Source organism: Mycobacterium nebraskense (assembly GCF_002102255.1).
GTDB lineage: Bacteria > Actinomycetota > Actinomycetes > Mycobacteriales > Mycobacteriaceae > Mycobacterium > Mycobacterium nebraskense.
In genome coordinates this window covers 57,672-112,779 of record NZ_LQPH01000125.1, presented here as the reverse complement: position 1 = coordinate 112,779, position 55,108 = coordinate 57,672, and the positions used below count along the sequence as shown (strand labels likewise).

The 55,108-nt window shown below is 66.6% G+C and carries 57 protein-coding genes and 2 pseudogenes (1 of these 59 running past the window's edge); 40 read left to right on the top strand and 19 right to left on the bottom strand.

The annotated features are described in order from the left end of the window. The first annotated feature begins 97 nt into the window (after positions 1-97). The 7 genes from AWC17_RS15795 to AWC17_RS15765 all read left to right on the top strand — a co-directional run bounded on the left by AWC17_RS15795 (position 98) and on the right by AWC17_RS15765 (position 7,992). A complete protein-coding gene (locus AWC17_RS15795; protein WP_099459185.1) occupies positions 98-838 on the top strand; it encodes a TnsA-like heteromeric transposase endonuclease subunit in 741 nt (246 codons plus the stop codon). A gap of 5 nt (positions 839-843) precedes the next feature. Continuing rightward, a complete protein-coding gene (locus tag AWC17_RS15790) occupies positions 844-2,919 on the top strand; it encodes a Mu transposase C-terminal domain-containing protein (RefSeq protein ID WP_224111287.1) in 2,076 nt (691 codons plus the stop codon). After that, positions 2,907-3,932, top strand: a complete 1,026-nt coding sequence (locus tag AWC17_RS15785) for a TniB family NTP-binding protein (protein WP_007172501.1) — start codon at positions 2,907-2,909, stop codon at positions 3,930-3,932. The genes AWC17_RS15790 and AWC17_RS15785 overlap by 13 nt, the downstream gene beginning before the upstream one ends. 79 nt (positions 3,933-4,011) lie before the next feature. Beyond that, on the top strand, positions 4,012-4,833 hold the full coding sequence (locus AWC17_RS15780) for a hypothetical protein (protein ID WP_046182414.1): 822 nt from the start codon (positions 4,012-4,014) through the stop codon (positions 4,831-4,833). 71 nt (positions 4,834-4,904) lie between these two features. Further along, complete coding sequence (gene cmtR, locus AWC17_RS15775; RefSeq protein WP_007170255.1) at positions 4,905-5,261, top strand: Cd(II)/Pb(II)-sensing metalloregulatory transcriptional regulator CmtR; 357 nt, start codon at positions 4,905-4,907, stop codon at positions 5,259-5,261. Between the two features lie 81 nt (positions 5,262-5,342). Beyond that, the gene (locus AWC17_RS15770) at positions 5,343-5,639 is read left to right on the top strand and encodes a DUF1490 family protein (RefSeq protein ID WP_033718759.1); all 297 of its coding nucleotides are present in this window, start codon (positions 5,343-5,345) and stop codon (positions 5,637-5,639) included. 64 nt (positions 5,640-5,703) lie between these two features. Beyond that, the gene (locus AWC17_RS15765) at positions 5,704-7,992 is read left to right on the top strand and encodes a heavy metal translocating P-type ATPase (protein WP_033718775.1); all 2,289 of its coding nucleotides are present in this window, start codon (positions 5,704-5,706) and stop codon (positions 7,990-7,992) included. A 53-nt stretch (positions 7,993-8,045) separates the two neighbouring features. On the opposite strand, the gene AWC17_RS15760 is transcribed toward AWC17_RS15765, so the two are convergent. Continuing rightward, complete coding sequence (locus tag AWC17_RS15760) at positions 8,046-8,432, bottom strand: ArsR/SmtB family transcription factor (RefSeq protein ID WP_007170252.1); 387 nt, start codon at positions 8,430-8,432, stop codon at positions 8,046-8,048. A gap of 88 nt (positions 8,433-8,520) precedes the next feature. On the opposite strand from AWC17_RS15760, the gene arsM reads away from it, so the two are divergent. Together arsM and arsB are read left to right on the top strand one after the other, a co-directional pair. Further along, positions 8,521-9,321, top strand: coding sequence for an arsenite methyltransferase (arsM, locus tag AWC17_RS15755; protein ID WP_007170251.1), 801 nt, complete (start codon positions 8,521-8,523; stop codon positions 9,319-9,321). Between the two features lie 101 nt (positions 9,322-9,422). After that, positions 9,423-10,930: pseudogene (arsB, locus tag AWC17_RS15750) on the top strand (ACR3 family arsenite efflux transporter). Between the two features lie 242 nt (positions 10,931-11,172). Here arsB and AWC17_RS15735 read toward each other — a convergent pair. From AWC17_RS15735 to AWC17_RS15725, 3 genes are all read right to left on the bottom strand, one after another. After that, the gene (locus tag AWC17_RS15735) at positions 11,173-11,505 is read right to left on the bottom strand and encodes a YnfA family protein (protein ID WP_007170248.1); all 333 of its coding nucleotides are present in this window, start codon (positions 11,503-11,505) and stop codon (positions 11,173-11,175) included. A gap of 440 nt (positions 11,506-11,945) precedes the next feature. Further along, positions 11,946-12,716 carry a DUF2182 domain-containing protein gene (locus AWC17_RS15730; protein WP_007170247.1) on the bottom strand — a complete coding sequence of 257 codons (771 nt, stop codon included), beginning with the start codon at positions 12,714-12,716 and terminating at the stop codon, positions 11,946-11,948. Between the two features lie 3 nt (positions 12,717-12,719). Beyond that, positions 12,720-13,151, bottom strand: coding sequence for a heavy metal-responsive transcriptional regulator (locus tag AWC17_RS15725; RefSeq protein ID WP_007170246.1), 432 nt, complete (start codon positions 13,149-13,151; stop codon positions 12,720-12,722). 121 nt (positions 13,152-13,272) lie between these two features. On the opposite strand from AWC17_RS15725, the gene AWC17_RS15720 reads away from it, so the two are divergent. The 4 genes from AWC17_RS15720 to AWC17_RS15705 all read left to right on the top strand — a co-directional run bounded on the left by AWC17_RS15720 (position 13,273) and on the right by AWC17_RS15705 (position 16,751). Beyond that, on the top strand, positions 13,273-13,569 hold the full coding sequence (locus AWC17_RS15720; RefSeq protein WP_033718771.1) for a DUF1490 family protein: 297 nt from the start codon (positions 13,273-13,275) through the stop codon (positions 13,567-13,569). Between the two features lie 55 nt (positions 13,570-13,624). Beyond that, a complete protein-coding gene (locus tag AWC17_RS15715) occupies positions 13,625-15,994 on the top strand; it encodes a copper-translocating P-type ATPase (RefSeq protein WP_089150873.1) in 2,370 nt (789 codons plus the stop codon). An 11-nt stretch (positions 15,995-16,005) separates the two neighbouring features. Continuing rightward, positions 16,006-16,344 (top strand): transposase, encoded by a 339-nt coding sequence (locus tag AWC17_RS15710; RefSeq protein ID WP_033718757.1) that lies wholly within the window; start codon positions 16,006-16,008, stop codon positions 16,342-16,344. 143 nt (positions 16,345-16,487) lie between these two features. Continuing rightward, the gene (locus tag AWC17_RS15705; protein ID WP_007172605.1) at positions 16,488-16,751 is read left to right on the top strand and encodes a hypothetical protein; all 264 of its coding nucleotides are present in this window, start codon (positions 16,488-16,490) and stop codon (positions 16,749-16,751) included. Here AWC17_RS15705 and AWC17_RS32095 read toward each other — a convergent pair. Then, a pseudogene (locus AWC17_RS32095) lies at positions 16,748-16,909 on the bottom strand (YnfA family protein); the annotation flags it as partial. The gene AWC17_RS15705 and the pseudogene AWC17_RS32095 sit on opposite strands and share 4 nt — an antisense overlap. Before the next feature lie 335 nt (positions 16,910-17,244). On the opposite strand from AWC17_RS32095, the gene AWC17_RS15700 reads away from it, so the two are divergent. The 9 genes from AWC17_RS15700 to AWC17_RS15665 all read left to right on the top strand — a co-directional run bounded on the left by AWC17_RS15700 (position 17,245) and on the right by AWC17_RS15665 (position 24,975). Then, a complete protein-coding gene (locus tag AWC17_RS15700) occupies positions 17,245-17,814 on the top strand; it encodes a hypothetical protein (protein ID WP_007172408.1) in 570 nt (189 codons plus the stop codon). Further along, positions 17,804-18,904, top strand: coding sequence for a tyrosine-type recombinase/integrase (locus AWC17_RS15695; RefSeq protein WP_007172409.1), 1,101 nt, complete (start codon positions 17,804-17,806; stop codon positions 18,902-18,904). The genes AWC17_RS15700 and AWC17_RS15695 overlap by 11 nt, the downstream gene beginning before the upstream one ends. 118 nt (positions 18,905-19,022) lie before the next feature. Further along, complete coding sequence (locus tag AWC17_RS15690; RefSeq protein ID WP_007172410.1) at positions 19,023-19,235, top strand: hypothetical protein; 213 nt, start codon at positions 19,023-19,025, stop codon at positions 19,233-19,235. A gap of 576 nt (positions 19,236-19,811) precedes the next feature. Further along, on the top strand, positions 19,812-21,458 hold the full coding sequence (locus AWC17_RS15685; RefSeq protein ID WP_007172412.1) for a ParB/RepB/Spo0J family partition protein: 1,647 nt from the start codon (positions 19,812-19,814) through the stop codon (positions 21,456-21,458). A gap of 763 nt (positions 21,459-22,221) precedes the next feature. Next, positions 22,222-22,455, top strand: coding sequence for a glutaredoxin-like protein NrdH (gene nrdH / locus AWC17_RS15680; protein ID WP_007172413.1), 234 nt, complete (start codon positions 22,222-22,224; stop codon positions 22,453-22,455). 33 nt (positions 22,456-22,488) lie between these two features. Continuing rightward, positions 22,489-22,782, top strand: coding sequence for a hypothetical protein (locus tag AWC17_RS15675; RefSeq protein WP_007172414.1), 294 nt, complete (start codon positions 22,489-22,491; stop codon positions 22,780-22,782). Next, positions 22,782-24,068: a toprim domain-containing protein gene (locus AWC17_RS15670; protein WP_007172415.1), complete on the top strand. Its 1,287-nt coding sequence runs from the start codon at positions 22,782-22,784 to the stop codon at positions 24,066-24,068. Before AWC17_RS15675 ends, AWC17_RS15670 begins: the two co-directional genes overlap by 1 nt. After that, positions 24,065-24,235, top strand: coding sequence for a hypothetical protein (locus tag AWC17_RS32090; RefSeq protein ID WP_007172416.1), 171 nt, complete (start codon positions 24,065-24,067; stop codon positions 24,233-24,235). The genes AWC17_RS15670 and AWC17_RS32090 overlap by 4 nt, the downstream gene beginning before the upstream one ends. A gap of 23 nt (positions 24,236-24,258) precedes the next feature. Beyond that, on the top strand, positions 24,259-24,975 hold the full coding sequence (locus AWC17_RS15665) for a chymotrypsin family serine protease (protein WP_007172417.1): 717 nt from the start codon (positions 24,259-24,261) through the stop codon (positions 24,973-24,975). On the opposite strand, the gene AWC17_RS32750 is transcribed toward AWC17_RS15665, so the two are convergent. Next, a complete protein-coding gene (locus tag AWC17_RS32750; RefSeq protein WP_023363534.1) occupies positions 24,951-25,109 on the bottom strand; it encodes a hypothetical protein in 159 nt (52 codons plus the stop codon). The two genes, AWC17_RS15665 and AWC17_RS32750, sit on opposite strands and share 25 nt — an antisense overlap. 338 nt (positions 25,110-25,447) lie before the next feature. Between AWC17_RS32750 and AWC17_RS15660 the strand changes: the two genes are divergently transcribed. The 13 genes from AWC17_RS15660 (at position 25,448) to AWC17_RS15605 (ending at position 35,699) form a co-directional block, all read left to right on the top strand. Continuing rightward, a complete protein-coding gene (locus AWC17_RS15660; protein WP_007172419.1) occupies positions 25,448-25,987 on the top strand; it encodes a hypothetical protein in 540 nt (179 codons plus the stop codon). Positions 25,988-26,394: 407 nt separating this feature from the next. Next, entirely contained in the window at positions 26,395-26,790 is a 396-nt protein-coding gene (locus AWC17_RS15655; protein ID WP_007172420.1) for a hypothetical protein, read from the top strand. 29 nt (positions 26,791-26,819) lie between these two features. Beyond that, entirely contained in the window at positions 26,820-27,233 is a 414-nt protein-coding gene (locus AWC17_RS15650) for a hypothetical protein (RefSeq protein WP_023363536.1), read from the top strand. A 422-nt stretch (positions 27,234-27,655) separates the two neighbouring features. Next, the gene (locus AWC17_RS15645) at positions 27,656-28,018 is read left to right on the top strand and encodes a hypothetical protein (RefSeq protein ID WP_023363538.1); all 363 of its coding nucleotides are present in this window, start codon (positions 27,656-27,658) and stop codon (positions 28,016-28,018) included. Between the two features lie 120 nt (positions 28,019-28,138). After that, the gene (locus AWC17_RS15640) at positions 28,139-29,116 is read left to right on the top strand and encodes a DUF3560 domain-containing protein (protein WP_085164850.1); all 978 of its coding nucleotides are present in this window, start codon (positions 28,139-28,141) and stop codon (positions 29,114-29,116) included. A 421-nt stretch (positions 29,117-29,537) separates the two neighbouring features. Then, positions 29,538-29,999, top strand: coding sequence for a hypothetical protein (locus AWC17_RS15635; protein ID WP_023363541.1), 462 nt, complete (start codon positions 29,538-29,540; stop codon positions 29,997-29,999). A gap of 82 nt (positions 30,000-30,081) precedes the next feature. Further along, on the top strand, positions 30,082-30,384 hold the full coding sequence (locus tag AWC17_RS15630; RefSeq protein ID WP_040624393.1) for a hypothetical protein: 303 nt from the start codon (positions 30,082-30,084) through the stop codon (positions 30,382-30,384). Positions 30,385-30,804: 420 nt separating this feature from the next. Further along, positions 30,805-31,263 carry a hypothetical protein gene (locus AWC17_RS15625; RefSeq protein ID WP_023363543.1) on the top strand — a complete coding sequence of 153 codons (459 nt, stop codon included), beginning with the start codon at positions 30,805-30,807 and terminating at the stop codon, positions 31,261-31,263. Between the two features lie 34 nt (positions 31,264-31,297). Continuing rightward, on the top strand, positions 31,298-31,471 hold the full coding sequence (locus AWC17_RS32745; protein WP_007172699.1) for a hypothetical protein: 174 nt from the start codon (positions 31,298-31,300) through the stop codon (positions 31,469-31,471). Positions 31,472-31,892: 421 nt separating this feature from the next. Beyond that, on the top strand, positions 31,893-32,840 hold the full coding sequence (locus tag AWC17_RS15620) for a DUF4192 domain-containing protein (protein ID WP_007172301.1): 948 nt from the start codon (positions 31,893-31,895) through the stop codon (positions 32,838-32,840). 417 nt (positions 32,841-33,257) lie between these two features. Next, entirely contained in the window at positions 33,258-33,602 is a 345-nt protein-coding gene (locus AWC17_RS15615; RefSeq protein ID WP_007172302.1) for a hypothetical protein, read from the top strand. A gap of 96 nt (positions 33,603-33,698) precedes the next feature. Then, positions 33,699-34,235 carry a hypothetical protein gene (locus AWC17_RS15610; protein WP_085164848.1) on the top strand — a complete coding sequence of 179 codons (537 nt, stop codon included), beginning with the start codon at positions 33,699-33,701 and terminating at the stop codon, positions 34,233-34,235. A 417-nt stretch (positions 34,236-34,652) separates the two neighbouring features. After that, entirely contained in the window at positions 34,653-35,699 is a 1,047-nt protein-coding gene (locus tag AWC17_RS15605; RefSeq protein ID WP_007172304.1) for a DUF932 domain-containing protein, read from the top strand. 356 nt (positions 35,700-36,055) lie between these two features. Here the strand turns inward: AWC17_RS15605 and AWC17_RS15600 are convergent, their stop codons facing one another. Together AWC17_RS15600 and AWC17_RS15595 are read right to left on the bottom strand one after the other, a co-directional pair. Beyond that, on the bottom strand, positions 36,056-36,580 hold the full coding sequence (locus tag AWC17_RS15600; protein WP_007172305.1) for a hypothetical protein: 525 nt from the start codon (positions 36,578-36,580) through the stop codon (positions 36,056-36,058). Between the two features lie 88 nt (positions 36,581-36,668). Beyond that, positions 36,669-37,148, bottom strand: a complete 480-nt coding sequence (locus AWC17_RS15595) for a hypothetical protein (protein WP_007172306.1) — start codon at positions 37,146-37,148, stop codon at positions 36,669-36,671. Positions 37,149-37,402: 254 nt separating this feature from the next. Here AWC17_RS15595 and mobF point away from each other — a divergent pair, with 254 nt between their 5' ends. Further along, complete coding sequence (mobF, locus tag AWC17_RS15590) at positions 37,403-43,261, top strand: MobF family relaxase (protein ID WP_007172307.1); 5,859 nt, start codon at positions 37,403-37,405, stop codon at positions 43,259-43,261. 104 nt (positions 43,262-43,365) lie between these two features. After that, on the top strand, positions 43,366-43,638 hold the full coding sequence (locus AWC17_RS15585) for a hypothetical protein (RefSeq protein WP_040624325.1): 273 nt from the start codon (positions 43,366-43,368) through the stop codon (positions 43,636-43,638). A gap of 40 nt (positions 43,639-43,678) precedes the next feature. Here AWC17_RS15585 and AWC17_RS15580 read toward each other — a convergent pair whose 3' ends face one another. From AWC17_RS15580 to AWC17_RS15525, 11 genes are all read right to left on the bottom strand, one after another. Next, positions 43,679-45,046 (bottom strand): hypothetical protein, encoded by a 1,368-nt coding sequence (locus tag AWC17_RS15580; protein WP_023363493.1) that lies wholly within the window; start codon positions 45,044-45,046, stop codon positions 43,679-43,681. Then, positions 45,043-45,630: a hypothetical protein gene (locus AWC17_RS15575; protein WP_007172311.1), complete on the bottom strand. Its 588-nt coding sequence runs from the start codon at positions 45,628-45,630 to the stop codon at positions 45,043-45,045. Before AWC17_RS15575 ends, AWC17_RS15580 begins: the two co-directional genes overlap by 4 nt. Before the next feature lie 67 nt (positions 45,631-45,697). Further along, positions 45,698-46,219, bottom strand: a complete 522-nt coding sequence (locus tag AWC17_RS15570) for a hypothetical protein (RefSeq protein WP_007172312.1) — start codon at positions 46,217-46,219, stop codon at positions 45,698-45,700. Between the two features lie 822 nt (positions 46,220-47,041). Beyond that, the gene (locus tag AWC17_RS15560; RefSeq protein ID WP_007172315.1) at positions 47,042-47,608 is read right to left on the bottom strand and encodes a hypothetical protein; all 567 of its coding nucleotides are present in this window, start codon (positions 47,606-47,608) and stop codon (positions 47,042-47,044) included. 79 nt (positions 47,609-47,687) lie between these two features. Continuing rightward, positions 47,688-47,837: a hypothetical protein gene (locus AWC17_RS32740; protein WP_007172316.1), complete on the bottom strand. Its 150-nt coding sequence runs from the start codon at positions 47,835-47,837 to the stop codon at positions 47,688-47,690. After that, on the bottom strand, positions 47,830-48,246 hold the full coding sequence (locus AWC17_RS15555; protein ID WP_139315438.1) for a type IV secretion system protein VirD4: 417 nt from the start codon (positions 48,244-48,246) through the stop codon (positions 47,830-47,832). Before AWC17_RS15555 ends, AWC17_RS32740 begins: the two co-directional genes overlap by 8 nt. Positions 48,247-48,392: 146 nt before the next feature. Then, positions 48,393-49,505, bottom strand: a complete 1,113-nt coding sequence (locus AWC17_RS15550) for an HD domain-containing protein (protein WP_007172318.1) — start codon at positions 49,503-49,505, stop codon at positions 48,393-48,395. A 321-nt stretch (positions 49,506-49,826) separates the two neighbouring features. Further along, entirely contained in the window at positions 49,827-50,093 is a 267-nt protein-coding gene (locus tag AWC17_RS15540) for a hypothetical protein (RefSeq protein WP_007172320.1), read from the bottom strand. Then, complete coding sequence (locus AWC17_RS15535) at positions 50,090-51,493, bottom strand: type IV secretory system conjugative DNA transfer family protein (RefSeq protein WP_007172321.1); 1,404 nt, start codon at positions 51,491-51,493, stop codon at positions 50,090-50,092. The genes AWC17_RS15540 and AWC17_RS15535 overlap by 4 nt, the downstream gene beginning before the upstream one ends. A gap of 2 nt (positions 51,494-51,495) precedes the next feature. Then, positions 51,496-51,930 (bottom strand): hypothetical protein, encoded by a 435-nt coding sequence (locus AWC17_RS15530; RefSeq protein WP_231588400.1) that lies wholly within the window; start codon positions 51,928-51,930, stop codon positions 51,496-51,498. Positions 51,931-52,144: 214 nt separating this feature from the next. Beyond that, a complete protein-coding gene (locus AWC17_RS15525) occupies positions 52,145-52,579 on the bottom strand; it encodes a hypothetical protein (protein WP_007172323.1) in 435 nt (144 codons plus the stop codon). A gap of 98 nt (positions 52,580-52,677) precedes the next feature. Here AWC17_RS15525 and AWC17_RS15520 point away from each other — a divergent pair, with 98 nt between their 5' ends. The 3 genes in view from AWC17_RS15520 to AWC17_RS15510 are tightly spaced (at most 16 nt apart) and all read left to right on the top strand, a layout consistent with a single transcriptional unit that may run on beyond the window. Then, entirely contained in the window at positions 52,678-52,983 is a 306-nt protein-coding gene (locus AWC17_RS15520; RefSeq protein WP_007172324.1) for a hypothetical protein, read from the top strand. Further along, positions 52,980-54,194, top strand: coding sequence for a hypothetical protein (locus AWC17_RS15515; RefSeq protein ID WP_007172325.1), 1,215 nt, complete (start codon positions 52,980-52,982; stop codon positions 54,192-54,194). Before AWC17_RS15520 ends, AWC17_RS15515 begins: the two co-directional genes overlap by 4 nt. 16 nt (positions 54,195-54,210) lie before the next feature. Beyond that, positions 54,211-55,108: the 5' portion of a conjugal transfer protein gene (locus tag AWC17_RS15510; protein ID WP_007172326.1), read on the top strand. The gene runs 29 nt beyond the window's last position; only the first 898 of its 927 coding nucleotides appear in the window; its start codon is at positions 54,211-54,213; its stop codon lies beyond the right edge, outside the window.

Sequence of the window (55,108 nt, the reverse complement as noted above, 5' to 3'; positions counted from 1 at the left end):
TGTCCGTTGACATCCGATGTGATGTATTGCCACCGTATCTGCGGTATCGGCGTGTCTTTGCCAATCTATCCGAGGTACCGCCGGTAGCGTTGTTTAGGTGAGTGTGGCGCCGGCGGCGCTATGGCCGCAGGTCAACGGTGGCGTTGAGGTGGAATTCAACTCCTCCGGGGGTTCTTCGCGCTTGCCGCTGGCGGAGTGTGCCGCAGTGGCCTTTGAGTTGGACTGCTCACCCGTGCGTGGTTTCCCAGCGTTTCGCGGGCAGGGCAATTATCCAGGCCTGTGGTGGTTTTCGACGACTCGTGAGCACGTTGGGTACGAGTCGTGGTCGGAGCGTGACCATTTGATCGCGCTGGACGCCGATCCCGCGGTGGTTGGTGTTGCGTCGCAGCCGTTCCGGCTCCATTGGGGTGACGGCAGGCACCACGTGCCTGATTACTTCGTGCGGTTGTCCGACGGAACGGCGACGGTTCTTGACGTGCGGGCCGATGACCGAATATCGGATGCTGATGCTGAGTTGTTCGACCGGTCCGAGCAGGCGTGCCGTTCCCTGGGATGGGCCTATCGGCGAGCGGGCGTTGCGGATCCGGTCGTGACGGCGAATTTGCGCTGGTTGTCTGGGTATCGGCATCCACGGGTGTACCGCCCGGCGGTCGCCGCAGCGTTGGAGGCGGTGTTCGACTCGGCGCGGCCGCTGATGACCGGGGTGAGACCGGTCGGTGAAGCGATCATGGTGTTGCCGGTGCTGTTTCACCTGTTGTGGCACCGGCGACTGGGCGTGGATCTTTCCGCGGCTGTCTTGACCGAGGAGTCGATCGTCGGGCCCGCGTTGTCACGATGACGGGTATGCGGTCGGGTGTCATCCGCGAGGGCGATGAAATCCGGTTATCCGACGGCGTATTCACGGTTGTCACACTTTCGGGCAGTTCAGCCAGGCTGACCGATGCGGTCGGCGGGCAGTCGGTGGTACCGCTGTCTCGGCTGCTGGGCGACCCGGCGTTGGAGTTGGTGTCAGGATCGCGACCGGCTTTGTGTTCCGAAGAAGCGTTGGCCGGGGTGCCCGAGGCTGCCGCCGAGCGGGCCCGCTGGTGGGAACGGCACTTGATCGAGGTGTTGACGGGTCGACGGGTTGATTCCGAGGCGGGTAGCCGGCCGCGGCCGGAGTTCGATCCGGCGTCGCGTTCGTTGCGGCAGCGCGAATTGGCCAAGCTCGCCGAGCTGCGCTCGGCTGGCCACGAGATCAGCTTGTACACGTTGCAGCGGCAACGCTATGCCTACGAACGAGACGGCCTGCTGGGGGTTGTGGATCGCCGGCACATTCCCCGGCGGGCGATGTTCGGCCGCGTCGACGAGCGGCTGGTGGCCGCAGTGCGGCAGGCCATCGATGACGAGACCGACGTGTCGACCGGGACGGTGAGCCGCCTGCAGCGACGGGTGACCAAATCGCTGGTGGCTCAATACGGTGCCCAGGACGCACCGGCGATGCCGTCTCAGCGGACGTTCTATCGTCTGGTGAAGAGGCTGTCGGAGGGCCGGCACACGTTCGGGTCCGCGCGCACCCGGCGTTCGTTGTCCAAACAGCCCGACGGCCCGTTCGGTGCGCTGACGGTGGCGCGCCCCGGCGAGGTGGTCGAGATCGATTCGACCCCCCTGGATGTGCGGGTGGTCCTCGATGACGGCACGGTGGACCGGGTCGAGCTGACCGGCATGGTTGACGACGCGACCTGCTCGATTCCGGCCGCGGTGTTGCGGCCCACGACCAAAGCGGTCGACGCGGCGCTGCTGCTGGCCCGAGCGTTGACGCCAGAACCGATGCGGCCGGAGTGGTCCGATGCGCTGCGGATGTCGCGGTCGGTGCTGCCGTATCGCTGTTTGACCGGCGTGGATCAACGGTTGGCCGATGCGGCCGCCCGGCCGGTGATCGCCCCGGAGACCGTAGTGTGCGACCACGGGAAGGCGTATCTGTCGCAAACCTTCCGGCAGGCGTGTTGCACGTTGGGGATCAATCTGCAGCCCGCCCACCCGGATACGCCGACCGACAAACCCAAGATCGAGCGGACCCTGCAGTCGGTGGCCACCTTGTTCGCCCAGCATGTCGCCGGGTATGTCGGCTCCAGCGTCGAGCGGCGCGGCAAGAACGCCGAACAGGACGCAGTGTGGTCGATCGTGGAGCTGCAAGCCCTGCTGGATGAGTGGATCGTCGCGGTATGGCAAAACCGGCCCCACGACGGCCTGCGTGACCCCGTCACCCCGGGCAAGGCGTTGACGCCCAACGAAAAGTACGCCGCCTTGGTCGAGGTCGCCGGGTATGTTCCGGTGCCGCTGTCGGCCGAGGACTACATCGAGTTACTGCCGTCGTGCTGGCGGCGCATCAATGCCTACGGGATCCGGGTCAACAACCGCAGCTACGACGCTAAGGCACTCAACCCCTACCGCCGCCAGCACTCGGGGGTGGAATCCAAGAAGGGCCAGTGGGAGGTGCACTACGACCCCTACGACGTGTCGCGGATCTGGGTGCGCAACCATCACGACGAGGGCTGGCTGGCCGCGACCTGGACGCATTTGCGCAGCCACCCGGTACCGTTCGGCGAATTGGTATGGCAGCATGCGCGGTCCGTGCTGGCCCAGCGCGGATGCGATCAGGCCACCGAAGCCGAGATCGCCCGCGCGGCCGATGACCTGCTCGACCGGGCCGCGCAAGGCCCCGCCCCCACCCGACAGGAATCCAAGGATCGCAGGGTGGCGGGTCGAACGCGAGCCACCGCGACACCGGCCTGGCCCCGCCCGCCGGATACCGCAGAACCCTGCGATGAGGAGCCGCCGCCAGGCGGTGACGAGGACGCCGACGACATCGAGATCGCCCAAGTCATTCCACTACCGGTGTTCGATGCACGCAAGGAGGCTGAATCGTGGCGGCTGTGAACACTTTTGCCCCGGTGAGCCAACTCGAGGACCGGCGCCAACCCACCACCACGCTCGAGGGTTGGCGCCGTTTCGTCGATGCCGATCCACCCGAGTTCACCCTGTTACCCGATGAGCAGTGGAGCACCCTGTCGGAGACCGAACGGACCAACTACAACGAAGCCCGGGTAGCGCATCACAGTGAACTGGTCGTGGTCACCACGTCGGCGATCCAGCGCATCACCAACGAAGGCCGGCTGCTGACCCTGCTCAACCAACGCGAGATCGGCGCCCGGCGCGGGCTGATCATTTCCGGGGCGGCCGCGACCGGCAAGACCACCGCGGTCAAACAACTCGGCCGATTCCACGAACTGCGTATCAGGACACGATTCGCCGACAAGTCCCGGATCCCGATCGTATACGTGACCGCGCCCCCGAAAGGCTCGGCGCGCAAACTCGCGATGGAGTTCGCGCGATTCCTGGGCCTTCCGCCGATGCAACCGCGGATGAATGTCACCGATATCGCCGACGCTGTCTGCCAGGTCCTCATCGACGCCCGAACCGACATCGTGATCGTCGACGAGATCCACAACCTCAACCTCGATACCCGGGCCGGCGAGGAACTGTCCGATCACCTGAAGTACTTCACCGAACACCTGCCCGCCACGTTCGTCTACGCCGGCATCGACGTCGAGCGCTCCGGTGTGTTCACCGGCACCCGCGGACGCCAGCTCGCCGGGCGCTGCGGTGTGATCAACACCAGCCCGTTCCCGTACGCCGGGGAATGGAAGTCGCTGGTGGCCGCGATGGAAGGCACCCTGCGGTTGCACCATCACACCGCGGGAACGCTGGTCGCCGAAGCCAAATACCTGCATCGACGCACCGGCGGAATGATCGGCAGCCTGGCGCACCTGATCCGCTCGGCTGCGATCCGCAGCATGCTCGACGAAACCGAGAACCTCACCAGGGATCTGATGGACACGGTGCTCATCGACTACGCAGCCCAAACATCGGCGCAACGCCATGCCAGCTGACGTATCAACCCCACCGGCGTGGCCGCAGGGGCCTGCCGCGCCACTACCGCGCACCGTCACACCGTTTCGTGGCGAAACGGTGCAGTCCTATCTTGATCGGCTCGCGCACGCCAACCACCTAGAACCCCGAGGTCTGCGGCGCTACCTGGCCGACGGTCCAGCGATCTGCCGTCCCCGGCCGGACTGGTTGGCAACCGCCAGCGGCCAGCCCGTGGGCATCCTTCACGCCCGGCTCATCGGGCTGGCCGCCCCCGACCGCGACACCACCCGCCAACGCCGCCACGCCCGGCCCGCATGCCGCCTGTGCATGGCACGCCGCGGTGTCTATGAGCCGGTCTACTGCTGGTTGCCCGACTACGCGACCGTCTGCTGCCGCCACCGCCGATGGATCGGTGCAGGCACCTCCACCCTCGACGATCAACGCGATCTGCGCTGCGCCCCCGCGGTGATCGCCGCAGCGCAGCGCCATGCCCGACTGGATCGGTGTCACAGCGACGCTGCGCGCTTCGCGGTCAGGGATGCCGCGCGGATTCACCGCTGCTGGGCACGCAGCACCAGCCCGTTTACGCTGCCGCCTGCCCGCGCCGACGCCGACACGCACATCGGCGCCTACCCGGACCTGATCGCCTTGGCCGCCATCCTGGCCGGCGCTCATCGCCGGATCTGGGGCACCGCGCCAGCCACACCCGCCCGTGCCCGCGCCGTCGATGCGGTCTACGTCAACGTCAGCGCCCGGTTTCCCCAGCACCGCGACCAAACCCGCCCCATCGAACAGTGGATCCACGATCAACAACTCAGCGCCACCCGCCGCGCACACCACTTCGACGCGTGGAAACCACGACCAGGTCAATCCCCGCGATCACCGTGCCCGGCTGGGCCAGCTGGGCGGCGTCAGGGCTGACGGCGGCGTGTGGAGCCATGGCACAATTCAGCCCTTGCTGACATATCAGTATCGGCTGTACTGTTTGGTGCATGCTGACGTGTGAGACGCGGGAATCGGCGCTGGCTCGGCTGGGCCGAGCGCTGGCGGATCCGACGCGGTGTCGGATTCTGGTGGCACTGCTCGATGGGGTGTGCTACCCGGGCCAGTTGGCTGCGCAGCTGGGGTTGACACGGTCGAATGTGTCCAATCATTTGTCGTGTTTGCGGGGCTGCGGGCTGGTCATCGCGACCTATGAGGGCCGGCAGGTTCGCTACGCGCTGGCCGACCCTCACCTCGCCCGTGCTCTGGGCGAGCTGGTCCAGGTTGTTTTGGCGGTGGATACCGACCAGCCCTGTGTCGGCGAGGACGCCGCATCGGGCGCAGCCGAGGCCACCGTTGGTCGATGACCATCAGTGGCAGCGATCCGGTGACCTTGAAGATCGCGGTCGCTCAATCGTAGTGAGTTGGCAGAACAGAAGGGATAAGCAGTGGCTATACATGGGTTCGTGGCCAAAGCAGCCGGGACAGTGTTCACCGGGCTGGTCGGGGTGAGCGCCTACGAGGTGCTGCGCAAGGCGGTGGGCACGGCGCCGGTTCACCGGGCAGCGGTGACCGTGACGGAGTGGGGACTGCGCGGAACTCGGAGCGCAGAGGTAGCAGCGGAGTCGGCCCGGCTGAAAGTCGCCGACGTGGTCGCCGAAGCCCGCGGACGCATCGGCGACGATGCCCCTCGGCCGCCCGCCGCCAAGGCTGACGATGACGACTGCTGCCAAGTGATGGGTTAGCCGTTTTCACGGGGAAAGGTCGATTGTGCCTACTGCTGAGGTTTCCTCCGATCACGGGGCCGCGCTGGTTGTCGTGTCTGCGGGTGCGCGACGAATACGGGTGCGTGCTAACTGGTTTCGGTTCGACGCGGTGCGGGCTGTCGCGATCGAGGACTCGGTCGCCACGGTGGCTGGTGTGGATGCGGTCCGCGCGTATCCGCGCACGGCTTCCGTGGTGGTCTGGTATTCACCCGAGCGCTGCGACACCGCTGCCATTTTGTCGGCGATCGCCGCCGCCGAGCACATCCCTGCCGAGTCGGTGCCCGCCCGGGCGCCGCACTCGGTCGAGGGAGGCAACCCCGGTGTGGTGCAGAGAATCCTCGACTGGAGCGAGCGGACGCTATCCGGCGAGCAAGCTGACAGGGTTTCACAACGACCAGTGCAACGAAGCGATGGCTGCTGCGACCACGACGACAGCCACCCTGAGTCGGAGCGGCTGTGGGGCGTTGTCAAGCTGCGGCGGGCCGCGTTCTCCGGGGTGGTGCTGACAGCCTCACTGGTGACGGCGTGGCTGACTCCATTCGGGCCGGTGGCGTTGGGATTGAAAGTCGTGGCGCTCGCGGTGGGCGCTTCGACGTTCGTGCCCTCAACCGTTAGGCGACTGACCGAGGGCCGTGTCGGTGTCGGCACGTTGATGACGATCGCCGCGCTCGGCGCTGTTGGACTCGGTCAGGTCGGCGAGGCCGCGATGCTGGCGTTTTTGTTCTCCATCAGCGAGGGTTTGGAGGAATACGCGGTGGCCCGTACCCGCCGCGGCCTGCGTGCTCTGCTGGCGCTGGTGCCGGATCAGGCCACGGTCTTGCGCGCAGGTGTCGAAACCGTGGTGGCCGCAGCCGAACTGCGCGTCGGTGATCAGATGATTGTCAAACCCGGGGAACGCCTGGCCACCGACGGCATCATTGTTGCCGGGCGCACCGCCCTGGACGTCTCGGCGATTACCGGCGAATCGGTGCCGGTAGAGGCCGGACCCGGTGATGAGGTGTTCGCCGGGTCGATCAACGGGTCCGGAGTGCTGCAGGTGGAGGTCACCGCGACCGTTGAGGACAACTCGTTGGCGCGAATCGTGCAGATCGTGGAAGCCGAACAGGCCCGCAAGGGCGCCAGCCAGCGCCTGGCCGATCGGATCGCGCAGCCGTTGGTGCCGGGCATCATGATCGCCGGGGCGCTGATCGCCGGGACGGGCAGCATCTTCGGTAACCCGCTGGTGTGGATCGAACGCGCTCTGGTGGTGCTCGTCGCCGCGTCCCCGTGCGCGCTCGCCATCGCCGTGCCGGTGACCGTCGTGGCGGCAGTCGGTGCCGCCTCGAAGATCGGGGTACTGATCAAGGGCGGTGCCGCGCTGGAAGCCCTGGGCACCATCAGTGGGATCGCGCTGGACAAAACCGGAACTTTGACCGCCAACCGGCCCACCGTCATCGACATCGCCACCACCAACGACGCCACCCGCGAAGAGGTGCTGGCGGTCGCGGCCGCGCTGGAAACCCGCAGTGAACACCCGCTGGCCGCGGCCGTCCTGGCCGCTACCCAAGCGCCGGTGGCCGCCGCGAGTGACGTGCACGCCGTTGCCGGAGCTGGGCTGACCGGCCACCTCGACGGGCAAGCCATCCGGCTGGGCCGGCCCGGCTGGATCGACCCCGCCGACCTCGCCGATCACGTAGCGCACATGCAACAAGCCGGGGCCACAGCGGTGCTCGTAGAACGCGATGACCGGCTGCTCGGTGCCATCGCCGTGCGCGACGAACTACGCCCAGAAGCTCCCGAGGTCATCACCGCGCTACGTGCCGGCGGCTACCAGGTGACGATGCTCACCGGCGACAATCACGCCACCGCGGCGGCGCTCGCCGCCCAAGCCGGCATCGAGCACGTCTATGCCGAACTGCGCCCCGAGGACAAGGCTCACCTGATCGCAGAACTGGGCGCTCACCGGCCCACCGCGATGGTCGGCGACGGCGTCAACGATGCTCCGGCCCTGGCCGCCGCCGACCTGGGAATCGCGATGGGCGCCATGGGAACCGATGTCGCGATCGAAACCGCCGACGTCGCCCTGATGGGCCAAGACCTGCGGCACCTGCCCCACGCACTAGCACATGCTCGACGCTCCCGGCAGATCATGGTGCAAAACGTCGGACTCTCCCTGGGCATCATCACCGTGCTCATGCCGCTGGCGATGTTCGGAACCCTCGGCCTGGCCACGGTCGTACTGGTGCACGAGCTTGCCGAAGTCGTCGTCATCGCCAACGGCGTACGCGCCGGACGCATAACGCCTCTTGCGGGGCCAGCACGAGACACCCGGCGGCAGGACAACTCAAGGTAGCGGCGGCCGTCACTGAATCCGAGGCATCGCAGGTCAGGCCCTCAAGCGCTGCCTCAGCCACAACGACAACGGACAACAAACACCCCGCCGAGCGCATCCAGGGCCGCGGGCACCAGCCGGTAGTACGCCCACTTGCCGCGCTGGGTTCGGTCGAGCAGGCCGGCCTCGACCAGGATCTTGAGGTGATGCGACACCGTCGGCTGGGATAGCCCCACAGTAGCGGTCAGGTCGCATACACACGCCTCGGCGCCCTCATGGCCCGCGATCATTGACACAAGCCGTAGCCGGGTCGGTTCGGCCAGCGCCTTGAGCACGCCGGCCAGCCGCTCGGCGGCGGCCGCGTCGAGTACGCCGTCGGTGATCGGGCTGCAGCACGCCGCAACGTCAGCGACCAGCAACGAGTCATCGCGTTCGGTCGGGGAGGCGATCGCGGCGGGCATGGCCCCAGTATGACACACGCATTGACAGTCATCGATGTTTCCCGCACACTGCTCACATAGATGTCTGTCGATGGAAAGAGTAGGTGCGATGACCGCCGAACACAATGAGCTGCGTGATCAGGTCCGGGCCAGCTACGGCGCCGCCGCCACCGCGATCAGCGGGGGCGCTACCAACAGCGATGTGCTGACCGCCGCGAGCTGCTGCGGGTCCAGCGACTCAGCCGATATCGGGACCATCTTCGGCGCCGGTCTCTACGGCGACGACGAGCACTCCGAGATTCCCGCTGAAGCGGTTGCGGCCAGCCTGGGTTGCGGTAACCCGACCGCGGTCGCTGACTTGCACCCCGGAGAGCGGGTGCTTGACCTGGGTTCTGGCGGCGGGATCGACGTTTTGTTGTCGGCGCGCCGGGTCGGCCCGGACGGGTTTGCTTACGGCGTCGACATGACCGACGAGATGCTGGCCTTGGCGAGGCGGAACGCCGAAGAATTCCGAGCCAAGGCCGGTGTCACCAACGTCGAGTTCCGCAAGGGCACCATCGAAGACATCCCGCTGCCCGATGCCGCCGTCGATGTGGTGATCTCCAACTGCGTGATCAACCTGTCCGCCGACAAACCGGCCGTGATCGCCGAGATGTTCCGGGTGCTGGTCCCCGGCGGGCGGATCGGGATCTCCGACGTCGTCGCCGAAGACCACCTCAGTTCGGCCGAGCGCGCCGAACGCGGCTCCTACGTCGGCTGCATCGCCGGAGCGCTGTCCCGCCAGGAGTACCTCGACGGACTGGCCGCGGCCGGGTTCACCGATGCCACGGTCACGTTCACCCACCAGGTGGCCGAAGGGATGCACGGCGCGATCATCCACGCCACCAAACCCGCCGCATCGTCTGATTGAGACAGCCGCAGCGAACGACCGCGCCACCGCGCCCCGACCCACCTCACGTTGACAGCTGCCAGTGAAGCGGTACGCCGCTCGCGCCACGGGAGAGAAACCTCATGAGTGACACCGCCATATCGACTGCTGCACCCGCAGTGGCCGCCAAGCTGTCCACCCTGGACCGGCTCTTGCCGGTATGGATCGGGGTAGCGATGGCCGCCGGCCTGCTGCTGGGGCGGCTGGTGCCCGGCCTGGGCGCGGGCCTAAGTGCCATTGAGGTCGACGGAGTCTCGCTGCCCATCGCCCTTGGGCTGTTGGTGATGATGTATCCGGTGCTGGCCAAAGTCCGCTACGACCAGCTCGGCGAGGTCACCGCCGACCGCAAACTGCTGGCGTCCTCGCTGGTGTTGAACTGGCTGATCGGGCCGGCGGTGATGTTTGCCCTGGCGTGGCTGCTACTTCCCGATCTGCCCGAATACCGCACCGGGTTGATCATCGTCGGGCTGGCCCGCTGCATCGCCATGGTCATCATCTGGAACGACCTGGCCTGCGGGGACCGCGAGGCCGCCGCAGTGCTGGTCGCGTTGAACTCGATCTTTCAGGTTCTCATGTTCGCCGCGCTGGGCTGGTTTTACCTGTCGGTGCTGCCGGGCTGGCTGGGCCTGTCCCAGACCGGGATCGAGGTCTCCCCGTGGCAGATCGCCAAATCGGTGTTGATCTTCCTCGGCGTCCCACTGTTGGCCGGGTACCTGTCCCGCCGCCTAGGCGAACGCGCCAAAGGCCGCACCTGGTACGAGTCGCAATTCCTGCCCCGCATCGGCCCCTGGGCACTCTATGGACTGCTGTTCACCATCGTCATCCTGTTTGCCCTTCAAGGTGATCAGATCACCTCCCGGCCTTTCGATGTCGCCCGCATCGCGGTGCCGCTGCTGGCCTACTTCGCGATCATGTGGGCCGGCGGCTACCTGCTCGGCGCCCTCCTCAACGTCGGGTACGAGCGCACCACCACGTTGGCGTTCACCGCTGCCGGCAATAACTTCGAACTCGCGATTGCCGTCGCGATCGCCACCTACGGCGCCACCTCCGGGCAGGCCCTGGCCGGGGTCGTGGGCCCGCTCATCGAAGTACCGGTGCTGGTCGGACTCGTCTACGTGTCCCTGGCGCTGCGTACCCGCCTCTTCGGACCCGAGTCCCAATCACGCAGTGCCCGCTGATGGCCGACAAACCCAGCGTCCTGTTCGTCTGCGTGCACAACGCCGGTCGCTCCCAGATGGCGGCCGCACTGCTGATCCACCAGTCCGGTGGCCGCATCGAGGTCCGTTCCGCGGGCACCGAACCCGCCGACCAAGTCAACCCGGCGGCCGTTGCCGCGATGGCCGAACTGGGCATCGACATCACAGCCAACAGCCCCGCGGTGCTCACCGCCGACACGGTGCAAGCCAGCGACGTCGTGATCACCATGGGCTGCGGAGACACCTGCCCATACTTCCCGGGAGTCACCTACCGGGACTGGAAACTGCCCGACCCCGCCGGCCAAGCCCTTGAGGTCGTCCGCTCCATCCGCGACGACATCGCCAACCGCGTCCAGACCCTGATCGCCGAACTGCTACCTGGCACCACTACATAACCCAAACCCACAGTCACCGAAACCTGTTGCGCCACTGAGATCCCCCCGGGTTATCCAACGCGGCAACGGCCCATGAAATGCTGGTCGACTGTCTGGCCGTACCCGGGATCGATACGGCGATCGCTGAGCGTGCCGGCCCGTCTCCGTCACCGTCGATACTGATCGGCGGGGCCGAGGTGATGCGTCCCGATCCGCCCCCGATGGGTCGGTTTGGGCCTGCCCGGCCGCCACGTGATGCTGAGCTAGTGGCCGCGAGGGGCGTACATGATCACGGCAACGCCTACCAGGCAGGCCAGGGCGCCGATCACATCCCAACGGTCGGGTCGGAACCCGTCGAGGGCCATGCCCCACGCCAGCGAGCCGGCGACGAATACGCCGCCGTAGGCGGCCAAGATCCGGCCGAAATGGGCATCGGGCTGCAGGGTGGCGACGAACCCGTACATTCCTAGCGCGATGACGCCGAGTCCCGCCCAGAGCCAACCACGTTGCTCGCGGACGCCTTGCCAGACAAGCCAGGCACCGCCGATTTCGGCGACCGCAGCCAGGACGAATAACAGGATTGAACGCGCCACCATGATTGCTGATCTTAGGAGACCGTGCCGGGGCATCGGGGCGTCCCCGGCTTCCGGACGCGGCAGCCCCACAACCCGATCGTCGACCCGTGCGCGTACCCGTGACAGACACCTGCCCCGCACACCATACTCAGAGAGCCAACCCACGGGAACCGACGTGAACACGGCAATGCGTTGGCGTTCAAATCGAATGCCGCACTGCCGGTTCAGTCAGTTCTTCGAGAACTGGGCACTCGGCACTGGACCCGCTCACGCAGGCAGCACCGGCATCCTCGATCAACCCCGCAATACTGTGCTCAAGCGCACGGATCTGAGGCGCCGCAGGTCAAACGGCCAGCAGCGCCTCAGATCAAACGACAGCGGACAGCCAGATCAAAATGTCGCCGCTAAAGCGCAGGGGCGGGTGCGTGGTTGTGTCGTCGTCGTCATGACTTAACTCCTCGCTAGACAAGGTTGATGACCAACGCGGGGTGCACCAGCAGCACAACGCCAAGGATTACGAGCACCGCCCCCGTGACGCGCGTGAGCCAATCGCCGAAGGAGGCGACTCGCTCCAGCCAGATCACCACCGAGAGCGCCAGCATCCACGCCAATTGCATGGTGCCGAAGGCGATCATGACTACGAACAGCATCCAGCAGCTGCCCAGACAAAAGACGCCGTAGCGCCCACCGGCACGAAGCGCCCGGGCCGGGCTGTCGTGGTACTTGCCGCACGGCGGGGAAACCGACAATGGCCAGTAGCAGTGCCGCAGGCACGCTGCTTTCAGCGGCGTGAGCTGATAGATCCCGGCGGCCAGCGCTATGGCGCCGGCCAGGCGGCCGACCCACGGTGATCCGTGTGCCAGTGGCCCGTTGAGGTGGCTCCACGCCCAGAAGGCGGGGATCCCGGTGGCGCTCCACAGGGCCAGGTATCCGGCGACGAAGACGATCGCTGGAGCGGCGCTGCCGGTGGCGGCGCGGGCGTAGGCGCGAACGACGGGCAGGACCGCAGGAAGCATCATCGCGGCCATCATGGCCACCCACGCGATGAGGAAACCGGCGAACGACATCATTGGCGCGGTCTCCATGGGCATTCCTGGCTCGGTGTCCATAGACATGGCGTCGCCGGTCATGCTGACCACTGACCACCACCAGCCCACCCCCGCCACACCCAGCAGGGCGGCCGGCAACCACGCATCAGTCCATGACCACTCACGCATTTCGGTGCTGTTCATGGTCTAGTGGCCGGGACCGACGGTGGCGTCGGCATCCAGGTCGCTTTCCAGAATCCAGCACACCGTGGACTGGTCATGTTCGGTGGGCGCGGCGTGCGCCGCGTGGTCGAGAAGGGTCTGCAGGTGGCCTTCGAGGGCGACCAGTTCGGCGATCTGCGCGCGGACTTGGTCCAGACGGGTGTGCAGGACCTGTTGCACGTGCCCGCACGGCACCTCACCGCGGTCGTGGATCGCCAGGATTTGGCGCACCTTCTGCAAGGTCAGCCCGGCGGCTTGGCCCCGATGGATGAACCGCAGCCGATCCACGACCTCGGGCCCGTAGTCGCGGTACCCCGACGCCGTGCGTGCCGGTGGCGGGAGCAGCCCCGCGTTCTCGTAGAAGCGAATGGTTTTCGCGCTGGTATTGCTGAGTTTCGCTAGTTCGCCGATCTGCATGGAACCCATCCTTGACCTTCCACTGTACTGGAAGGTCAAGGATGGGTTCGTGTCGCTCCGCAGCGACCGTGGCCGACTGGTCACCGTTTGGCGGTGCAACGACGGGAAGGGAGTGCTTGGTATGGCGTGGCATGGGTTCTTGATGAAGGCGGCGCCCACGGTGGTAACCGGGGTGGTGGGGGTTGCGGCGTATGAGGCAGTGCGCACGGCCGTGGCGAAGGTTCCGTTGCGCACGGCAACCGTTGCTGTGACCGCGTGGGGCATCCGGGCCGCCCGCGAAGCGCAGCGCACGGCCGAAACGAACACGGAACAGATCCGATTGACGGTCGCCGACGTGGTTGCCGAGGCACGAGAGCGCGCCGGAGAGGACACCGAACCGGCGATCGTGACGAGCCCGGGCGACGGCCATGACGACTGAGGTCCTGCCGGCCGCCGACGCCACGGCGACGGTCGTATCGGACGCGTCCGGGCGGATGCGGCTGCGCATCACCGGATTTCATGTCGATGCGGTCCGGGCCGTCGCGATCGAGGAGACTCTGGCCACGGTGCCCGGTGTGCAGGCGGTGACGGCCTATCCGCGCACGGCATCGGTGGTGATCCAGTATTCGCCGCAGCGCTGCGACACCGCGGCGGTGCTGTCGGCGATCGGCGTAGCCGAGCACATCCCTGCAGAGTTGGTGCCCACCCGTGCCCCGCATTCCGGCGATGCGCGCACCCCCGGGGTGGTGCGCAAGGCCATCGGTGGACTCCGCCGATTACTGGGCGCCCGGCCCGATAGCGACGCGCCGCGCGACACCGAGGGTAGTGGCGGCTGCGGGCAGGGACAGGGCGGTGCGTGCGGCACGGCGTCCTCGGGTGAACTGAACAGGCGTGAGCAGCGGAACTGGTTGCGGCGGTTGTGGCTGGCCATGCCGTTGGCGCTGCTGGCGTCGGTGTCGACGATGGTGTTCGGCGCCTATCCGTGGGCGGGGTGGTTGGCGTTCGCGGCGACGGTACCGGTGCAATTCGTCGCCGGGTGGCCGTTCCTGCGCGGCGCGGTGCAGCAGGCGCGGGCGGGAAGCGCCAACATGGACACGCTGATCACACTGGGCACATTGACCGCATTCGGCTACTCCACGTATGAGTTGTTCGCCGGTGGCGCACTGTTCTTCGAGACGGCGGCGCTGATCATTGCGTTCGTGGTGCTGGGTCGCTATTTCGAGGCCAGATCCACGAGCAAGGCGTCGGAGGCGATCGGCAAGCTTTTGGAGATGGGCGCCAAGGAAGCCTGCCTGCTCGTCGGCGGGCAAGAAATTCTCGTGCCGGTTGATCAGGTACAAGTCGGAGACCTGGTACGGGTACGGCCTGGGGAGAAGATCCCGGTCGACGGCGAGATCACCGACGGGCGCGCCGTCGTCGATGAGTCAATGCTGACCGGCGAGTCCGTCCCGGTCGAAAAATCGGTGGGCGACCGTGTTGCCGGTGCGACGGTCAACATCGACGGGCTGCTGACCGTGCGCGCCACCGCCGTCGGCGCCGATACCGCGCTGGCGCAGATTGTGCGCCTGGTCGAGCAGGCACAGGGCGGCAAGGCGCCGGTACAGCGACTGGCTGACCGGGTCTCGGCGGTGTTCGTCCCGGCCGTCGTCGGGGTTGCCGCGGTGACGTTTGCCGGGTGGACGCTGATCGCCGCCAACCCGGTCGCCGGTATGACCGCCGCGGTGGCGGTGCTGATCATCGCGTGCCCGTGTGCGCTGGGCCTGGCCACTCCCACGGCGATCACGGTCGGCACCGGCCGCGGCGCGGAGCTGGGGATCCTGGTCAAAGGCGGCGAGGTGATGGAAGCGTCGAAGAAGATCGACACCGTGGTGTTCGACAAAACCGGCACGCTGACCCGCGCCCAGATGCGGGTCACCGATGTGATTGCCGGCAAGCGGCGCCAGCCCAATCTGGTGCTGCAGATCGCCGCCGCGGTCGAGTCGGGCTCCGAGCACCCCATCGGCGCGGCGATCGTCGCGGCCGCGCGCGAGCTGGGGTTGCAGATTCCGGCCGCCACGGCGTTCGCCAGCCTCGCCGGCCACGGGGTGCAGGCCCAGATCGACGGCCGCACCGTGCTGGTCGGACGTCGCACACTTGTCGACGACCACGAGCTGCTGCTGCCTGAGCACCTTGCGGCGGCGGCCGCCGAACTCGAAGAGCAGGGCCGCACCGCGGTGTTCGTCGGCCGCGACGACCACGTTGTGGGCGTGCTCGCCGTCGCTGACACGGTCAAGGACGACGCCGCCGACGTGGTCGCTCAACTGCACGCCATGGGCTTGCAGGTCGCCATGATCACCGGCGACAACGCGCGCACCGCCGCCGCGATCGCCACACAGGTCGGCATCGATCACGTCCTGGCTGAGGTGCTGCCGCAGGACAAGGTCACCGAGATCGAGCGGCTACAAGACCAGGGGCGGGTGGTCGCGATGGTGGGCGACGGCGTCAACGACGCCCCCGCGCTGGTGCAGGCCGATCTGGGCATTGCGATCGGCACCGGCACCGACGTGGCCATCGAGGCCTCCGACATCACGCTGATGTCCGGCCGGCTCGACGGTGTTGTGGAGGCGATCGCGCTCTCGCGGCAGACGCTGCGCACGATCCACCAGAACCTTGGCTGGGCCTTCGGCTACAACACCGCCGCGATCCCCCTAGCCGCACTCGGTCTGCTCAACCCGATCATCGCGGGAGCGGCGATGGGGCTCTCCTCGGTCAGCGTGGTCACCAACTCGCTGCGGCTACGCCGCTTCGGCCGCCACACCCGACAAGGATCGCCCCAGACCGCCCACATGGTGGACATCCCAGATAGCGCGACGTGGGATTCGTGAAGCCAGTAGGTATGCCACAACATCGGCGCTCATTCACCCCGCAGTATCGAGTCACGGCCGCGCACATGGTGATCGACGGGCAGCGGCGAGTCGCTGAGGTAGCCCGCCAGCTAAACGTGGACACGAGCCTGCTGCATACATGGGTGCGCGATGAGCGGTGGCTGATGTCCCAGGCCCGCAGCGGTGACGGCCAGCGGCCAGATGTCGCTGGCGAACAGCCGCTTTCGGTCCAGGAGCGAGCGGATTTGGTCCGGCTAGGGCAGACCGCAGCCGAGCAGGCGCAAGAAATGGCCGGCATAGACGCGTCTCGGCACACTTTGCGACCGCAGCAGCGGCGAGCCGCGGCTTGAACTCGCCGCAAGGGAGTGCGCCTGCCACGGCGTACCCGAAATCGCCGAGCTACCGGGCGCGTCGAACTCCGGCTGCAACTGTCACCGGGTCGCGAAAATTGACCCACCTGAGATGCTAATGACGGGTGTTGGGAGACCGTGGGATGCGGATTGAGATTCTGAGCAGCCCGGGCTGTCCGAACGCGGCAACGGCCCATGAAATGCTGGTCGACTGTTTGGCCGTGGTCGGGATCAACACGGCGATCGTTGAGCGGGTCGGACCCTTTCCGTCACCGTCGATACTGATTGACGGCACCGATGTGATGCGTCCCGATCGGCCGCCGACGGGTGACGTCTGTCGGTTGGATCTGCCCAGCCGTGACGTCATACTGACCGCGCTGCGACGGGCGATTGCGGCCGAAAGCTAGTGGCCGCGAGGAGCGTACATGTTCACGGCAACGCCGGCCAGGAAAACCAGGGGCGCCAAGCACGTCCCAGCGGCCGGGTCGGAACCCCTCGAGGGCCATACCCCACGCCAGCGAGCCGCCGACGAACACGCCTCCCCGTAGGCGGCCAGGATCCGGCCTATTTACCTCAGATCAGATGACAAACCACCCGCAACAGGATCGCCATTTGATCTGAGGCACCGCAGGTCAGACGCCCGCACCTGCCTCAGATAGAACGACAACGGACAGCCGGCTCGGCGATGTCAGCAGCCGCTGCAGAGACACCAACTCATCGCCACGCTCGTGCCTCAACCCTCAAATAGCAAACGGCAAGTCCCGCTGGCGGCGGTCAGGCTCGACCCAAACCGCGAAATTTGCCACACCAGCCGTCATTCTCATGCATAACAGCTATTATGCATGAACAATGTCGGCGACCAGCCGCACTCGCCCACCCGCGCACCAAGGAATGTGAGACATGACCAGCCAGGCCACGTGGCCGCCACCAGCGTCAATCGACGATCTTCCCAGGGACGGGTGGAGCTGGAGTGATTTCAGCCGACCCGTGTTCGAGTTCGCGCAGGTGCTTTCCGACACGAACGCTGTCGCGTGGTCGGGTGATTCGTGGGCGTTCTGGGAAAAGCCCTGGGATTGGGACAATGCACATGCGTTGTGGGAGAAGCTCGGTAAGCCTCGCCGAGACGATCCCACGTGGATGCGCTTCGTCCACGCGGTCGACACCCACACCGAAGCCGAACAGTTGACCGCCCTGCAAAACACCGGTCGTCTTCCCGCGCTGTGGTGGGAGGATGACGGCGAGTGGTCCACATTCACCAAAGTGCTTGTCTCAGCGGGCCATAGCTATCTTTCTGGCTACGTGACTCCAACCCGCACCCGCACGGCGCGATGGCGTGACGTATTCCGCTGGACCTTCGACGCACCCCATGCCGACTGGGTAGCACTCGGCCGGCCCCAGCGGCGTACCCACGGGTGGGCCGAATTCCTCATCAAGTGGCGCATGCCCGGACCGGCTCGCCGTGGCGGGTGAAACACGTCCACGGACCCCGAGCCCGAGCCGTGGACGCACTGATGCCCAACGACCTAGCTGGTTCCGCGCATTCCTCACCGACCGCGCTACCCGCAAGCCATCGCCGCACACCCTGCAGGCCTACCGACAAGACTTCGACGCGATCGCCAGCGCCATCACCGGCGCCGACCCAGGACAAGACCTGTCAAGGCTCGACCCGCTTGACCTCACCAAAGATGCGCTGCGCCAAGCCTTTGCGGCCTACGCTGGCTCCCACGAAGCAGCCTCGATCCGCCGCTGCTGGTCGACATGGAACACCTTGTGCACCTACCTCTACACCACCGAACTGCTCCCCGGAAATCCTATGCAGGTGATCGGCCAACCCAAACCGGCCAAGGCCCTTCCCCGATCACTTCCCGCCGAGGCCGCTGAAGCACTCATCACCGCGATAGAGGCGCCGGCGGCCAACAAACGCGCGACCGACTGGCCCGAGCGCGACCGCGCCATCATCTTGACGGCCCTGCTGGCCGGGCTGCGCGCGGCCGAGCTCCGGGGCGCCAACATCGGCGACCTACGTCTCAGCGACGGCGGTGGGGTCCTTCGGGTACGCGGAAAAGGCGGCAAGCACCGTTCAGTTCCTATCGAACAAGCCCTCGTCGACGTCCTCAACAGCTACCTCACCACCCGGGCGGCCCGCTTCCCCGCCACCACCCGCGGGCGATCGGGCCAAAATCCGCGGCCACAGTGGCCAGCCAGCGCGGCTCTGTTCGTCGGCCGCGATGGCGCCCGAATCACCCGCGGCGCTTTGCAATACCGTGTGCTGCGCGCATTCAACCTGGCCGGGCCCGACGCCCAGCGCACCCCCGGCGCGATGGTTCACGCGCTCCGGCACACCTACGCCACCGAGCTCGCCGGCGCCAACATCAGCGTCTACACCCTCATGAAGCTGCTAGGCCATGAATCCATGGCCACCTCGCAACGCTACGTCACCGCCGCTGGCTCTGAAACCCGCTCGGCCGCCGCGCAAAACCCACTCTATGAACTACTCGCTCCCACAGTCGAGGGCGACGGCGATCGCCCAGCGGCCTCGCCCGCAGATTCGACGCAATAACCTCGCACTGGCCATCGCACAACGCACTGCCAGCTGGGAGAATTGGACCAACAGCGGCTAGGACGGCTTGTGTCAGACCCGGTCGGTAATCTAAGGCGAACCCGCAATCAGCGCTGAAATGGTGAAGGCCGAGCGAATGCAGATTCTGGTACTAATCCTGATAAACGTCACCGGCATCATGGCGCCGTTGCTGATCCTGCGCATCATGCGGGCGCCGGTCTCGGCTCTCATCGCCACCGCCGTGATGGACGCCATGGTCTGGGCCGCCATGTTCATCTTCGACCCTGTCGGCAAGTACCTCATGCCCCTGTTATCCCAGCTCCATTCATAAGCGTTGGGCAATTAAGACATTCCGGCGCCGCCTTTAACGTCCATCAAGAGCTTGCAGCGTGCACGAATCACCAAGGGACGGCGTGTAAATCGTGTACTGGCAGTGCTGGCAACGGTGTGAGCGGTGCATTCGTCGTTCGCAACGGCAGTGTGCTATGCCAACGAGCACCTGGTGCGCTCCGAGTTGCGCGCCGCATTCCGGACAGTGCGACGGGCGGTGTTCTTCCCACCCGCGCCGGGTCTGCACAAGCCGCATTTTTGCGATGGTAGCGGGGAATTGAAGTTGAAGCGCCTGCGGCGCTGCTGAATGGCTTGGGCCTTGCCCAAGCCCATGTTTGTTTGCCTTTCTGGCTTTCGATTATGCCGGCGGTCCGCTTCGCGTCAAGGCCACGGCCTGCGCTTCGCTTCGGGCACAAGGCTCGCACAGTTCCCCGGCACGCTCGCTTCGCTCGCGGCGGCCAACTGTGCGCCCGGACCTTGCACTCCGCGTCCCTATGCCGGCCCAAATCTCAATTGCCAGAAGGCAAACAGAACAGGCGGCCATGCGGACGCCTGACCCACCCAGAAAGGTTCAACCATGACCGACATCACCAGCACCGACACTGCGGGCAATGCCACTGACCAGCCGATCGGCACCTTGGAACACCTTGATCCGGCGTTGCTCGACATTGGTGACAATGTTCGCGACGATGCCGCGCTGAGCAAGGCGTTCATCGCCAACATCGCCGAAAATGGCGTCCTGGTGCCGATTACGGCTGTCCGCGACGCGGAACGGCCCGAGGTCATCCGTGTCCGCAACGGACAGCGGCGCACTCTTGCTGCCCGCGAAGCGGGATTATCCAGCGTCCCCGTCTATGTGCTGCCGTCCACTGCTGCCGATGCCACCCAGGAAACCATCGACCGCATCGTGCACCAGATCGTCACCAACGATCAAAAGCTCGACATCACCGACGCGCAACGGGCGCGCGGTATCCAGCAGATGATCGATGCGGGGATGTCGGTGACCAAGGTGGCCAAGAAGCTGTCTGTGGGCAAGGACGCTGTGAAGGCCGCCCACACGGCCTCGCGGTCGGCGACGGCCATGGATGCGCTGGCTAGTGGCCAGCTGAGCCTGGTCGAAGCGGCGGCGATCACCGAGTTTGAGGACATGCCCGGTGCCGTTGAGCGGCTGATGAGTGCGGCTGACAGCGGCTGGTTCGAGCACACGGTCGCCCAACTGCGCCAGCAACGTGCCACTGACGAGGCCCGCGCCCAAGTGGCCCCGGCCTACGCCGACAAGGGGTTCACTCTCCTTGAGCAGCGCCCGGATTCGTGGGACCCGGCTTGCATCCCGCTGCATCACCTGGTGACCGCTGACGGGGAGGAAGCCGACGACGACGCGGTGACGCACCCCGCCCATTGGGCTGTGTTGCTCGTTGAGGACACCGCATGGTGCGACGTGGAAACCGGTGAAGTGATTGACGAAGAGAGCGTGGACTGGGAGACCGAGGATCAGCCGGACGCCACACCCGCAGAGGGGATGCGCCACGCCAACACGGTCACCGAGGCGCAGGTGTTCACTCCCGATTACTACTGCCTCGACTACCGCGCCGCCGGTCTGACGCCGCAGAGCTGGTTCGCGCGGCAAGCCGGGCTGGTGGACACCGACACCGGCGAAGCAGTCGACCTGGACGACGAGGCCCGCGAAGCCGCACGCCAGCAGGCGGCGATCGAGCGGGCCGAGACCGAAAAGCGTGAGCGCCGTAAAGTGTTGGCGCTCAACAAGCTCGGTGATGCGGCCCTTGGCGTGCGGCGTGATTTCGTCAAGAAGCTGTTGGCGCGAAAGACACCTCCCAAGGGCGCCGGTCTCTTCGTGGCGGACTGCTTGGCCCGTGACAGTGCGTTGCTCACGAACAACAACGCGCTGGACACCACCGCCGAACTGCTCGGACTCGACAGCGGCCAGGCCGTGGCCAAGCTCGTGGCCGAGCTACCCGCCAACGGCGACGCACGCGCGCAGGTGATCACGCTGGGCCTGATTCTCGGTGCGCTCGAATCGCGCACCCCCAAGGATGCTTGGCGCAACAACAGCGGCTGGTGGGGCCATCACGTCGGCGGCGCTGAGTACCTGCGCTGGCTCGCCGACAACGACTATCCGCTGGCTCCCGTCGAGGAAGTCGTGACCAAGGCCAAAAGCACCGACGAGGTGTATGAGCAGTACTTGGCTGATGCGGTAAAGGAGTAGCGCGCCGCTCGGGTGGGGTCAGGGCTGCGGCTCTGGCCCCACCTTGGGCGATGGCGATCCGCCCCCGTCATGCCCTGCTGCGTGTTCGCTGCGGCGGCAGCAGCATCACGATGCCCGCCGTTGGCGGCTAAACACGTTCTGCCTTCTGGGCTTTCGATTCTGACCGGCCGGGTCGCTACTTGCAAGGCGCCGGCCTCCGCGCTGCTGCGGGCCGGTGGCTCGCGAACTTTTCCCCAAGCCGCTCGCTGGCGCTCACTGGGAAAACTTCGCGCCCGGGCCTTGCATTCCACGACCCGCGGGCCGGTCTATATCCCCAATGCCAGAAGGGCAAAAGAATGGCATCAAATAACAGGAAGCGCTATCGAAGGAATACGGTAATGAGTCACATCTGTGGTTGGCGCATGGTGAATGAAAGGCGAACGTGGATAGGCATCACTGGCGAGTATGTTGTCGCGCTACGGTTACCGCCAGATCGTCCTGGGCGAGAATCAGCCTGAATCTGTATGTAGGGTTCCGGTTGGCTCAAAGGCGAGCCGTAGTCGGCGCTGGCCGCCTCAACGAGGCTGGTAGTACACGCTTTCTCCTCACCGATGTTGAGCAGAGCTCACCGCCCAAGAGAATGGCGCATACGTGTCGGGAAGCAGCTCCAAAGAATGTCGATAAGTGGTCGAATTTCTTTCTCCCGGCTATGGCATAAGGACAATCACGGCAGTAATATTGAATTATCAATCGCAGCACCAACCATTTGCGAAGGAGGCTCGTAATGTCCCCGATCACTGTTTATACAAAACCTGCCTGCGTGCAGTGCAACGCGACTTTCCGGGCGCTGGATAAAAAGGGAATCAGTTACCAGAAAGTCGACGTGACCGAGCACCCAGAGGCCCGCGAATACGTCATGAGTCTGGGCTATCTGGGCGCACCCGTCGTCTATGTCTCGCCCACGGTGCATTGGTCGGGGTTCCGCCCGGATCGCTTGGCCGGCCTGGCCGCCGCCTAACAGCTGCACCCCTGACCGAAAGGACTCACACCCATGCACACCGACACCGCGCTTGAGCAAGCCGTCGCCGAGTTCACCGAGCTCGACGCCATCGAGCGAATCGCTGAAACGCGAAGCCATCTGCTTTCCCACATCTCTACGGCAGTCAAGGCCCTGCAAGACGCGAGTGGCGCCTTGGCGCAGCTGCGCAGCAACAGCGTCTACGACGTCGAGTTTGTGGAGGGTCGCGATGGCCGCGATGTTGCCACCTTCCTCGACGAGAGCATTCGCCACACCCGTGCGGCCTACGCGGTGGTGCACACCGTTATCGATCAGGAGACACCGTGATGGCGAGCGCACACCAACTCCACAGTCCCGGAGCCGCTTTGGACCACGTGCGGGACGCCCTGCAAGCAGCGGGGCACGCCATCCGCCCGCGTGGTTCGGAGGCCTTCATGGCCAGCTGCCCCCTGCACACCGACCACTGCCCCTCGCTGTCGGTTGGGTGGCGAGAAAACACCCGCGCCGGCACTGGCGGTGCGGTCCTGCTGCACTGCTTTAGCTGCCAAGCCCCCGCGGCCGCCATCGCGGCCGCACTGGGTCTGCGCCTGGCCGATCTGTTCGACAACCCCAGCCCCGCAACCGGGCAACGCTGGCCTCGCGTCACGCAGCCCAGGGCCAGGCGAACTCCTGGGCCAGGGCCGTTACCCGCACGCATCACCGCGGGGCGCGAAGACACCAACCACCACTGGCGCCGGGCCCGGGTCTACACCTACCTGACCCCCACGGGAACCCCGGTGCAGCAGGTCGTCCGCGAAGAATGCGCATGCACTGGTCGACCCCACAAACAGTTCCGGCAGCGCTACCGCGACGGAGGCCAGTGGGTGTACCGCAAGCCGTACGGATTCACCCCGGTGTTATACCGGCCCGCCGCAATTGCGGCCGCAGCCACACGCGGCGCATGGATATGGGTCACCGAAGGTGAAAAAGACGCCGACACCCTGACTGCACTCGGCCGGCTGGCCACCACCAACGCCCAAGGAGCCGCCAACTTCCCCGCCGAACTCGTCGACGACTTCGCCGGACTCAAGGTCGCCATCGTCGCCGACCGAGACCTCGCCGGTTATCAGCGGGCGATCAACCTCTATGCACGCCTACGCAGCATCACTGCCCAAGTCGTGGTGCTCTTACCCGCCCTCGACGTCGACAAAGCCGACGTCACCGATCACGTCAACGCCGGCCTGTGGAACCGCGCCGAGCTTTTCGGAGGCCTTTCCGTCATCACGCCCGCCGAACTGCACACCTTGGCCGCGGCCGCCAAAGCCCGGGTGGCCGCCGAGCGTTTCGACGTCGCCCTGCAGGAAGCCCGCGCGCACCAGGACCGTCGCGGCCTGGTACCCGGCAGCGCACGCAACGCCGCACGATGGCTCGCCGAAGCCGCCGAACAACTGCGCACAGTGCAACACACCCACCAAGACCTGCACCACGACATCGGCGAGCAGCCCTCACCCAGGCAGCGCGCCGAGGCGGCCGCCATTGATGCCCTCCTCGAGCAGCTCACCACTGACTACCGGAACAACACACGCAGGCCAGCGATACACGCTGGCCATGATCGGTTGAAGGAGTCTGCATGACAACGCGTTTCGAGATCGCCATCACCAACCGCGCGGCCGCAGCCATCGCCGCAGCGCCGGGCCGGCCCGGGCCCGCCGCCAACACCGCCCGCGCCTGGATCGACAGCATGACCGCCCGCGCCCAACTACGCTCCGAGCGTCGCCTGCGCCACACTCGCGCCGCCTAACCCCCGGAAAGGTGACCCCACTCATGCACGCCATCACCCGCCGATTCGCCGCCGCCGCAGGGGTGCTCACCGCAGCAACTCTGGCTCTAGCCGGTCCACCCTCGGCACACGCCGCGCTAGCCGTGGTCAGCCCCGGCGAAGAGGTCGACTACATCAACCCCACCGGAGGCAACCAGTTCTGCACCATCGGCTACGTCTACACCGGCGCGGACCTGCACACCTACGCCATCACCGCCGCCCACTGCCGCTCTGACCCCGCGTCAGGCTATGCGCGCGACAAGCGAAGCGGACTCACCGGCAAGTTCGTGCGCACCATTTTCGAGTCGCCGCGCAGCGGCGGCGCCGACTACGCGCTGATCGACTTCAACACCAACTCCATGGCATCGGCCTTCATCGACGCCAACCACACGCTCTTTACCGACGACCATCCCGAACCCCAAGTCGGCGAAACTGTCTGCCGCATCGGAGTTTCCAGCGGACAGCACTGCGGACAAATCGCGGCCGCCCAAGGCCGAGACCAATACCTGACCACAGGGATGCCGCCCAGCATCCCCGGTGACTCCGGAGGCCCGGTGTGGACGCCAACCTCACAGGGTTACGCGCAAATCATCGGGATTTGGCTAGGTGAAAAAACCACCGCCGCCGGCCAACAGTACGGCCGCTTCGCCTCACTATCCAGTGGCCTTCGCGCACTTAGCGCGCCCGAACGACCCGGTCAAAACGCCAGCAATCCCGAGTAATCAGCTCGCGGATACGACACGTCGAAGCTCAACTCCGGTACCGGCCACTGCCCGGTCACCAACCAGGTCATCGCCGGCACCGCAACACCCTGCGGCCCCTTCATGAGGTCACGCGCGAAGGCCTCTTCAAACATCACACCAGCGTACAGCCGCTGGGACTGGCCACCTGCCGGTGGCCACCAAATCCGTAGCCCCTCACCCTTTTAAGCCGTCAGCGGGGCGCTCATGGTAAGCGGGTGGGGACCCCGACCGGTCCACCCACGCCCACACCGGGCCTCGCCGTGCCGAGTGACTGTTTTGGGTCCTAATGCCAGCTCGCCGAAGGGCGCTTCGCGCCGGCGAGCGCGGACCCAAAACCCGGCGAACACCCGCCGCGGGACTCGTCGGGGTGGACCGCCCACCCTCACCCGCTTACCCGCACCCCAGCGCTGACCAGCGCACCACATCACCATCCGAAACGGAGAACACACCAATGACGAAATCCGCCACACCCATTTACGTCACGCCGGCCGGCGTCATTACTCACAGCATCGTGTCCATCAAAGGCCAGCTCGAACCCGACATCACCGTGCACCACGCCCGCACCCCGTCCGCCCGTATCGGCATCACGGTCGGCGGCATGCACATGAGCCTGCAGAACTGCCAGACAGCCCAGGGCCTGCTCGAGGCCTTCGTCGCTGCGCGCACTCAGATGATCCATGTCCCCGCGGAAATCCCCACCGCTGGAGCCGTGGCCGAGGAGCCCGCCGGCCGCGCAGTGCTCGGCGTCGAGTGGACGAGGGCACCGGCTTACGCTGTCGTGGCACAGTCGGCGCTCAACAAGCTCAAGACCGCGAAACTGCACTGGGTCGAGCTCTACACCGGCCCGATCACCTGGCAATTGCGTGACCGCGCCGCGATCCTGTCGATGATCGACGCGTTTCGACAGGTCCACCGAGTGGCGATCGCGGTCTTCGCAGACGGTGAGCGCTACAAAGCCGATCCCACCGACGCCGACTATCGAGCGGCCTGAACACATTCCGGGCCCGGCCGCCTCTCCCATCGGGGGGTGGCCGGGCCCCCCTTTTCTTCCGGTCCGCTGAGGTGCCGGCGCGCCCCGCGCGACCGGACTGGCCACCTGCCGGTGGCCACCAAATCCGTAGCCCCTCACCTTATTTGCCGTCAGCAGGGGTCGCAGTCTAATCGGCCGGGGGCCCCGACCGGTCAACCCACGCCCACACCGAACTACGCAGGCCCAGTGACCTTTTCGGCCCTATGCCAGCTCGCCCCATGGCGCTTCGCGCCAGGCGAGCGCGGGCCGAAAACCCTGCTGCGTTCGGCGCGGGACTCTTCGGGGTTGACCGCCCACCCTCACCCGATTAGCCCACTCCCCCAGCGCTGACCAGCGCACCACATCACCGCACAGAACGGACAAACATCATGTGCTACAACCGCATCGCGATCCTGGCTGATCTGCGTAACCAACTCGTCAACGGGACCTGCAACCCCAGCCGAGGCCTCGCCGAGCTCGCCGCCCCACTCCTGGTCGACGACAGCTATAAGACCCTGCTCTACAAGATCGCCGAGCGCCGGCCGCTACGGGCCGCACTGCTGTGGGGCCGTATCGGCGATCACCTCAGCGGACAGGCCCGAATCGAAGCCCTCACCCTGGCCGCTGCGTTCGCCCTCAAAGGTGGCAATCCCGGCATCGCGGCCACGATCATCACCCGCGTCGACGTCGCGGTCCGCCGCGAGCACACCGAGACGCCGGCAATGATCGAGATTCTCAAACTCGACCACCGCATCCAAGCGCACCTGACCCACGTCGTCGCCTGAAACCACCTACCTCACACAAGGCATCCACCATGAGTAATCACATCGAATGGGGCCACGCCGCGGACAGCCTCTACACCCTGCACCCGCGCGAGCGGGCAATCGAGAAATTCCACCCCGAGGACGAAGATGCAGTCAGCGGGCCCTTCGTCCTGGGACTGTGGAACGGAAACGGCGACGGTCTCGCCCTGCAAGGAAGTCGCCGCGAAATCCTCGACTACCTCGGCCACGTCATCGCGCACGTGCGCCGCGAAACCCATCCCCGCCTTGAGCTCGACCAGGCCCTCAAACGACTGCACACGCTGCGAGAAGAACGCAGCGCGGTCCTCGATCACGCTAACTACAGCACCTGCGACGTCGCTCGACTCGACGAAGCGGAAGTCGACCTGCTCAACGACGTCGCCGAGGCCGCCGCTGAAGTCAACGCCGAGCTGCACCCGTACTAACCCAAGGACCTCTCCGGGCCCGGCCGCCTCTCCCACCACGAGGGGTTGGCCGGGCCCCCCCTTTTTCTTCCAGCTCACACGGTGCCGGCGCGCCCCGCGCGACCGGACTGGCCACCTGCCGGTGGCCACCAAATCCGTAGCCCCTCACCCTTTTTAAGCCGTCAGCGGGGCGCTCATGGTAAGCGGGTGGGGACCCCGACCGGTCCACCCACGCCCACACCGGGCCTCGCCGTGCCGAGTGACTGTTTTGGGTCCTAATGCCAGCTCGCCGAAGGGCGCTTCGCGCCGGCGAGCGCGGACCCAAAACCCGGCGAACACCCGCCGCGGGACTCGTCGGGGTGGACCGCCCACCCTCACCCGCTTACCCGCACCCCAGCGCTGACCAGCGCACCACATCACCATCCGAAACGGAGAACACACCAATGACCACTATCAGCACCCCAGACCCATGGGCCATCACCGGCCCAGACGAAGCCCAAGCACTGTCCTCCCCCGAGACGTCAGCACACGACCCACACAGGCACGAGCGGCACCGTGAAGACGACCGAATGGCCGACGTCGACGAGCTTGCTGTCCTGCAAGTCGCCAACGACGGGTTACGCCTGCCGCTGCGCGGCAAAGACCGTGACGAAGCCGTGCGACGCATGTATGGCCGAATCGACCCAGAGCTCATCGCCTGGCGCCTTCACACAACCTCGCGGACCGTGGCACGCGTCGCCTCGCGACTCGGGTTGACCCAAGGCAACGCCAGCCGAAACGTGCACCGACAACTCGTCACAGCGTGACAACGCCCTCACCACGAACTCGGGGCCCGGCCTGTTTCCGCATCACTCAGAAGCCGGCCGGGCTCTTTTCATCCCAACAACCCCACCCCTCAACCCGAAAAGACCAGGAGCACAACACCAATGACTATCGAAATCACCCACACCGCCGATGAAGGAACCCTCGTACACGGCACCGCCCGCGGAGACGGCACCAACACCATCCTCAAAGCCGCCGGATTCCGTTGGTTTCGCACACTCGGTGTATGGGGTATCGCCGGCAGCCGCGATCGTCAACCCAACCGATACAAAATCGAGCGTGCCGCCGAATCGCTGCGCGCCGCCGGCCACACGGTAACTGTCGACGTCGACGACACTCATCGCCCCACAGCCGAGGCCGAAGCCGACCGCGCTCACCGCCAGGCGCAGCGCGCCGACGCCCTGGCCGCCAAAGCCGACCGCAAAGCCGCCGCCGCCTCGGCCGCCTGGGAATCCGAGCAGCGCGCCGTAGAGGCCCTGCCTCCCGGTGGAGAGCCGATCAAGATCGGCCATCACAGCGAGAGCCGCCACCGTAACGCGATCACCCGCGCCCACGACGCAACCCGCCGCGCGATTGACGCGACCGATCTCGCCCACCAGGCACAGGGCCGCGCACAGGCCGCCGCGACCACCACCGCTCACCGCTACAACCCGGTGACGGTGAAGAACCGCATCGAGAAGTTGGAAGCCGAGCAACGTGGCGATCAACGCATTCTCGATGGTTACCGTCGCGTCGTCGCGCGCACGGCCACCTACGAATACGTCGACGAGTTCGCCCCCGCCTCCGGGTCCTACCGTGAACAGGTGATCGCGCGCATGGCCCAACGTGGCGATCAAATCGCCTACTGGAAAGCGGTTTACGCGGATCTGCAAGCATCCGGCGCCGCCAACCCGCACAGCCGCGACAGCATCACCAAAGGTGACCTCATCAAGTATCGCGGCCACTGGTACCCCGTGGTTCGGGTCAACTCCAAAACCGTGTCGGTCCGCCGGCACGAGCTGGCCTCGTGGACCGACAGGATCGGCTACCACGAGATCTCCGGCCATCGCCCCGCCGGCGATACCACCATGACTGACGGATAACGGCATTCAGATCATTCCCGGGGCCCGGCCACTTCTCCCATCGTGAGGGGTTGGCCGGGCCCCCCTTTTTCTTCCGGTCCGCTGAGGTGCCGGCGCGCCCCGCGCGACCGGACTGGCCACCTGGCGGTGGCCACCAAATCCGTAGCCCCTCACCTTGTTTGCCGTCAGCTGGGGTCGCAGTCTAATCGGCCGGGGGCCCCGACCGGTCAACCCACGCCCACACCGAACTACGCAGGCCGAGTGACCTTTTCGGCCCTATGCCAGCTCGCCCCATGGCGCTTCGCGCCAGGCGAGCGCGGGCCGAAAACCCTGCTGCGTTCGGCGCGGGACTCTTCGGGGTTGACCGCCCACCCTCACCCGATTAGCCCACTCCCCCAGCGCTGACCGGCGCACCACTCACCGCACAGAACGGACAAACATCATGGATCACGAATTCGAGCTCGCCTTCAACCTCGTCGACGAGGCCGCAGGACGCATCCAGGACCAGCAGTACGGCATCACCCGAATTCTCTTTCACAACCACGGCGACATCGGGCTCACCACCGTGCATGACTACACCCGCGAAAGTGGGCACCGCCTGGTCCTGTTCGCCACCGATGCCCACGGTCAGATGGCCGCCGTCGAGGCGACCGCACCTGACCTCAACACCGAGCCGCACACCCGAATCCTCAAGGTCCGCGCCAGTGAACTCACCTTTCACGCCGTCCCCGGCCACGACTGGTCCTACCGCGCCGCCCACGCCGGCCACACCTGCACTCTGACCGCCGGAATCGGCGACCAGCCGATGTGGACCGTCACCGTCGACAACCAACCCTCCGTCGTCCACGAGGACCTCGACACCGCCCTCGACCACATTGCCGCCGCCGCCCTGCTGGCGGCCTAACCCCACTTTCGCGGCCGGGCCAGCGTCACACGTGAACGTCGGCCCGGCCGCGTACCATCCCGACCAGAAAGGACTGATCGACATGACCGACATCGACTACTGCCAAGGCTGGTACTTCATTGACCCCGCCGACGGCAAGCGCCGCAAGATGCGGTTCCGACAAACTGTCGACGGAATCGGACAACTTGTCGCCGTCGTGGCCAAGGCCTACGACCGCGAGAACGGGGACGAAATCGCGATCACCCGCCCTGAGGTCCAAATAAGCGAAGTGGAAGCCGCGATAAACGGATTTGAAAATTGGGCCAGTCACTATGTGAGTCCAATAAAACGGAGCGTCGACCTGGCGCTGATCCGCGACCGCATCCGCGCGGCAGGCCTGACCTAACCCAAGGACCTCTCCGGGCCCGGCCGCCTCTCCCACCACGAGGGGGTGGCCGGGCCCCCCTTTTCTTCCGGTCCGCTGAGGTGCCGGCGCGCCCCGCGCGACCGGACTGGCCACCTGCCGGTGGCCACCAAATCCGTAGCCCCTCACCCTTTTAAGCCGTCAGCGGGGCGCTCATGGTAAGCGGGTGGGGACCCCGACCGGTCCACCCACGCCCACACCGGGCCTCGCCGTGCCGAGTGACTGTTTTGGGTCCTAATGCCAGCTCGCCGAAGGGCGCTTCGCGCCGGCGAGCGCGGACCCAAAACCCGGCGAACACCCGCCGCGGGACTCGTCGGGGTGGACCGCCCACCCTCACCCGCTTACCCGCACCCCAGCGCTGACCAGCGCACCACATCACCATCCGAAACGGAGAACACACCAATGAGCGCATACGTCGTCGAAGCCGAACACATCAACGTCCTGCTGTGGGCCGGCCACCAAGGATTCCACCGGCCGCTGGGCAACCTGACCTGGGTCTTCGACAACCCGATCCGCGTCAACCAGCTCACCGACGACAACCTCGACCAGGTTGGCCAGATGCTCGTCGACGCCAACACCGCCTCGGTCAACTATTGCTACTTCAACAACCCCATCCACGAGCCCTACGAGTACCGCTACACCCGGCCCCTGCACACCAGCTGGTCGGTCATCGAAGTACTCAAGGCGTTGCAGTGCTTCGAATATCAGGCCTGCGAACCCAAGGACTGGCAGCACACCGAGGCCTACGCATTCTGCCGCGAGCTGCAGAACATGTTGGTCCAGGCGCTCTCTGGCTACGACCGCGCCCCGTGGGGCATTACCCGCATCAGCCTGCCCGCCGCCCATCGGCGGAGCGCCTAAACCCGCAGTCGCCCACCCTGAAAGGAGATACGCGATGATCATCGAGGGCACCATCACGCGCGGTGTCGAAAACCGCACCGTTGAGATCCCGTTCTACATCGACACCCTCACCGGCACGTACAGCCAGTGGGGGCACGACACCATGACTCTCGGTGAGAACGTCGATCTACTTGAGGCGTTGCGCGACGCCGCCTGCGACATCGACTGACACGTATCACCATTCCCGGGGCCCGGCCACTTCTCCCATCGTGAGGGGTTGGCCGGGCCCCCCTTTTTCTTCCGGTCCGCTGAGGTGCCGGCGCGCCCCGCGCGCCCGGACTGGCCACCTGCCGGTGGCCACCAAATCCGTAGCCCCTCACCTTGTTTGCCGTCAGCTGGGGTCGCAGTCTAATCGGCCGGGGGCCCGACCGGTCAACCCACGCCCACACCGAACTACGCAGGCCGAGTGACCTTTTCGGCCCTATGCCAGCTCGCCCGATGGCGCTATCGCGCCAGGCGAGCGCGGGCCGAAAACCCTGCTGCGTTCGGCGCGGGACTCTTCGGGGTTGACCGCCCACCCTCACCCGATTAGCCCACTCCCCCAGCGCTGACCGGCGCACCACTCACCGCACAGAACGGAGAACAACACTATGCCCACCACCGCCTTGCGCACCGAAGCCGACATCGTTGCCGCCGCAGCAGCATTCCTGGGCTTCGCACCCACCAACAGCGTCGTCGCCTACATGCTGCACCGTGACACCCACACCAGCGACCTGGTGGTCCGCAGCGCAATTCGCTTCGATGTCACGATCAGCGCCGAACAAGCCACCAACTTCCCGGCCACATGCAACCTGCGGCCCGAAACTAACCACGCCGCCGTGCTCCTGGCCGTGTGCGACGAAAGCTACGAATGGCATGCCGTCACCGTCCTCGACGCCCTGAGCGACGCGCTGCGCGCCGCCGGGATTCCAGTGCTGCGCCGCCTGATGACTCGTGATGTCACCACCGAAGGCCAGTGGTACGACCCCGACACCGGCGCAACCGGGCCCACCTACCCCTACACCGACTCTCTGGTCACCGCGCACCGGGTGCTCGGCGGTGAACGAGTCAGCCCGGCGCGCAGCGACATCCAAGCCGAATTCGCGCCCCTGCCGCCAGCCCCGCCGATCGCCCTCGGCGACCACGGCGAGCTTGTCATCGGTGCCGCAGCAGAGATCGCCGCCGCACTCGAGGGACACCAGATCAGTCGCACGCTACCGACCCGCGCCGGCATCGCCATCACCGCCGACGTCGCCGTGCGTGACGCCATGATCGCCGCCGCCCAACACACCGAGGCCGGCGCGCAACTGTGGACTCACATCGGCCGGCGCCTGCGCGGCCAGCCCCGCGCCGAAGCGCTCACGATCGCCGCCGCCTGCTACTGCCTGCTCGAGGACAGCGTGCGCGCGGCCATCGCGGCGCGCACCGCACTCGACGAAGCCGAAGCCACCAAGACCCCGCCGCCGCGGCTGGCGCTGATGCTGCTGACCGCACTGCGCTCAGGCATGCCCCCCGAACAGATCCGCAGCGCCATCGTCGACGCCACCAACCCCGAATAACCCCAACATGTCCCGGGCCCGGCCACTTCTCCGATCGTGAGGGGTGGGCCGGGCCCCCCTTTTTCTTCCGGCCCGCTGAGGTCCCGGCGCGCCCCGCGCGACCGGACTGGCCACCTCAGCGGTGGCCACCAAATCCGTAGCCCCTCACCTTGTTTGCCGTCAGCAAGGGTCGCAGTCTAACCGGGCGGGGGCCCGACCGCGCAACCCACGCCCGACCCGGTGATCGCCGTGCCGAGTGACTGTTTTCGGCCCTACGGCAGCTCGCCCGATGGCGCTTCGCGCCGGGCGAGCCCGGGCCGAAAACCCGGCGAGTAACCGGGTCGGTCTCTTCGGGGTTGCACGCCCACCCTCACCCGGTTAGCCCACTCCCCCAGCGCTGACCGGCGCGCCCAGCACCGCACAGAACGGAGAAATCGCATGTCCTACGACCTCATCACCACCGTGTACCTCAACGAAGGCGCCCATCAGTTCCACGGCTTCGGAGAGCTCGCACCCGCGCAGCTTGCCGCTGCCGCGGGATTCACGCTGACCGTGGCGTGCCCACCCAGCACCGAGCAGATCAAGGCTTGTCTGGAACTCGTCTTTGAGCAGCTCAACATCGATGAGCCCGACCAGCCATGGGCCCTCAAGTACCGGCTCGCCGGTCACCGCAGCCTCAGCGTCGGCGACGTCGTGGTCATCGGCGAGACCGCCTGGGCGTGCGCCTCCAGCGGCTGGGAGCTGCTCACCGCCGAGCGGCTCCACGGCGCCCTCTATCACTAGCCACCGGTGGTGGTTGGGCAGGCCCGACTTTGCACCCTGTCCAACCACCACCGCCTCTCACCTACCAACCTCAGTCACACGAAGGAGAATTCACCCATGGGCGAGTACTACATCGCGACATTTCTCGACCAGGCCGGCCGCATCACCCGCGCAGTTCACCCCGCGGACTACGGGATCAGTGAACGCCTGGGCGTCCAGACCCGCGAAGGCACACCCTTCCTCGCCGCCGTCGAAACACTGCTCGCCCTCGACGGGGGATCGCGGCTGGTGTGGGCCGGTGACTACGCCCCCGCCGAGCCAGGACAGGACACCAATCTGTACTGGGCTATCCAACCCCACCAGTTCGTCCGGTTCGAAGGCCTCATCGACCACGCTGCCGGCATCACAGCCAACACCCCCCGGCCGTCCTCGCGCCCCGCTGCCCACATCTACGTGTGCAACGCCGACCGCCGCGAGTACTTTGACAAAAGCGCCCTGCCCCTCGACGACTACGAGCAGCCCCGAAACATGCTGCCCGTCTTGACCGCCTACGGATACGGCAGGCCCGGCCGCTGGACACGAGACCGCATCTACCTCACCGACACCCACCCTGGCCACACCTGGACGAAAGTCCCCAGCCTGTTATGGACTTGACCGGCGCCCGGGCCCGGCCGCCTCTCCGATCGTGAGGGGTTGGCCGGGCCCCCCTTTTTCTTCCGGTTCCCCGCGGTGGCCGGCGCGCCCCGCGCGACCGGACTGGCCACCTCGCGGTGGCCACCAAACCCGTAGCCCCTCACCTCATTTGCCTGTCAGCGGGGTGCTCATGGTAATCGGGCGGGGGCCCGCCCCCTCAACCCACGCCCGGGCCGGGCATCGCCGTGCCGAGTGACTGTTTTCGGCCCTACGGAAGCTCGCCCGAAGGCGCTGCGCGCCGGCGAGCCCGGGCCGAAAACCCGGCGAGCTCCCGGCCCGGGACTCTTCGGGGTTGAGCGTCCACCCTCACCCGCTTACCCGCACCCCAGCGCTGACCGGCGCGAACAAAACACAGTTTCCCGGAAAGGAACATCTCTCATGGCACACGAACTCGACACCACCAACGGGCACGTCTCCTTCGCTAACTCCCGCAGCGACCACTGGCACCGCCTCGGTCAAACCGTTGGCCACACCATGACCGCCCGCGAGGCACTGGAAGCCGCGCACATGGCCGGCTGGAACGTCCGCAAAATGCCGCTGCAGGTTCCCCAGGAACCCGTCATCGACGACACCGGCGTCACCACGCCGGCGCCTCTGGTGGTGCCCGACTTCTATGCGACCGTGCGCACCAACCCGATCAACGGTCGCCTCGACGTCCTCGGGGTCGTTGGCAGCAAGTACGAGCCCCTCCAAAACGAGGCCTCCTGCGACCTGCTCGACGCCCTCGTGGACCAAAGCGGAGGCGCCCACTTCGAGACCGCCGGCGCGCTGCGCGGCGGGCGGGAAACCTTCGTCACCATGAAGCTGCCCAGCAGCATGGTCTTCGACGGTAAGGACGGCAGCAAAGACCGCACTGACTTCTACCTCGCGGCCTTAAATTCTCACGATGGCAGTGCAGCCTTCCGTTTCCTCCTGTCGCCCATCCGCATTGTCTGCGCGAACACCCAAAGCGCGGCGATCCGGTCGGCCAAGTCCAGCTTCTCCATCCGCCACACCGGCGGCGCGCGAGCCTCCATCGCCGAGGCCCGCAACGCCCTCAAGCTCAGTTGGCGTTACATCGAGGCATTCGAAGCCGAGGCAGCTGCGCTCTATGCCGCCCCGATGGACACCGAGGAGATGCGCAGCTTCGCCAACACGCTGCTCGAGGTCGACTCGGCGGGCACTACCGCCACGCGCCGCCACCGTCGTGAACGCGCCAACAGCATCGTGAAACTGTGGACGTCCTCTGAGACCATCGCGCCCATCGCCGGCACCCGCTGGGCCGCCTACAACGCGGTCACCGAATACCTGGACCACGTCGTTCCAGTCCGCGGCGCCAAAACCGCCACCGACGCCAGCGCCGCGCGCGCGTTGCGCAACATCACCACCGCGGCCAGCGGACAATCGCTGAAAGCTCAAGCGTTCCGGATGCTTCAGACCCTCTAGCTGCCCCCGGTGGTCTACCCGGGCCCGGCCAGCCCTCTCCCACCACGAGGGGTTGGCCGGGCCCCCTTTTTTCTTCCCGCATCACGGTTGCTTGCCGCACGTCGCCACCTGTTCGCCACCGCCGCCACGATTCCCGCCGCCGGACGTGCTCAGCCCGACCCGGGGGGCCTCGAGTCTTGTCCGCGATCCTCGCCGGCACTCGCCGGCTCGCCGCGCCGCGCCGCCTCGCTGCCGCGCTTCGACTACGCGCCCATCCCCGCGCCCCCCCGGCGCTCTTTCTAGGCCTCGGGCCGCGATCTGGGTTTCGACGGCCACGCCACCGGCTGCCACGGCCAAATCCGTTGGTGCCCGGCCGCTCACCATAGTGTCGGGTCGGTAGAGCCCAGCAGCGCTGCCTCGACGGCTTCGGCATCCCATCCGTGGCGCACCGCATCGCGCAGCGCCACCGCGCGCGCTCGCCGCGCCATGACTCCGTGATCGCCCCGGCGCACCAGCACCCGGCCCCCGCCGCGGCGCGCCCGCGCCATCATCTGCATGTTGTCGCGCTGCGAGCCGCCGATGACATGCAGCAAGCCGAGTTCGTCGGGCAGACTCGCTCGCACGCACACCGGATTGTCACAGCCGTGCAGGGCGCGCACCCACGGCTCTAACGCCTTCCCCTCCAGCGAGGCGGCCAGCGCATACCGGTTGGCCCGCACCATCATCCGCGCACCACCGCGGTACACCCAAAACCGTCCGTACCCGTCCCCGCCGATCGCCGAACACCAGATCGCGCAATCGTCGGCGCCCGGGCCCCGAACGACGTTGTTTTCGAACCGACCTAACTCCTCGGCGTGCACGCGCCGATCCACCACCAGCCGTAGCGGTTCCGAAACCCCCATACTCCCGATGCTTTCGGTTCCCTTGCGGCCCTGCGCCGCCCGTCGCCGTCATCATCCCCGCCGGCACTGACAACCTTGCGAGGCCCGGCTACGCGTGCGCCGGTATCGGCTCCGCTGTCAACGCATCCGCTGGTGGGCTCTGTGCGTCATCGCCTTTGCCGCCCACGCGTTCTGGTGTGACCGCCGGCGCCGGTGTAACCGCGCCCGCTACCGGTTCCGCGGCCTGCTCGCTGGATTCGGTTTCACGAATCAAGTCGCGCACCGCTTTTTCGCTGAGCCCGGCCATGCGGCCGATCTCACGTAGCGTTTCCCCGCGGTCACGCATCGCGCGCAGCGCCGCGCCTGCCTTGACCCGTTGGTTGGCGCGCCGCTGTGCGGCCTGCTGCGCCAGCGCCTGCTGGCGCTCGGCCAGCCACGCATCGACCGCTTCGGCGCGGTCGCGCGCATCGAAGAACGTCGCTAAGTCCTCGACGTTGGCCTTCGTGCGTCGGATCACTTCGTCTTGCGCCGCTGTTGCCGCTTCCCGCGCCGCGCGCCGGGCTTGCTTGCTCACCGCCTTGTTTCCCATGTCTCACACCGTAAAGCCCGCAAAACCCTTACGCCGCACCCGAACCCAAAAATCTCACCACCGCCACCACCTGCTATGCCCGGACCCGACCCCTCGCCACACCATCCCACCGCCACTTAGGGTACCCTAACTTCACCCGCCTCCAGCACATCACACCTCTTGCACTCAGGTCACGGTTTGGTAACGGACGCTAGTTAGGTGGCCTAACGAACGCGATATTCGTGTCGCGCGGGCGTCGCGTAACACTCAAGCACATGTCACGGTGGATTGGTGGTGATGCGGCGGTGATGGGCTTACACAAGTTGACCGCTGGCGATGGCTACATGTATCTGATTCGCCAAGTCGCCGCCTCGGATGCCACCGACCGGGGCCGTCCCAGCCTGGGCGAGTACTACAGCGCCAAAGGCGAATCTCCGGGCACCTGGATGGGCCGCGGGCTGGCCGCACTCGGCCAGCCCGTCTCCCGCGACCCCGCAGACCCCTTGGTCGCGCAACTGTGGTCGGTGCCGCACGGATCGCAAGTCAGCGAAGACCAAATGAAAGCCCTTTTCGGTGAAGGACTCCACCCCAACGCCGACCGAATCACCCACCATCTCACCGGATTTGGCCTCGCCCAGGCGGGCAAGATCGCCGCCGTGCGGCTAGGCCGCCCGTTCGCTACCAACAACACCAAAAACCAGTTCATGACCCGGCTGCGCCAGGCCTACCGCGACTACAACACCACCGTGGGCAACGAGGAGCACGCCAGCCTCGCCGCCGACATTAAGGCCCGCATCCGCACCGCACTCGCGCGTGAAATGTTCACCGAAACCTACTCTCGCCCACCGGCTGATGAACGAGAACTGTCGGGGTTTATCGCCAGCAATTCCCGCGCGGCCACCACCGCGGTGGCCGGCTATGACCTCACCTTCACCCCGGTCAAATCCGTCTCGGCGCTGTGGGCGATCGCGCCGACACCGATCGCCCAAGGGATCGAGGAATGCCACCGCCAGGCCGTGGCCGAAACCCTGGAATTTCTCGAAGACCAAGCAGCCTTTGCGCGCATGGGGGCCCACGGCGTAGCCCAAGTCAACAGCACCGGATTGATCGTGGCGGCCTTCGATCACCGCGACTCGCGCGCCGGAGATCCCAACCTGCACACCCACGCCGCGGTCAGCAACAAGGTACAAGTCATTGGCCCCGATGGGGTGCCGCGCTGGCTGGCCTTAGACGGCACCCCACTGCACCACGCCACCGTCGCCGCATCAGAGTTTTACAACACCCGCATCGAAGCGCTGCTCATCGCAAAGCTCGGTGTGCGTTTCGCCGAAACCCCCGCCAAACGCGGCAAACGCCCGGTGCGCGAAATCGTCGGCATGGCTACAGCTTTGATCGAGAAATTCTCCTCGCGAAGCGCGGCCATTGACCATCGTGTCGGTGAGCTGGCCAAGCAATTCCAGGTCGACCATGGCCGTGAACCCACCGTCGTCGAGATGCTCGCGTTGTCTCAACGGGCCACCTTGGAAACCCGCCAAGCCAAGCACGAACCGCGCTCGCTGGGTGAACAGCGCCACGTGTGGCGGGTGCAGGCCGTCGAGGTGTTGGGCAGCCAGCGCGCCCTGACCGCCATGGTCGCCGACGTCACGAATCAGGCGGTGTCCCAACGGGTCGAGATCACCGACAAATGGGTCCACGAGCACGCCGCCGCCATCATCGCCACCGTCTCAGAATCCCGGGCCACCTGGACGATCAACCACGTCCGCGCCGAAGCCCAACGCGAGCTGCGCTACGCCAACCACCCCGGCGGCCCCGAACTGGTCAACCGGCTCGTGGCGAGCGCTTTAAGCGAGCACAGTGTCGCCTTGACCACCGATGCTGACGCGGAGAAAAACGAGCCCGCCGCCCTGCGCCGCCGCGACGGTTCCAGCGTCTACACCCGCCACGACACCACGGTGTATAGCAGCGCGGACATCTTGTCGGCGGAGCGGCGGATTTTGGCGGCCGCCGGGCTGCGCGATGGCCGCACCGTCGATGACACCAGCATCGGGTTGGCGCTGCTGGAATACCAAGCCAACCAAGACGTCGAGCTCAACGCCGGCCAGGTGGCGCTGGTACGCGAAATGGCGTCTTCGGGGGCCCGCGTCCAGCTCGCCCTAGCCCCGGCCGGCACCGGGAAAACCACCGCGATGGCCGCACTGGCGGGCGCCTGGCGCAACGCCGGCGGCAACGTGATCGGGCTGGCCCCCACCGCCGGTGCGGCCGAAGTTCTCAACACCGACCTCAACGCTCCCACCGACACCATCGCCAAACTCGTCCAGCTCACCGAAACCCGCGCCGGCGAACCCGCACCCGCCGATGATCCGGCCCGAAAATGGTTCACCGCCATCGACTCTGACACCCTGCTGATCATCGACGAGGCCGGTATGGCCTCCACGTTGGATCTCGACATCGTGATCGCCCACGCCCTGGCACGCGGGGCCAGTGTGCGCCTCATCGGTGATGACCAGCAGCTGGCTTCCATCTCCGCCGGCGGCATCCTGCGTGACCTCGCCGATCGCTACGAGACCGTCACTCTGAGCACCGTCGTGCGCTTCACTCACCCCGAGACCGGGCAAGCCGAAGCCGCCGCCAGCCTGGCCATCCGCGCCGGCGACCCCGCCGGCATCGGCTTCTACATCGATCACCACCGCGTCCATGTCGGCGCCGATGCCACCGCCGCCGACATGGCCTACCGAGCCTGGTCGGCCGACATCGCCGCCGGCCGCGACTCGATCCTGTTAGCCCCCACCAACGAGCTCGTCGCCGAACTCAACGAACGCGCCCGCCTCGACCGCTTAGCCCAGACAACCAGCCAACCCACCAGCCCCGCAGACGCCACGACCGTCACCCTGGCCGACGGACTGACCGCCTCAGCCGGCGACTGGATCGCCACCCGCAAAAACGCCCGCTGGCTGCGCACCGCACAACGCGGCAAATGGGTCAAAAACGGGCACCGCTGGATCATCCGCACCGTCCACGAAGACGGCTCGCTGACCGTTGTTCCGTTGCGTGGGCGAGCCACCCCGGTCCGACTGCCCGCCCGCTATGTGGGCACCCACACCACCTTGGGCTACGCCAGCACCATCAACGCCGCCCAAGGTATGACCGCCGGGCGCCGCGACATCGAAGGCACCTGCCACACCGTCCTTTCCGACCGCCTCACCCGCCAACAGCTCTACGTGGCCTTAACCCGCGGCCGCACCGAAAACCACTGCTACGGTTCCACCGCCGAAGCCGACCCGCACCGCATCCTGGCGCCCAAAGCCACCCACCCCCCCACCGCCGTCGACATTCTTTCCGCGATCCTGGCCCGCGACGGAGCCCAACTATCGGCCCACAGCGCCGCCGCCGCCCACATCGACCCCTTCAACCGGCTGCACCGCGTCGCCGACATGTACACCGACGCCCTGACCGCCGGCGCCGAACACCACGCCGGCCCTGCCGTCATGGCCCGCATCGACACCACCGCCGCCGCGCTTCCCCACCAGGTGACCGAAGCCCAAGCATGGCCCGTCCTGCGCCGCCACCTCGCCCTGCTGGCCATCGAAGGACACGACCCCATCGCCGCCCTACACGACGCCGCGGCCACCCAGCTCGGCGACGCGCACGACCCCGCCGCCGTACTCGACTGGCGCCTGCCCGCCCCCATCGGCAACACCGCCGCAGACCTCGGCCCGCTGCGCTGGCTACCCGCCATCCCCGACGTCCTGGCCGCCGATCCAACGTGGGCGACCTGCCTGCAGCAACGCGCTCAACTCGTCGGCGAACTCGCCGAAAACATTCGCACCACCGCCCGCGGCTGGGATGCCGCCACCGCACCGGCATGGGCGCGCCCCCTGCTCGACGACCACCGCAACCTGCTCGCCGAAATCGCCGTCTTCCGCGCCGCCCACAACGTCGACCCAGCCGACACCCGCATCACCGGACCCCACCAAAACGCCACCCGCTCAGCCATCGTCCAACAAGCCATCCACACCCGCCTCGACGACGCCCTCACCCGCGCCGGCGCCGACACCACCCGCTGGCGCCAACTCACCGCCACCCTCGACCCCCACATCGCCGACGACCCGTTCTGGCCGCGGCTGGCCACCCACCTTGACGGCGCCGCCCGCGCCGGCGCCGACGTCGCCGCCCTGCTGCACGACGCCGTGGCCCAACATGGGCCCCTGCCCGCCGAAATGCCCGCCGCGGCCCTGTGGTGGCGACTGGCCGGTACGCTGGCACCCCCCTCACTGGAAGGCACCGACACCAAGCTGCGGCCCGCCTGGACCGCCGACTTGCACCACTTCCTAGGTACCCGCATCGCCGAGGCCGTCATCACCGATCCCGCCTGGCCCGGGCTGGTCGCCGCGGTCACCGCCGCCGATTGGCCCCCGCACGATCTGCTCGCCGCGGCCGCCGAACACCTCCACGACATCTCGGCCACCCAAACCATCCGCCCCGACGAGTACGCCCGCCTGCTCACCTACCGCGTCGAGCTGCTCGCCCACCACGCCGCCACCATCGACTCCGACGTCCCCCACCCCGCCGAACAAGCCGAAACACCCACCGGCCAACAACAATTCGACCTCAACGAGCACCTCATCAGCGAGGCCGATCTGCACGAGCCCCCGCCCGACCCCTACGACTACCCCTACGGCTTTGTCGAAGACGACCTCGCCGGCCTCGACATCGCCGACCTGCCCACCACCCGGCCCGCCACACCCGCCCGCGTCGACGACATCGACATCCCCGGCCTGCGGGCCCACCGTGACGCCGCCCACCAGCACGCACAACAGCTCGCCGACGCCATCCTCACCGGCGGCGGCGGGCCCGCCGAACGCGCAGCCGCCGCCGAGCTCACCCAACTGCACCAACAGCTCGTCGACCAACGCCCCTACCAGCAGGCCCTAGCCGCCGCGCACACCCGCTGGGTGCACGCCGAAGACACCGCCGAGCTACACCGCCAACTCCTCACCCAGCTCGAGGCCGCGATCACCGCGGCCACCGAACGCGGCGAACACGACGCCGCCGACCGCTACCAGCAGCACCACAACCAAGCCAGCGCACAAACCGAGCGGGTCGACACCGCCGTGCGCACCGCCCGCGCCCGCCTCGATGAGGCCCGCGCCGAACTCATCGCCACCGTCGGCGGCGCGGCCGGCATCGTCACCGAACAACACCTGCACGACCGGCGCGCCTACGCACTGCGCGCCGACACCGAAACCCTCAATGCCGCCCGCCGCCAGGCCCGCGCCCTCGACGACCAACTCGCCCGCGCCGAAGCCGCCGCGGCCCGTGCCCTGGCCCAAACCCCCGCCCACACCTACGATCTGGGCGCCGACCTAGACCAACTCCACGCCGAAGTCGACTTCCTTGCCGCCGCCAGCGCGGCCAGCCCCGCCGCGATGTACAGCCCCCCGCCGGCAGCCCTTGAAGCCCTCGACGATAAGCACCGTCGCGCAGTCACCGCCATCACCACCAACATCCACAGCGTCCAACTGCTCCACGTGCACCCGGGCGCCGACAAAACCGCCGCACTGGCCGCCCTGGCCGCCACCGCCCACCACCACAACAAGCCCGCCATCGCAGTGACCGACACCGAGTCCGCCGAGCGCACCTACGCCGACGCGACCACCACCATCGACGCCTACCGCGACGATGTCACCAGCAAGCACCGCACCTTACCGCTGGGCAGCCTGCTCATCGTCGACGACGACCATGCCCTCACCGCCGATCAGCTGCGCTGGCTCGCCCACAGCGCCGCCGCCACCAACACCAAACTCCTGCTCATCGCCACCCCCGGCGAACAGCAACCCGACCACACGCTGCTCACCGTCTTGGCCAACGACCTGCCGCACGCCCAGCAACTCGGCGTCCCCGACCCCGAGTATCGCCAGACCCGCACCGCCATCGACCGCGCCGCCCACCACGTGGCCGCCACCAACACGCCCAGCACCGAGCGCAGCCGCGCCGAGCAACTGTTGCGCCAACGCGACCAGGTTCTCGGCCAGCTGGCCGACATCGCCACCAGCACAGCACGATTGGATGCCATCGCTGCCCGCGACCGCGCACGCGGCCGCGACCAAGACCGCGGCAACGGCCTCGAACTCTAACCGCCCACCGTGTGGGTGCAGCAGTGTAATTTTTCCCGGCACGGGCCCAGACCACCGTCTCGCGTCGGGCAGCGCTTTCATCGATGTCCCGCGACAATAACCATGTGGACACCTGGGCCGAAGCCGATTTGGCGTGGAAGCTGGTCGACGTCACCAGCCCGTCTCTTTCCGCCGCCGAAAGTGCCCAGCTTTACGCCGTGCTCGGTGCAGGTGACTCCTACCGCGCCATTACCACTGTCTTGCGCGCGCTAGTGCAGCACGCCGTGCCCTTGCCCGCCGACCTCAAAGCTGAACTCACTGACTGCCTTAGCGCCTACCAGCACAGCGTCGCCGCACCGCATCTAGATCAGCTGCTGCGTGCCGTCCCACCCGTGTAGGTTTTGGTGGCGAAATTCGCCATCTGGCGTCCGGTCGGTCTCAACGCCGCCAAGGATGAGCGTCGAGCATCGCCGTCACCACCTCAGCCACCGCGTCACCGGTCGGATCTTGCTGGCCCAGCCGCTGTGTCGCCGAGGCGATTCGGGCCAGCAGGCCGCCGTATGCCTGGGTAGCCGCGCCCACGTAGGTGTGCGCGGCGTGGGCTTGCCAACCATCGCTGTACCGGGCCGACAAGGCGTGTAACTGCTCAGACAGATCGGCGGCTTGCCGCTGCACCGTCGCCACCAGGGCGCGGACAGCCTCACCGTCGACCGGCTGACCGTCGCTGATCATGCCGGCTTCCAGTACCTGGTCAAGGGCAGCGACCGCCGAGAGCGCGTCTTCGATCGGGCCGGTATGCGCCCGCACTTCCGGGGCGGGAATAGGAACACTGAGCAGATCCGGGGCGCCCGCGCCGGCCAGGCGGGCCTGCTCGGCTTCTGCGCGTGCCTGCGCGGCCTCTGCTTGAGCCGCATGTAGAGCCGTCACAGCGTCGTCAGCTTCTGCCCGGGCCCGTGCCAGTGCAGCGCGCACCGTGGCAACCTCGCCATCGGCGCGGCCCTGCACGGCCGCGACCTCGGCCGCCGAGCGAGCGCGGACCTCTTCGAGCTCGCCGCGCAACTCTTCTAGGGCTTGGTGCGCTGCACCGCGCTCGGCGGCCCGCTCGGCGCTGCGTTGTTCGGCGCGTTCCTGTGCGGCACGCGCCTGCTCCTGGGCGGCTGCTACTTCGGCGCCGGCGTCGGCGCGTACCCTTTCGAGCTCGGCTCGGACCTCTTCGAGGGCTTGCTGAGCGGCTGCGCGTTCCTCGCGGCGCTCTGCAGCTCGTTCTTCGGCCCGCTCATTGGCGGCGCGCAGCTGCTCGGCGGCCGTGGTCTGCTCGGTGGCGGCGTCGGCGCGTACCTGTTCGAGCTCGGCGCGCAGCTCGTCCAAAGTCTGTTGGGCGCTGCGAAGTTCGGCGGCGTGTTGGGCGGCCTTACTCGCGGCCGCGGTGTCTGCTCTGCGCGCCTGTTCGCGGGCCTCGGCGGCCGCCCGGGCGGACTCCGCGGCCTCGCTGCGAGCTATCTGTGCGGCCGCTTCCGCGTCGCGTTGGAGCTGCTGGGCCTGGCGCGTCTGATGCTCGGCTACCGCGCGACGATGATCGGCCTCGACAAGCCGCATCACCGGTGAAAGATGTTGCGGTGCTGGGCCTTCGCGGTTGCGGTGCTCGATGAGCTCAGATTCACTCATCGCGGCCGCCGCGGCTACCTCTGCAGGCGAGGCTTTGCCGTGCCGCTGCGCAGCATCGACCGCGGCGGTGGCGGCCCGTTTGGTGATCGGCGCCCAGCGATCGACGTCGAGTTCCTCGATGTGCTGCCGCAGGTGTGTCATCGGCGCTGACGGCGGCGATCGCTGGCGACCGCCACTTTGCTGGGGGTCTCGGGCGGTGCGCCATTAGTCTGTGCCGGTTCGGCCGCGGGCTGATTTCCTCGTGGCCGCTGGTCGGCCGGGGCTGTAGCGGACGGTTCTGAGGGCACGCTGCCCTGGTGGGCCAAGAGCCGCGAGAATTCGTTCAGATAGACCGTGACCGCCTCGGCGAGGGTGTCGGCGCGCAGATCCTCAGCGTCGCGCAACAAACCCCGCAGCAGTTCGAGAGCTAATTCTGGCCCCAATCCCACGGTGGCGCGTTGGTTGTCGGCCGGTTCTACACCGGCGGTTTCCACTATCCACACCAGCCGCTGCCAGCACTGCTGGACTGTCGCATTGTCGCGTTCGGCATCACGAATTTGCTGGTAGCGCTTGGTGGCCCGCCCGACCGCAAACAGTGCGACGGCGGCCAACACGAGGGCTGCCAGCAGGGCCGCAGCCCCGCCGAACCCGGCTGACATCAGAAACTCACGGGCCGGTGGCAAGTCAGGCAGCCGTTGAGCCACCCAGACATCCGAAATCATCGGCGACGTCGCAAGCAACGACATGGGAAAACCATACCGAGACACCACGGCCGTGCGCGACGCTCAGCCCAATTTGGTGCGCCCCCGTCTTTCACATAAAAGGGCTAAAAGGCCCCGTCGCCCTCGGGGTGCTTGCCCAGCGGAAGGCCAGCCGCCGGGGCTCGCCCTCATCGTTCCTGACCTCTTTTGACGCCCGTGATTCATTGGGCTCAAGGTTGAAGGTCGTCCGGGCACTCTCCAGGGCGTGCGCTCCGTAGTACTTGGCGTAGTGCTTTAGCAAATAGTCGGCGATCACCTGGTACGCGTTTTCGACCGAGACGCACCCTGCGAGCTGTTCCCATTTGGCGGCTTCTTCGCTCTCCCAGTCGGCGTCGCTGACCCACAAGGTGCCGTTCTCGATGGCCACGAGCTCTACATAGCGCCACGTGTGTGGCGCGTGGTAACGCACCTGTGTTTCGCCGATTCCGGTACCGAACTCCGGGTGCTCGAACGCGGCGCGCTGCGTGGTTTTGAGAACCCCATCATTGAGTAGCTCAACGGCCGCGTACCGCTCCGTTTGACCGTCACTGAACGTGACATCGGCCGGCCCCAACGTGTCATCTTCAATGCTCATCGCCACCCCAGTTCGATTCTTATCTTTGCGGCATTCTCTCAGCGGCATAGGACATGTCGTAACCACCAACTAGTTCAGAATCGCCAAGCGGTGCTGCTCCTAGGCCCACCCCGGCTCGGGTTCGGCGTAGGAAGTGGTGAGCCGTTCAACCACTTGCCCGGTACGTGTGTCGATTAGCGTCCATTGCTCTTCGATGCAGGTTCGGGAGCCGCCGACGTGTCTCCGTGTCATCCGGAGCTGCCGAAACTCACTGTCGCCCACGCTTATCCATATAGTGGGGACCATGGGCACGTCTTCGGCCACGTACCAATCAAACTCGCTCTGTCGCTGAAGCGTCTCGACAAGACCGGTATGGTCAGTGAGGTACCCGGTTCCCGAGCTCAGCGCCACGAAATACCGTGGCGGGTCGCCATCGCCTTCGCGCATCCTGCCCTAATCTCCTTGCGCTGCAATCTTCAAAAATAATTTTCATCGTCTGGGTGCGACGTCGAACAGGGCCAGCTGCACCGGTTTGGAAGGTGCGCGGCGGCCTCGCTGCCGCTGCCGTTCTTCTTTGTGCGCTACCTCGGCGATCGCGGCGGCCGCGAATGCCAGGTACTGCTCACTGGGCTGTTTGTCGAGTTCCTGGCCTGGCCGATAGGTCGACTTGATCGACTAACGAAGCACAGGTGGTACTTGAGCCCAATGGGCCGGACACATGAATAACCGCGGTTCAATCTCAGTGTCGCAGCCGCGAGCGTGGCAGAGATGTGGTGGCGCCTCAGTGGGTGTCGCCGGCAGCGGTGATGGGTTCATTCGCGAACGCCTTTCGCGCTTGTCAGATCACGATGCGAGCTTGAACTGCTGGTCTGCAGTCGGTGTGGCACCGTGGTGCGGTAGTAGCCCTGGCGTTCCAGGCGCTGCATCGTGGGCAATCGCGATCACCCACAGATAGATCAGGACAGCGAGCATGACGCCAAGAATGAGCCCTAGCACGAACATGGTCAGGCTAAACGCCAGGCGGCGATCCGCGGTGGCCGATCGCGCTGCACTGCCGGCGATTTCAGCACTTAGGTTAGCCGTCTCCGCAGCTAACCAGGCACTGCCGGCGCTCACACTTGCTCTGTCGGCATCGATATCCGAGCAGGCGGCCCAGGTCTCGGCGGTGTCACGGTAGATCGTGGCCCGGTTGGCTTCACTACGCGCGCAGTCGGAGTAAATGCGCGACCATCGGGCATTGCTATGCGCCTCGTCGAGGGCGAAATCTATCGCTGCGTCCTTGCGTACCGCAGCGTCGTCGGCCTCGAAGCGTGCGTAGCGCGGTTCCGGGTCCGTCCCCCAGGGATCGTTGCTGTTTGGGTCTGCTGGGTCGACGTCAATGGAGTCGAGGAAGTGCGGCGTATCAGCCATTGGTGATTCCCGATCTTTGGTCGTGATTATTGTTGTCGCCCTGGCCATTGCGAAGTTGGCCGCGGCGATGAGGGCAACGTTAGGGCTGGTAACTTGCGTCTGTGACCTGGTTGGCAACGTCGTCGATCACCTGCAGCGTGCCGTGGATGGCCACCGCGATCAGCAGCACCGCTACGGTGATGGCCGCGGCGAGGCCGCCCAGCCACGGAAACTTCCGTGAGTCATTCACCGCTTGCGCGCCTTGCGCTTTCGGTCGGCAGCCATGGCAGCAGTGCATCGCGCAGGGTGATTGCGATGCTGTCCCGTTGGCGGGTGTCCCAGCCCAGCACGCGTTCGAGCGAATTACTCAGCAGCGGTTGGTCATCCAATGCCGCAATGGTGTTGCGCCAGCTGGGTGTGTCCGCATCGGTGGCCACGTCGATAGTGGTGGCGGCCTGCACCACCCAGCTGATGCCCTGGCTGTTGCCTACTGGGGATGCCGCATACAGCATCGCCGCGAGCGGGGCCACAGCCACGGTGGCCCAGACGTCGTAGTGGTGGTCGCGTCCGGCCGACGCCGAATCCAGTAGCGCCTGAGCTGCTGTCATCGCCTCGGACGGGCTGCCTACCAGGATGGTTGGATCATCCACTGTGCTCACTTGTGCTCCTTAACTTGGTGATGGTTGGTGTTCTGGGCCGCGAGTGTTTGGCCCAGGTCCTGTGGTTGATGACCGGCACTGCCGCGGGCACAGTCCCGTTACAGAGCCGGCGGCCACGGATACCGCAGCCGATAAACGCCGTAACTTCATGCATCGCTGGCACTTTCGCCAACCACAGTGGACCGTGGAATGAACTTCACACTGCGCAGATCGACCGGTCGATCATTGGTGAGGCGTGCAATGTCGGTCCATTCGCTAACGTCGCTGAGGGTCGTGAAGGTGCGTTGCTGAATCCGGACTGGACGGGCGCGCGCTGCCATGTCGAGCAGGAGTTGGACAACATCGTCGAAATAGAATGTGCTAGTCGGGTCCTCGTCGTCGACGCGGAACCAAAATTCCGCAGGATCAGCGCGGTATTCCTGCCAGAACAACGCATTTCCTGACGCAGCGGCGCTCGCCGCGCCCAGATCAGCACTCAGCGATTCGGCCTCGACGCAATCCCACACCTCCGGTGGGCTCGCCAGACAGATCCCGACGCCGTTGGCAATCTTCGACGTCTTGCCGCTGACCTCCTGTGACACCCGGCGGGCGCTGACACGGTAGTGGACATCCGACCACACCGCACACCACTGCCGCCCCGCCGGCACATAGTCAACGCGGCCAGGAAGGTCCACCCGCGGCGCCTCGTATCCGGCCGCCTCCGCGGCCGCGAGAACCAGCCGCGCCTGAGCGATCAGCAGTGGCGCTGACGTGGTGATGGCGCGGTGCACGGGATCTGTTGTCGGGTACCGCTGAAGTACCTCGGCGAGCCGCTCGGCCGGATCGATCGGGACGCCATCGGGGCCTGTGCACAAATCGGCACAGCTGAGGATGGCCAGCTCCGCCACGTCGGCCGGCAACGGAAACGCTGCTAGCTGCTCGTGCAGCCCTCTTTCACGAGCCTCGACCACCGCGCCCGTATGATGCGCGATCAAACTCACCACATTGGGTGAAATCCCGGCCTGTTGGGCGTATCTGGCGCCATCGAGCGGGTGAAAACCGGTATCCACCAAATCCGGGGAATAGCCAATGTCATGCAGCCACGCCGCAGTAACGATGTCCTCCTCATGTCCGGGTGCCAGTACCCGCGCCAGCCGCCCAGCGGTCGCGGCCACACCGGCAGTGTGGGAATAACGCCGCGTCGTCACCGGCGCAGCCGAGGTGTAGGTCGACTTCGACAGCAGCTGCAGCGCCATGAACTGAGCATCTTCGACGTTCACCGGTCCCCCTTGTCACGTTTGTGTACGCGCTGGTGCGGCTGGCGAGTGCATAGTTGCTGACGCCAACTGCGCTGGCTCGGGGCGCTGATCGACGCACTCACCGCACATCACCTAATGAGTCAGCCGGAAAGACGCATTTGGCATGGACGGCCGGCCACGTCGCGGTGTGGTCGTGTACCCGTGCCACATAGTCGAAGCTCGCTAGCAATCCCAGACAGGTGACGGCCTCTACGGTCAGAAGGCATGACCAAAAGGCCAGTGTGCGAACAAGGTTCGACCGCACCCAGTGGTCGGTGGTCTTGTCGTGCAACGCGCTCATCATCAGCCCGCCTGCTCGCGCCGATGGCGATGGCTGTGGGTTAATTCCCAGTGCGCCAGGTGGCCGGGCTGGTCGTGGACGCGGCGCACCACACCGCGGCGCTGCAGGGTGAGCAAGGCCCGGTAGACCTCTTCGGCCACCACCGGTCGCCGGCCACGTCGGCCACGATGCTCAGAGACGGCGATGCGCGCCGCGCTGGTTGTGGTGGGACCGCCGGCGCCCGCCAGGACGTCAACGAGCTGCGCGCGCAGCTGCTCGGCGTCGCTCATGTCTTGAGCGCCTTCATGGCTCGGCGGTGGCGCTGTAATACCCATTCCCACATCGTTTCTGGTTCACGCTCCGGCGGGTCGGCTTGTAGCAGCCTGTTCACCGCGTTGTCATACCGTTTGACAAAAACCGGCCAATCGGGAAGCTCGGTGGCGATGCCGGCTGTGCCGCGCCGCAGCATCCGTGCTTGGCCGAGGTTTTGTGGGAGCAGCCGCCGGTAATCCAGACTCGGACCGAGGTGTGAAGACAATGTCTTGCCGCTGCTGGCTTGGTCGAAAGTCTCTTGGCGGCGGGTGGTTTCGCGTGACCACTGCTCGGCGCGCTGCAGCATCTCCATCTCCGCGGCCCCGTACATGATCAGGGCGGCCGGGAAGGTGTCGCGCAGCTCCTGGGCGTAAGCCTTGCCATAGATCGTGTCGAACTGGCTCGACCCCTGCACCGACAAGAGAAGGTTGACCCCCAGGCCCCGGCCCTCTGAAACGTGACGGCGCAGGGCCGGCATCGGGGCCACGTTGGCCGCCTCGTCGATCACAATCAGCAGCCGGTGCATCATTTCTTTTCGTGCGGTCTTGCCGCGCCAGCTGCGCACGAGGTGCTCGAGCAGGGTGACCGCGGCGCCGGCGATGGACCCTTCGGCCGGTGCCAGGATGAACAGCGTGGCATCGGGGTTGGACAGAAACGATTCGTCGAATGTGGGCTCGGTCATCCCGCGCAGCCCTAACCGCATCCACGGGGTGACCGCTTTGCGCATCGTCAAGGCGATGCTGTCGCGCTGGCGCGGGTCCATGGCCAGGGTCCGCATCAGTGCGTTGCGGAACAAGGGTTGACGGGCCACGTAGCGGGCGGCGCTGTGCCAGCCTGGCGCGTCGGGCGCCTTTTTGTCTTCTTCGAGGTTGTCCACGGCCATCAGCACCCATTCGATGCCCTTGCCGTTGCCGCACGGTGAGGCCGCATAGAGCATCGCCGCCAACGGGGCCTCGGTGTTGGATTCCCAAATCCCGGCATCAGAGACCTGGTCGATTCCTGATCCCAGACCGACCGCGGACATCTGCATCATGGTGTTGGCGGTGGTCACCGCCTGATCCGGAGTGCGAATCAGCGCGGTCGGATCGAATGAGCGCACCTCGGCGTCGGTGGGATAGACCGGCGAGTAATCCGGGCGTAAGTCGATGACTTGCTTTGGGCCCCAACGTCGTTGGCACACCAACCACATCAGGTCATCTTTGCTGGACACGCAGACAGCGGGCCCGCCCCATAGCACACTGGCCGGCGCCAGCACGCCGGTCGTCTTTCCCGTTTCCGTGGGCGCAGAGACCAGGATGTGTGCGGGTGCTTCGGCCACGACAAGCTTTCCGTCGTCGCGGCAAAACCCGCAGTAGGGTGAAGCACGCCGAACATACATTCCTAGGACCTCCTGATGGGGCTGGGATCTCCCGGCGGACTTTCACGGTGGGTGGGGAACACTCCCGGCCCGGTCAAATCGTCGGCTTGCAGGAATCCGAAGTCGATCTCATCGACGTCATCGGGCGGGCGCATCGGCCACCAGTCGCGGGCCCCGTCTACGGCCAGCCAGCCCTCCAAAATCCCGTAGACACCTGCTGTGAGCAGCGTCGCCGGGATTTGAGCCAGCAACCACGGAATCGCGGCCGCCGACACCAGGGAATCGCCCGGGCCTGCCAGCCACAACAGCAGTGGAAGCGGAGCACCGACGATGGCCGATGACCACATGAACGCGGCGATCGGGTATGAACGCAGTTCGCCAGGAATTAGCTGCACGACACTCACCGACAACGCTTTACCTGCCGGCCAGCCCAGCGGCGCCAGCACCGCCGCAGTCATAAAAAGCACCCAATCAAACATTGCATACGGTGTTTTAATTCCGCGCGCATACCACGGATGAATAACGTCGTCGTCAGCGGGATCAACCCGCGCACCGGTACGGTCGGTGTCGCGATCTCGTATTTGGCGTGCAACAATTTCTGCACGCCTTTTCTGAAATATAAACGTCCGTTGGTTACGGGCAATCCACTTGCGGCGGATCTCGTCGAACCGGTCAGGAGGCACTGACATCAGCAGCACCCCCCGCGGCTCGTACAGGCTCAGTGTAAAAGTCGCCGAGGCGTTGCGCGACGTCCAGCAGAAAGTTCTTCAACTCGGCCGCAGTACGCGCCACCCCGACCGATTCGGCGTCACGCCGAGCCGCGTCGACCGCAGCCGCACACCTGCTGACCTGCTCAGATATCCTCAGCGTGGGGCTTCCGCCGGCCAGCGTCCACTGCGCCGAACCCTCTTGCCACCCCAGTGCCACATCCAGGCGAGCCAGTGTCTTGACCGACAGCCCGCCGCCGCGCTCAGCGGCCTTATACAGCGTCGAGGGTGCCGGGCCGCCCGCCGCTGCCAGGTCCTCGCGGGTCCAGCGCAGCTGCGCGAGGCGGTCCTCGACGAAAAAGAGCAGCCGCCCTACTCCGTCTGCCGGGATTGCATTCACACGAATGACGGTAACAACCGATCAAGTTATTTCGCTACGGCCGTGGAATATCAGTTATTCCACCCCTTAAGCTGAGCCCAAGGACAGGAGGTCAGCAGATGCGCGTGGTAATGGGCGTTTTTGTCATCGCCATCATGGGATGTGTTTTCACCCTGATCACAGCGGTGGTCTTCGTGACCCAACACCTGTTTGCCGGCGTCGTGGTCGCCGGTCTGATCGTCGCCGCTTGGGGCGTCAGCGCACGCCGGCGCCGGGCGCGCCGCGCGCAGCATCACTCGGCCTACCCGACCGGCGTGGCCAGCCCGCAGCTGCCGCCGGCGACGCCGTGGGCGCCATCCCAGATGTCCTCGGCGGCGCTGCGCCCGCGCAGCCTGCCCCCCGGTGTGCGGCGGCGTCTGCCATGAGCAAGCCCACGACCGATCACGAGTACTATTGCGCTGCCACGCAGGCGTTCTTCGATGAGATCGACAGCGACGGCCCCGACGTGATCACCACGCACGTCCCCGGCCCTGGAGATGAGCTCCCTCCGCCGCCAAGTCCCGATCCTGAACCGGACTGGGAACCCAGCGGCGACGGCGGTAGTGCCGAGCAGTTCGGCGAGCGACGGCCCGCCGATGACGACGAGCTCGTTGATCTCGACGGCCCCGGCCCTGCCGACGAACGTGATGAGCAGCCCGGCACTGTAGACGACGACACACCGGCACCCAGCACCGAGCGTGACAGCACCGAAAACCCCTCACCGGCAACCGATCTGGCCCACCAGCCCACCTCCCCCAAGGACGAGGACACCGGTGGCGCGAAGACCAAGAGCACCCCCCGCTACAACAAGAAGATCGCCGTGGGCTTCGCGGTCATCACCGTGGCGGCCACCGTCCTGGTCAGCGCAGGCCTGCTGGCCATGCGCAGCGACCCGCACACCAACGAGCAGCCTCAACCCGCACAGCCGGGCACCCGGCTCAGCGTTCTGGCCGCCCCGTCCAGTACCACCCCGGCGCCCGAGGGCCAAGACTCGGCCATCCCCTACACCGCCACGTCGGTGGGCTGCCTGCCCGGATCGACTGCCGCGCAATCAGTCGCCGGCCCCGACACCACCCAGGCCTGGGTCTGTGTCACCGGCGGCAACGTCGGTCAATTCCTGGTCATCAATCTCGGCCGCACCATGGTGGTCACCTCGGTCTGCATCGCTCCGGGCTGGGTCGGGGCCGACGCCTCGGGCGCCGATCAATGGCACCAGCACCGCGTCCTGACCCGGGTGCAGTGGAGCTTCAACGACGTCCCGCCCACCGCGATCCCCCAAGAGACCGGCAGCGTGCACGGCGAGGCCTGCAAACCCCTGCCCAGCAGCGGGGTGCTGGCCTCTCGAATCATCATGCTCGTCCAAGAGACCGGGCGCGCACCCGCCGACACCGCCCCCACCACCACTTCGGCTCCCGGCGGCGGGGGTCTGTTCGGCGAGGTGATGGGACCACCGGCCGCCCCGGCCGATCCTGCACCGACCAGCAGCACCCCGATGCTGCCTGGCCTGCCTGCCGAGACCAGTCACACCGATCCCGCTGACAACACGTTTGCGTCGTCGTCGATCAAAATCTTCGGCCACTCACCCCTGCACCAGTAGGAGGCTTCCACCAACCATGCTCACCAACACCTGGCGTCAACGACTTCACGGCACCCACACCGCGTTTCGCCGCGCGGGCCTCATCATCGGCCTGGCCTCCTGCAGCGTGGTGGCCATCGCCACCATCTGGGGGTGGATCTTCAACGACCCCATCGACGTCGCAGGCCCGGCCCGCAGCGCGGTCAACCGCACCGCCCTGGTCGGCTCCTACGCCCAAGACTGTGTGACCCGTTGGCTCACCGCCACCGCATCTCACCAACAGGTCCTGCATGACTGCTGGTCGCTGCGCGACCCCATGAAGCTGCCCACCACCCCCGCGCTCATCGTCACCTCCCCGGCAGTCTCAGCGGTCACCCTGGTCAGCGACGCCGGCACCACCCAGCAGTGGAGCGTGGTGATCACCGTCTCCGAGCGCCCGTTCGAGGCCGCCACCCCCCGCACCGCCTACTACCGGCTGCCCGTCGTCTACAGCAACTACGGACTGCGGGCCAGCGCACTACCGGCCCGGGTCAACGGGCCCGGCGCCGGCGCGGACGCGCCGCTGGGCTATTCCACTGCGGTCGCCGACACCTCACCGGCTTTCACCACGGTCAGCGGATTCATCACCAGCTTTTTGACCGGCGCCGGCGGGCTGGAACGCTACGTCACCACCAACTCCGGGCTGCTTCCCGCCGCGGACTACCGCTCCGCCCAAGTCATCAAACTCGTCTCCAACCACGCCCCCGGCGATCACGATGTGCCTGCTGAGGGCACCACCGTGCACGTGTTGGCCACTGTCAACGCCGTGACCAGCCAGTACGCACCGCTTCAACTGGACTACCCGATCGCGTTGACCGTCACCAGCGGCCGCTGGAGCGTCTCGGGCCTCGACTATGCCCCCCTGCTCGCCCAGGGCGCCGAACTGACCCCTGTCA

What these genes read in the sequence shown, in the direction of transcription:
- AWC17_RS15790 (WP_224111287.1), top strand. Translation starts at nt 844, where the DNA reads ATGCGGTCGGGTGTCATCCGCGAGGGCGATGAAATCCGGTTATCCGAC.
- cmtR (WP_007170255.1), top strand. Translation starts at nt 4,905, where the DNA reads ATGCTGACGTGTGAGACGCGGGAATCGGCGCTGGCTCGGCTGGGCCGA.
- AWC17_RS15760 (WP_007170252.1), bottom strand. Translation starts at nt 8,432, where the DNA reads ATGCCCGCCGCGATCGCCTCCCCGACCGAACGCGATGACTCGTTGCTG.
- arsM (WP_007170251.1), top strand. Translation starts at nt 8,521, where the DNA reads ATGACCGCCGAACACAATGAGCTGCGTGATCAGGTCCGGGCCAGCTAC.
- AWC17_RS15735 (WP_007170248.1), bottom strand. Translation starts at nt 11,505, where the DNA reads ATGGTGGCGCGTTCAATCCTGTTATTCGTCCTGGCTGCGGTCGCCGAA.
- AWC17_RS15730 (WP_007170247.1), bottom strand. Translation starts at nt 12,716, where the DNA reads ATGAACAGCACCGAAATGCGTGAGTGGTCATGGACTGATGCGTGGTTG.
- AWC17_RS15725 (WP_007170246.1), bottom strand. Translation starts at nt 13,151, where the DNA reads ATGCAGATCGGCGAACTAGCGAAACTCAGCAATACCAGCGCGAAAACC.
- AWC17_RS15720 (WP_033718771.1), top strand. Translation starts at nt 13,273, where the DNA reads ATGGCGTGGCATGGGTTCTTGATGAAGGCGGCGCCCACGGTGGTAACC.
- AWC17_RS15715 (WP_089150873.1), top strand. Translation starts at nt 13,625, where the DNA reads ATGCGGCTGCGCATCACCGGATTTCATGTCGATGCGGTCCGGGCCGTC.
- AWC17_RS15710 (WP_033718757.1), top strand. Translation starts at nt 16,006, where the DNA reads ATGCCACAACATCGGCGCTCATTCACCCCGCAGTATCGAGTCACGGCC.
- AWC17_RS15705 (WP_007172605.1), top strand. Translation starts at nt 16,488, where the DNA reads ATGCGGATTGAGATTCTGAGCAGCCCGGGCTGTCCGAACGCGGCAACG.
- AWC17_RS15700 (WP_007172408.1), top strand. Translation starts at nt 17,245, where the DNA reads ATGACCAGCCAGGCCACGTGGCCGCCACCAGCGTCAATCGACGATCTT.
- AWC17_RS15690 (WP_007172410.1), top strand. Translation starts at nt 19,023, where the DNA reads ATGGTGAAGGCCGAGCGAATGCAGATTCTGGTACTAATCCTGATAAAC.
- AWC17_RS15685 (WP_007172412.1), top strand. Translation starts at nt 19,812, where the DNA reads ATGACCGACATCACCAGCACCGACACTGCGGGCAATGCCACTGACCAG.
- nrdH (WP_007172413.1), top strand. Translation starts at nt 22,222, where the DNA reads ATGTCCCCGATCACTGTTTATACAAAACCTGCCTGCGTGCAGTGCAAC.
- AWC17_RS15675 (WP_007172414.1), top strand. Translation starts at nt 22,489, where the DNA reads ATGCACACCGACACCGCGCTTGAGCAAGCCGTCGCCGAGTTCACCGAG.
- AWC17_RS15670 (WP_007172415.1), top strand. Translation starts at nt 22,782, where the DNA reads ATGGCGAGCGCACACCAACTCCACAGTCCCGGAGCCGCTTTGGACCAC.
- AWC17_RS32090 (WP_007172416.1), top strand. Translation starts at nt 24,065, where the DNA reads ATGACAACGCGTTTCGAGATCGCCATCACCAACCGCGCGGCCGCAGCC.
- AWC17_RS15665 (WP_007172417.1), top strand. Translation starts at nt 24,259, where the DNA reads ATGCACGCCATCACCCGCCGATTCGCCGCCGCCGCAGGGGTGCTCACC.
- AWC17_RS32750 (WP_023363534.1), bottom strand. Translation starts at nt 25,109, where the DNA reads ATGTTTGAAGAGGCCTTCGCGCGTGACCTCATGAAGGGGCCGCAGGGT.
- AWC17_RS15660 (WP_007172419.1), top strand. Translation starts at nt 25,448, where the DNA reads ATGACGAAATCCGCCACACCCATTTACGTCACGCCGGCCGGCGTCATT.
- AWC17_RS15655 (WP_007172420.1), top strand. Translation starts at nt 26,395, where the DNA reads ATGTGCTACAACCGCATCGCGATCCTGGCTGATCTGCGTAACCAACTC.
- AWC17_RS15650 (WP_023363536.1), top strand. Translation starts at nt 26,820, where the DNA reads ATGAGTAATCACATCGAATGGGGCCACGCCGCGGACAGCCTCTACACC.
- AWC17_RS15645 (WP_023363538.1), top strand. Translation starts at nt 27,656, where the DNA reads ATGACCACTATCAGCACCCCAGACCCATGGGCCATCACCGGCCCAGAC.
- AWC17_RS15640 (WP_085164850.1), top strand. Translation starts at nt 28,139, where the DNA reads ATGACTATCGAAATCACCCACACCGCCGATGAAGGAACCCTCGTACAC.
- AWC17_RS15635 (WP_023363541.1), top strand. Translation starts at nt 29,538, where the DNA reads ATGGATCACGAATTCGAGCTCGCCTTCAACCTCGTCGACGAGGCCGCA.
- AWC17_RS15630 (WP_040624393.1), top strand. Translation starts at nt 30,082, where the DNA reads ATGACCGACATCGACTACTGCCAAGGCTGGTACTTCATTGACCCCGCC.
- AWC17_RS15625 (WP_023363543.1), top strand. Translation starts at nt 30,805, where the DNA reads ATGAGCGCATACGTCGTCGAAGCCGAACACATCAACGTCCTGCTGTGG.
- AWC17_RS32745 (WP_007172699.1), top strand. Translation starts at nt 31,298, where the DNA reads ATGATCATCGAGGGCACCATCACGCGCGGTGTCGAAAACCGCACCGTT.
- AWC17_RS15620 (WP_007172301.1), top strand. Translation starts at nt 31,893, where the DNA reads ATGCCCACCACCGCCTTGCGCACCGAAGCCGACATCGTTGCCGCCGCA.
- AWC17_RS15615 (WP_007172302.1), top strand. Translation starts at nt 33,258, where the DNA reads ATGTCCTACGACCTCATCACCACCGTGTACCTCAACGAAGGCGCCCAT.
- AWC17_RS15610 (WP_085164848.1), top strand. Translation starts at nt 33,699, where the DNA reads ATGGGCGAGTACTACATCGCGACATTTCTCGACCAGGCCGGCCGCATC.
- AWC17_RS15605 (WP_007172304.1), top strand. Translation starts at nt 34,653, where the DNA reads ATGGCACACGAACTCGACACCACCAACGGGCACGTCTCCTTCGCTAAC.
- AWC17_RS15600 (WP_007172305.1), bottom strand. Translation starts at nt 36,580, where the DNA reads ATGGGGGTTTCGGAACCGCTACGGCTGGTGGTGGATCGGCGCGTGCAC.
- AWC17_RS15595 (WP_007172306.1), bottom strand. Translation starts at nt 37,148, where the DNA reads ATGGGAAACAAGGCGGTGAGCAAGCAAGCCCGGCGCGCGGCGCGGGAA.
- mobF (WP_007172307.1), top strand. Translation starts at nt 37,403, where the DNA reads ATGTCACGGTGGATTGGTGGTGATGCGGCGGTGATGGGCTTACACAAG.
- AWC17_RS15580 (WP_023363493.1), bottom strand. Translation starts at nt 45,046, where the DNA reads ATGACACACCTGCGGCAGCACATCGAGGAACTCGACGTCGATCGCTGG.
- AWC17_RS15575 (WP_007172311.1), bottom strand. Translation starts at nt 45,630, where the DNA reads ATGTCGTTGCTTGCGACGTCGCCGATGATTTCGGATGTCTGGGTGGCT.
- AWC17_RS15570 (WP_007172312.1), bottom strand. Translation starts at nt 46,219, where the DNA reads ATGAGCATTGAAGATGACACGTTGGGGCCGGCCGATGTCACGTTCAGT.
- AWC17_RS15560 (WP_007172315.1), bottom strand. Translation starts at nt 47,608, where the DNA reads ATGGCTGATACGCCGCACTTCCTCGACTCCATTGACGTCGACCCAGCA.
- AWC17_RS15540 (WP_007172320.1), bottom strand. Translation starts at nt 50,093, where the DNA reads ATGAGCGACGCCGAGCAGCTGCGCGCGCAGCTCGTTGACGTCCTGGCG.
- AWC17_RS15535 (WP_007172321.1), bottom strand. Translation starts at nt 51,493, where the DNA reads ATGTATGTTCGGCGTGCTTCACCCTACTGCGGGTTTTGCCGCGACGAC.
- AWC17_RS15530 (WP_231588400.1), bottom strand. Translation starts at nt 51,930, where the DNA reads ATGACTGCGGCGGTGCTGGCGCCGCTGGGCTGGCCGGCAGGTAAAGCG.
- AWC17_RS15520 (WP_007172324.1), top strand. Translation starts at nt 52,678, where the DNA reads ATGCGCGTGGTAATGGGCGTTTTTGTCATCGCCATCATGGGATGTGTT.
- AWC17_RS15515 (WP_007172325.1), top strand. Translation starts at nt 52,980, where the DNA reads ATGAGCAAGCCCACGACCGATCACGAGTACTATTGCGCTGCCACGCAG.